This is a genomic window from Limnothrix sp. PR1529, from assembly GCF_002742025.1.
In the GTDB taxonomy this organism is placed as follows: domain Bacteria; phylum Cyanobacteriota; class Cyanobacteriia; order CACIAM-69d; family CACIAM-69d; genus CACIAM-69d.
Window position 1 is genome coordinate 1 of record NZ_LIRO01000139.1, and the last position, 50,277, is coordinate 50,277.

General features: G+C 56.3%; 38 protein-coding genes and 1 tRNA gene. 19 read left to right on the top strand and 20 right to left on the bottom strand.

The features are described 5' to 3' along the window. Positions 1–42: 42 nt before the first annotated feature. The 5 genes from AMR42_RS18850 to AMR42_RS18870 all read right to left on the bottom strand — a co-directional run bounded on the left by AMR42_RS18850 (position 43) and on the right by AMR42_RS18870 (position 5,691). Positions 43–684, bottom strand: a complete 642-nt coding sequence (locus AMR42_RS18850) for a hypothetical protein (protein WP_143473188.1) — start codon at positions 682–684, stop codon at positions 43–45. A 365-nt stretch (positions 685–1,049) separates the two neighbouring features. Then, positions 1,050–1,577: a phosphoribosyltransferase gene (locus AMR42_RS18855; protein ID WP_099535337.1), complete on the bottom strand. Its 528-nt coding sequence runs from the start codon at positions 1,575–1,577 to the stop codon at positions 1,050–1,052. Positions 1,578–2,203: 626 nt separating this feature from the next. Beyond that, entirely contained in the window at positions 2,204–4,060 is a 1,857-nt protein-coding gene (ilvB, locus tag AMR42_RS18860; protein WP_099535339.1) for a biosynthetic-type acetolactate synthase large subunit, read from the bottom strand. Positions 4,061–4,375: 315 nt separating this feature from the next. Then, positions 4,376–5,515, bottom strand: coding sequence for an aromatic ring-hydroxylating dioxygenase subunit alpha (locus tag AMR42_RS18865; RefSeq protein ID WP_099535341.1), 1,140 nt, complete (start codon positions 5,513–5,515; stop codon positions 4,376–4,378). An 89-nt stretch (positions 5,516–5,604) separates the two neighbouring features. After that, positions 5,605–5,691: transfer RNA gene (locus AMR42_RS18870), tRNA-Ser, on the bottom strand. A gap of 134 nt (positions 5,692–5,825) precedes the next feature. Between AMR42_RS18870 and AMR42_RS18875 the strand changes: the two genes are divergently transcribed. The 5 genes from AMR42_RS18875 (at position 5,826) to AMR42_RS18895 (ending at position 10,434) form a co-directional block, all read left to right on the top strand. Further along, on the top strand, positions 5,826–6,224 hold the full coding sequence (locus AMR42_RS18875; RefSeq protein WP_099535405.1) for a 2Fe-2S iron-sulfur cluster-binding protein: 399 nt from the start codon (positions 5,826–5,828) through the stop codon (positions 6,222–6,224). After that, complete coding sequence (locus tag AMR42_RS18880; RefSeq protein ID WP_158234547.1) at positions 6,214–6,918, top strand: thermonuclease family protein; 705 nt, start codon at positions 6,214–6,216, stop codon at positions 6,916–6,918. The genes AMR42_RS18875 and AMR42_RS18880 overlap by 11 nt, the downstream gene beginning before the upstream one ends. An 88-nt stretch (positions 6,919–7,006) precedes the next feature. Next, complete coding sequence (locus AMR42_RS18885; protein ID WP_099535345.1) at positions 7,007–7,867, top strand: inositol monophosphatase family protein; 861 nt, start codon at positions 7,007–7,009, stop codon at positions 7,865–7,867. Positions 7,868–8,146: 279 nt separating this feature from the next. Next, entirely contained in the window at positions 8,147–9,127 is a 981-nt protein-coding gene (locus tag AMR42_RS18890; protein ID WP_099535347.1) for a J domain-containing protein, read from the top strand. 47 nt (positions 9,128–9,174) lie between these two features. Continuing rightward, on the top strand, positions 9,175–10,434 hold the full coding sequence (locus tag AMR42_RS18895; RefSeq protein WP_099535349.1) for an ATP phosphoribosyltransferase regulatory subunit: 1,260 nt from the start codon (positions 9,175–9,177) through the stop codon (positions 10,432–10,434). On the opposite strand, the gene AMR42_RS18900 is transcribed toward AMR42_RS18895, so the two are convergent. Continuing rightward, entirely contained in the window at positions 10,431–12,011 is a 1,581-nt protein-coding gene (locus AMR42_RS18900; RefSeq protein WP_099535351.1) for a hypothetical protein, read from the bottom strand. The genes AMR42_RS18895 and AMR42_RS18900 overlap by 4 nt on opposite strands. Before the next feature lie 724 nt (positions 12,012–12,735). Further along, the gene (locus tag AMR42_RS18905) at positions 12,736–14,793 is read right to left on the bottom strand and encodes an NAD(P)H-quinone oxidoreductase subunit 5 (protein ID WP_099535353.1); all 2,058 of its coding nucleotides are present in this window, start codon (positions 14,791–14,793) and stop codon (positions 12,736–12,738) included. Positions 14,794–14,804: 11 nt separating this feature from the next. Here AMR42_RS18905 and AMR42_RS18910 point away from each other — a divergent pair, with 11 nt between their 5' ends. Both AMR42_RS18910 and AMR42_RS18915 read left to right on the top strand, forming a co-directional pair. After that, complete coding sequence (locus tag AMR42_RS18910) at positions 14,805–15,059, top strand: hypothetical protein (protein ID WP_143473190.1); 255 nt, start codon at positions 14,805–14,807, stop codon at positions 15,057–15,059. Between the two features lie 46 nt (positions 15,060–15,105). Further along, positions 15,106–15,318: a chlorophyll a/b-binding protein gene (locus AMR42_RS18915; RefSeq protein ID WP_099535357.1), complete on the top strand. Its 213-nt coding sequence runs from the start codon at positions 15,106–15,108 to the stop codon at positions 15,316–15,318. A gap of 427 nt (positions 15,319–15,745) precedes the next feature. Here the strand turns inward: AMR42_RS18915 and folE are convergent, their stop codons facing one another. Continuing rightward, positions 15,746–16,381: a GTP cyclohydrolase I FolE gene (gene folE / locus AMR42_RS18920; RefSeq protein ID WP_099535359.1), complete on the bottom strand. Its 636-nt coding sequence runs from the start codon at positions 16,379–16,381 to the stop codon at positions 15,746–15,748. Positions 16,382–16,763: 382 nt separating this feature from the next. On the opposite strand from folE, the gene hemB reads away from it, so the two are divergent. Further along, entirely contained in the window at positions 16,764–17,837 is a 1,074-nt protein-coding gene (gene hemB / locus AMR42_RS18925; RefSeq protein WP_099535407.1) for a porphobilinogen synthase, read from the top strand. Here hemB and AMR42_RS18930 read toward each other — a convergent pair. After that, on the bottom strand, positions 17,834–18,964 hold the full coding sequence (locus AMR42_RS18930) for a DegT/DnrJ/EryC1/StrS aminotransferase family protein (protein ID WP_099535409.1): 1,131 nt from the start codon (positions 18,962–18,964) through the stop codon (positions 17,834–17,836). The two genes, hemB and AMR42_RS18930, sit on opposite strands and share 4 nt — an antisense overlap. A 386-nt stretch (positions 18,965–19,350) precedes the next feature. On the opposite strand from AMR42_RS18930, the gene lepB reads away from it, so the two are divergent. Together lepB and AMR42_RS18945 are read left to right on the top strand one after the other, a co-directional pair. After that, positions 19,351–19,947 carry a signal peptidase I gene (gene lepB / locus AMR42_RS18935; protein WP_099535361.1) on the top strand — a complete coding sequence of 199 codons (597 nt, stop codon included), beginning with the start codon at positions 19,351–19,353 and terminating at the stop codon, positions 19,945–19,947. 362 nt (positions 19,948–20,309) lie between these two features. Next, positions 20,310–21,554, top strand: a complete 1,245-nt coding sequence (locus AMR42_RS18945) for a phosphopantothenoylcysteine decarboxylase (RefSeq protein WP_099535365.1) — start codon at positions 20,310–20,312, stop codon at positions 21,552–21,554. A 412-nt stretch (positions 21,555–21,966) separates the two neighbouring features. Here AMR42_RS18945 and AMR42_RS21445 read toward each other — a convergent pair whose 3' ends face one another. Beyond that, positions 21,967–22,092 (bottom strand): hypothetical protein, encoded by a 126-nt coding sequence (locus AMR42_RS21445; protein WP_255407566.1) that lies wholly within the window; start codon positions 22,090–22,092, stop codon positions 21,967–21,969. Between the two features lie 64 nt (positions 22,093–22,156). Between AMR42_RS21445 and AMR42_RS18955 the strand changes: the two genes are divergently transcribed. Next, positions 22,157–25,069: a CapA family protein gene (locus AMR42_RS18955; RefSeq protein ID WP_099535369.1), complete on the top strand. Its 2,913-nt coding sequence runs from the start codon at positions 22,157–22,159 to the stop codon at positions 25,067–25,069. Between the two features lie 28 nt (positions 25,070–25,097). On the opposite strand, the gene AMR42_RS18960 is transcribed toward AMR42_RS18955, so the two are convergent. From AMR42_RS18960 to AMR42_RS18985, 6 genes are all read right to left on the bottom strand, one after another. Beyond that, a complete protein-coding gene (locus AMR42_RS18960; RefSeq protein WP_099535371.1) occupies positions 25,098–25,964 on the bottom strand; it encodes a DNA-formamidopyrimidine glycosylase in 867 nt (288 codons plus the stop codon). 110 nt (positions 25,965–26,074) lie between these two features. Continuing rightward, positions 26,075–26,290 carry a photosystem I reaction center subunit IV gene (locus AMR42_RS18965; protein ID WP_099535372.1) on the bottom strand — a complete coding sequence of 72 codons (216 nt, stop codon included), beginning with the start codon at positions 26,288–26,290 and terminating at the stop codon, positions 26,075–26,077. A 472-nt stretch (positions 26,291–26,762) separates the two neighbouring features. Further along, positions 26,763–27,296 carry a hypothetical protein gene (locus tag AMR42_RS18970; RefSeq protein WP_099535374.1) on the bottom strand — a complete coding sequence of 178 codons (534 nt, stop codon included), beginning with the start codon at positions 27,294–27,296 and terminating at the stop codon, positions 26,763–26,765. Between the two features lie 382 nt (positions 27,297–27,678). Beyond that, positions 27,679–28,524, bottom strand: a complete 846-nt coding sequence (locus tag AMR42_RS18975; RefSeq protein WP_099535376.1) for a hypothetical protein — start codon at positions 28,522–28,524, stop codon at positions 27,679–27,681. A 319-nt stretch (positions 28,525–28,843) separates the two neighbouring features. Then, positions 28,844–29,632, bottom strand: a complete 789-nt coding sequence (locus AMR42_RS18980) for an RNA polymerase sigma factor SigF (RefSeq protein ID WP_099535378.1) — start codon at positions 29,630–29,632, stop codon at positions 28,844–28,846. Positions 29,633–30,013: 381 nt separating this feature from the next. Continuing rightward, positions 30,014–34,555 (bottom strand): response regulator, encoded by a 4,542-nt coding sequence (locus AMR42_RS18985; RefSeq protein WP_143473191.1) that lies wholly within the window; start codon positions 34,553–34,555, stop codon positions 30,014–30,016. Positions 34,556–35,659: 1,104 nt separating this feature from the next. Here AMR42_RS18985 and AMR42_RS18995 point away from each other — a divergent pair. The 4 genes from AMR42_RS18995 (at position 35,660) to AMR42_RS19010 (ending at position 41,525) form a co-directional block, all read left to right on the top strand. Beyond that, positions 35,660–38,974 carry a glycoside hydrolase family 15 protein gene (locus AMR42_RS18995; RefSeq protein ID WP_099535385.1) on the top strand — a complete coding sequence of 1,105 codons (3,315 nt, stop codon included), beginning with the start codon at positions 35,660–35,662 and terminating at the stop codon, positions 38,972–38,974. Between the two features lie 105 nt (positions 38,975–39,079). Further along, a complete protein-coding gene (locus AMR42_RS19000) occupies positions 39,080–39,862 on the top strand; it encodes an ABC-2 family transporter protein (RefSeq protein WP_099535411.1) in 783 nt (260 codons plus the stop codon). 962 nt (positions 39,863–40,824) lie between these two features. Then, entirely contained in the window at positions 40,825–41,049 is a 225-nt protein-coding gene (ndhL, locus tag AMR42_RS19005; RefSeq protein WP_099535387.1) for an NAD(P)H-quinone oxidoreductase subunit L, read from the top strand. Positions 41,050–41,186: 137 nt separating this feature from the next. Then, on the top strand, positions 41,187–41,525 hold the full coding sequence (locus tag AMR42_RS19010; protein WP_099535389.1) for a DUF3007 family protein: 339 nt from the start codon (positions 41,187–41,189) through the stop codon (positions 41,523–41,525). Here AMR42_RS19010 and AMR42_RS20750 read toward each other — a convergent pair. After that, positions 41,522–41,683 carry a hypothetical protein gene (locus tag AMR42_RS20750; RefSeq protein ID WP_158234548.1) on the bottom strand — a complete coding sequence of 54 codons (162 nt, stop codon included), beginning with the start codon at positions 41,681–41,683 and terminating at the stop codon, positions 41,522–41,524. The two genes, AMR42_RS19010 and AMR42_RS20750, sit on opposite strands and share 4 nt — an antisense overlap. Here AMR42_RS20750 and trpA point away from each other — a divergent pair. Beyond that, complete coding sequence (trpA, locus tag AMR42_RS19015; protein ID WP_099535391.1) at positions 41,682–42,482, top strand: tryptophan synthase subunit alpha; 801 nt, start codon at positions 41,682–41,684, stop codon at positions 42,480–42,482. The genes AMR42_RS20750 and trpA overlap by 2 nt on opposite strands. A gap of 245 nt (positions 42,483–42,727) precedes the next feature. Here trpA and AMR42_RS19025 read toward each other — a convergent pair whose 3' ends face one another. Continuing rightward, positions 42,728–42,922, bottom strand: coding sequence for a hypothetical protein (locus AMR42_RS19025; protein ID WP_099535395.1), 195 nt, complete (start codon positions 42,920–42,922; stop codon positions 42,728–42,730). 302 nt (positions 42,923–43,224) lie between these two features. After that, positions 43,225–43,872: a Uma2 family endonuclease gene (locus AMR42_RS19030; RefSeq protein WP_099535397.1), complete on the bottom strand. Its 648-nt coding sequence runs from the start codon at positions 43,870–43,872 to the stop codon at positions 43,225–43,227. Between the two features lie 129 nt (positions 43,873–44,001). On the opposite strand from AMR42_RS19030, the gene polA reads away from it, so the two are divergent. Continuing rightward, positions 44,002–46,947, top strand: coding sequence for a DNA polymerase I (polA, locus tag AMR42_RS19035; RefSeq protein WP_099535399.1), 2,946 nt, complete (start codon positions 44,002–44,004; stop codon positions 46,945–46,947). A gap of 177 nt (positions 46,948–47,124) precedes the next feature. On the opposite strand, the gene AMR42_RS19040 is transcribed toward polA, so the two are convergent. Beyond that, the gene (locus AMR42_RS19040; protein WP_099535401.1) at positions 47,125–47,340 is read right to left on the bottom strand and encodes a hypothetical protein; all 216 of its coding nucleotides are present in this window, start codon (positions 47,338–47,340) and stop codon (positions 47,125–47,127) included. 72 nt (positions 47,341–47,412) lie between these two features. On the opposite strand from AMR42_RS19040, the gene AMR42_RS19045 reads away from it, so the two are divergent. Beyond that, positions 47,413–48,567 (top strand): glycosyltransferase family 4 protein, encoded by a 1,155-nt coding sequence (locus tag AMR42_RS19045; RefSeq protein ID WP_099535403.1) that lies wholly within the window; start codon positions 47,413–47,415, stop codon positions 48,565–48,567. A gap of 567 nt (positions 48,568–49,134) precedes the next feature. Continuing rightward, positions 49,135–50,274, top strand: a complete 1,140-nt coding sequence (locus AMR42_RS21315) for a GAF domain-containing protein (RefSeq protein ID WP_158234549.1) — start codon at positions 49,135–49,137, stop codon at positions 50,272–50,274. The last annotated feature ends 3 nt before the right edge of the window (positions 50,275–50,277 follow it).

Below are 50,277 nucleotides of genomic sequence, written 5' to 3' on the forward strand. Positions count from 1 at the left end.
TTACGGCACTACCCAAACGCCCTCATGATTCCTAGTCGCACTCTAACTCACCTTGAGCGACTTGCTAGCCAATCCAGACCAAGTTCTCAGCCGCGTCTCGAAAATCGTCGGACGCAGACACACCATTACAGGTGGTAATTTCCGGGGACTCCTCACCATCGGTGGAGTTAAGCCCGCCGTGGTTTTTGCGCTGGTGGGGCCGTAATGCTTGCGGTGGCGCAAACTAGCATCATCGGTGCGGAAACTGCCCGCCGGATCCGACACAGCAATCGGCATTCTGGCGGATGGGGGAGCCGGGGGCCGCTTGTTAGGTTCCACCGAGGTCGAGGCCGATCGCACAAATCCTTTGCGGTGGGGACTGGCGGGCGCGGCGGCCCGGGCGGCACTGGTGCGCTGGGTTGCCACAGCCATGGACTGACGGAGCGATCGACGTTCCGGCTCGATCACTTTGTCCATGAAATATTCGATGGTTTGCTCGCGAACCCAACCCCGTTTCGACAAAATTTCCCCAAACCGCAACCCCGTCACACTCTGATCATTCAGAGCAACCGTGACTTGAGCGGGCGCGAGCAAACCCGCCTCCACAAGGTATTGACCCAGGGGCTTAAGGCCGATCGACCGGGGCCGCGCTGCTGGCTGTCCTGAGACCGATCGATCTGTGCTGGGAGACGGTTGATTCTCCATAGCCAACCTCTACTACGACAAGGGATACAAGCGGGAGCGCGATCATGGCAGGGCAGAATCCAGATGCGTCCCTCCGCAAAAGCCGAATTCGGGAACCACCAGAGAAGGAAAGGAACTGGATTGCAACGGAACAACGGAACTGACCATCCACGTTATTACAGAGTTAACGGAGGGTTCAGTGGGGTTTAGCCCCCTAGGGGGTTGCCATCGTTGAATCTGGTCATGTTCAGAATATTATGGCACTGGATTTGTCATCCGAGTAATTACGGAGAATTTTCGAGATTTCAGGCTCCGCCTCAAGCGTAACATGCCCCAATGGTGCCCCCCGGTCATGCGATCGCCCCATGAATTGTCGTTAACTTTGATTAATCTGCCTCGATCGAGGAAGCAAGCTCAGCCAGTTCCATCACGTCATAACGCTCAAATGGCTGATGAATCCAGGGATTATGGGGTAAATAACAGTCGTAATAATCCGGGGCGATCGATGAACAGCCCTTGTACCAAATCACGGCCGTGCGCAGGTCGCTGAGATCGTAGCGATCGCGCAGCCACTGAATCGAAGCCTTCAGGGTTGCTCCCGAGTCGGCCAAATCATCCACCACCAACACCCTCGGCCCCAGGCGATCGCCCGTCATGGCCAAGCTTTGGGCAAATTTGAGCTGCCCCCGTTCCCGCCCCAACTCTCCGGCATAGGAACTGGCAAACAGAATGGCTAAGGGTTTGTGAAACAGGCGCGAGAAAATATCACCCACTCGCAGGCCCCCACGGGCTAAACAGACAATTTGGTCAAATGCCCAGCCCGATTGATGCACTGAACAGGCTAACCGTTCGATCGCCCGGTGATAGTCCTCCCATGAGATGTATAAATCACTACCTAGATCGTTATTTTCCATCCGTAATTGCCGCTTGGGTGTTGCAGTCTCGATCGGGGTTCCAGGGGCGATCGGGGATGGGGCTTGGGAATTGCAAGGCGAATCAGAGGGCATGGCAACCATATCCAGGAGGAGTATCGATCAAATCATCAAACAAACATTGAATAGATCAAATAGGTTGAGGAGCGCGATCCGTAACGCGATCGTCAGCGAGGGCCAGGCAATCGGGCAATCGGGAAACCGGGAATCCAAACCCACAACAAAGAGCGGCCATCAACTCATCTCCAGCCCGATCGCGTAGATCTGGGTATGGAGAATGGGTCGATCGCCGCTGTAATTTCAGACTTGGGCAGTGATTGCGAGCCGGGCCGTTGAAACCTGTTGATTGTTTTTGATCGGATAGACTCATCAAAAGCGGTCTATTAGATCCAACTAGAGCCAACTTCGATAGATCCAATAAATCCAACAGGCTTTTTCAACAGTTCCTAGTAGCGCGGCTACCTTAATTCGCTTGGTCAAAGCACATGATTGTTACCGTCACCTAATCGTTAAGCAGCAAGGGGCTTAAGCCCCTTGTTACCACGACTGGCTCCGCAACTTTGACCCAATGCCTTAAGCCTGTCACGCTACTAGCCAACTCTCAAGCCCTACAGCTTGGCCCCGCAATGGGAACAGAACTGGTGGCTCGGGTGATTATCCGTCTGACAGTTGGTGCAAGTTTGGTGGCTCACGGGGGTTTCCCGCTTCACTTCCGGCAAACCCAACATTTGGGCATTGCTCTTACCAGGAGCCACCATCGGGTAACAGTTTTCATCGCGCCGCACCCGCACATCCAACAGCACCGGGCCATCATAAGCCAGCATTTCTGCGACGGCCGGCGCAAGCTGGCTGCGCTCCGTCACCAAAATGCCCTTGATGCCAAAGGCTTCGGCCAACTTGCCAAAGTTGGGCATCCCCACTTCCATGTTGGAAGACGAGTAGCGCTCACCATAGAAGGCTTCCTGCCATTGGCGCACCATCCCTTGCCAGCCGTTGTTCACAATCACGGTTTTGGCGTTGATTCCAAACTGGGCCAGGGTTCCCAGCTCCTGGATGTTCATTTGCACGCTGGCATCGCCGGCCACGCAAATCACCTGGTGATCTGGCAAGGCCACCTTCGCGCCCATGGCCGCCGGAATCCCGAAGCCCATGGTTCCCAAGCCAGCGCTGGAAATCCAACGACGGGGGCCGTTCTTCAGGAACTGCGCCGCCCACATTTGGTGCTGACCCACATCGGTTGTGTAGTAAGCATCGGGGGCTTGGCGACCCAGTTCGACGATCACTTCTTGGGGGGCGATTTCGTTGTCGTAGCTGGGGACTACCAAGGGATAGTCGGTTTTCCATTGGTTGATGCGGGTGTGCCAAGCGGCCGTTTGGGCCGGATCGCTGACGATTTCCAGCTCCCGCACCCGATCGAGCAGTTCAATCAGCACCTGCTTCACGTCACCAACGATCGGCACATCGGGCACGCGGGTTTTGCCCACCTCGGCCGGGTCGATGTCGATGTGGATCACCTTGGCACGGCTGGCGAACTCATCGAGCTTGCCGGTGACGCGATCGTCAAACCGCGCCCCCACCGCAATCAACAAATCGCACTCGGTCACGGCAAAGTTGGCGTAGGCCGTGCCATGCATCCCCAACATGCCCAAGGCCAGAGGGTGATGCTCATCAAAGGCCCCCTTACCCATCAGAGTCGTGGTGGTGGGCAGGCGGAAATGGTCGGCCAAACGGGCAATTTCCGCGTGGGCCCCAGCCGCGATCGCCCCACCACCCACATAGAGCAAGGGACGCTGACTATGGCGAATCAGTTCGATCGCCTGGGTGATTTGGCGCGGGTTGCCCTTCACAGTCGGCTTGTAGCCCGCCGGCCGGATCGATCCTGGCTCCACCGGCACATAGTCAAATTCTTCCAGGCCCACATCCTTGGGCACGTCAATCAGCACCGGGCCCGGACGACCAGAGGAGGCGATATAGAACGCTTCCGCCACTATCGCCGCCATATCGGCCGGATCGCGCACCACGTAGGAATGCTTAACGATCGGCAGCGTAATGCCCCAAATATCCGTTTCTTGGAACGCATCAGTCCCGATCGCCGTGCGCGGCACTTGGCCCGTAATCACCACCAAGGGAATCGAGTCCATGTGGGCCGTGGCAATCCCCGTCACCAGGTTGGTGGCTCCGGGGCCAGAAGTTCCGAAGCAAACCCCCACCTGACCGGTGGCGCGGGCGTAACCATCCGCCGCGTGGGCCGCGCCCTGTTCATGGCGCACCAAAATATGTTTCAGTTGGCCCGATACTTCAAAGCCGTAGAGTTCGTCATAGATCGGCAGGATCGCGCCGCCGGGATAGCCAAAAATGTGCTTCACACCATGACGGCACAGGCTATCGAGCAGAGCATAAGCGCCCGTGCGCCGCGTCACAGGCACGATCGAAGAGTCAATTTGGGAAGCGTTTCGCGATCGCACGAGCAGGAACCTCTAAAGGCGAAGAGTAAACGGTGGGCAAACGATCACATCGAAGGAAAGCTCTACCACAACATGACTTCGATCGGTGCGATCGTAACCTAGTTTACCGATTGATCGGGATTGGAAGCTAGGTCTCTGTCAAGGTTTTCTGGCCCCGATCGCGAGTTTGGACATGGGGGCAATTCGGTTGTGATTGGGACGCTGTGGTGATCCCCCGTTCAGGATCAAAGAGTGATGTAGATCACAAATTTTCGATCCGCTTAAGGTTTCTGATCCGCTTCGGGTTGGTGATCCAGTTTGTTTGTTGGCGTTGCTTCACCGCGAGGGTTTGGCTTGGCCGTTCAAAAATTGCTGATATTGGCGCAAAATCATGCGCTGAACCGCAATAATTGCCGGATTGATTTCCACATACCGCCGTTGCGGATCGCGATCGATCGCCCGTTGTTCGCTTTCCATCATTTCAATGTCTTGATTCAGAAAGCGCATAAAGATTTTTTGCTCAATTAGCTTGGCAGCCCAGGGCCGCAACGCCTGCACCAGCCAACCGGGCAGCCCTAACCGCAAAAAGAAAATCGCAAACGATCGGCTCTCCCGCAGCCCCACCGGCAGGCGCATTAGATAAAGGCTCGAAACCCCTTCTAGGCGACTGAAAAAGTGCGGATAGCGATATTGCACCGTCACGGTTTTGGTGGTGACTTGATCGGCCGACTCCGTAAAGCCCAAAAACTTGGCCATTTGCCCCTTATAGGACACTTGGTAATCGGCCGCGATCGCGTTGCCTTCGTCCTTGAGCTTCAGCAACACCGGATCAAACCAACCTTGCAATTCTTCGTGCAAAAACCCGTGGAACACATCCATCGAGTTTTCATTACAGACCGAAAAATGGGCCCGAAACTGTCCCGTCACCGGCACGGCCAGCCATTGGGGATCGTCAAATTCAGGAATTTCCGGCAGCGGCATTTGATCCGCTAGGCTCTGGTCGCCGGGAAACACCCAAATGATCCCGTAGCGATCGACCGCTCGATAGCTCTGGGCTTGGGCACAGGGCAGCTTTTGGCTCGGTGGCAAGTAGGGAATCTTGCGACATTGGCCCGCTCCGTCAAACTCCCAGCCATGGTAACGACAGGCGAGATGGTCGCCCATCACCTTGCCCCGGCTCAGTTCCACGCCGCGATGGGGGCAGGCATCTTCGAGGGCCTGGACAGCTCCCGATCGATCCCGATAGAGGGCGATTTTTTGCTGCCACACTTCCACGCCCAACACTTGCCCCGCTGCCAACTGGCTAGACCAAGCCACCGCGTACCAGAAATTGGGATTAATTCCCGCCTGGCGCACGCTGTTTTGCACCTCGTGCTGCTCTAGGGCGATCGCCCTGATGGGGGCTGCTCCGTCGCTGGAATCACCCAAGGCCGAATTGGCAGACTGCTCAGGAGTCTGATTGGCAGATGTCACCATGACAACTTTGGCAACTGATTGGCAACTAAACGACTCTGCCAGCTTAGTACAGCGTCGTTCTTGTGGTTTAGGTCGCTCGATCGCAAAAACGGAGAGAGAGGGATTCGAACCCTCGTTAGAGTTACCCCTAAACAGCATTTCCAGTGCTGCGCCTTCAACCGCTCGGCCATCTCTCCAGATGACAGGACGTTATCTTATCAGGCTGATGCCGGTTATGGGAAGAGAACGATAAAATCTAGCTTCAGCGCGGCGGCAATCCCTGCGACCCGATCGCGCTGTGCTGGTTGGCCCCTAGATGCCCAAATCCCCCATGACCTACAGTGCTGAAGATCGATCGACCGCCACCCAAACCTATCGGGTGCGGATTCATAACCGCCAGCGGGGCACGGTTCATGAAGTGCAAGTGCCCGGCGATCGCTACATTTTGCAGTCTTCGGAAAATCAAGGGGCAACGCTACCTTTTTCCTGTCGCAACGGGGCTTGCACGGCCTGTGCGGTGCGCGTGCTGGAAGGCAAACTGAGCCAGCCGGAGGCCATGGGCCTGTCGCCTGCTTTGCGCGATCGGGGCTATGCCTTGCTTTGTGTCAGCTATGCCGAATCGGATCTGGTGGTGGAAACCCAGGACGAAGACGAAGTATATGAACTGCAATTTGGCCGCTATTTTGGCAAGGGCAAAGTCCGCCGCGGCCTGCCTCTGGATGAAGATTAATCCCCTGGATCGGGGTCAACCATTGCCCCCGGGGCGATCGAGCACCCCATCAACCAGCCCATTCGCGACCCCATCAGCAATCCCACACATCGGGACAGCCACCAGCCCCAAACAGCTCGCCCAAACGCCCACTCAACCCCGCGCCGGGCCACTCCCCCCAGTCATTCGCAGCCAGCCTTGGCCAAGGGCGATCGCCCTTGGCCTGATCCTGGGGTTGCTCACCGGTTGTGGCAATTCGTCCCTCACCGGGGTGCAGGTGGTGGTGAACCGCGTGCCCAGCGGCAACACCCTGGAGGTGCGCGGCACGGGAGCCGATGCCAAGCGGCTGGAAACCGTCCGCCTTCTGGGCATTGATGCTCCAGACTTGCGCCAACAGCCCTGGGGGATTAAGGCTCAACAAACCCTGATGGAGTTGGTGGCGGGGCAAACGGTTTGGTTGGAGTTTGAGTCCGGGGAAGCACGCGATCGCCTCGGTCGCCTCTTGGCCTATGTTTGGCGGGATGGGCAGCTTGTGAATGAGCAACTAACCAAGGCGGGCTATGCGGTTCCGGCCAGTCGATCGGGACTGCTGAAGTACGATCGCCGCATTTTCTACGCCCAGGAATATGCGCGGATTTTGGAGTTGGGTGTTTGGGATCCCCGATCGCCCATGCGGTTGCGGCCCAGCGAATTCCGTCGCCAAAACCCCTCCTAACTGGCGGAAACAGACTGCGAGGTTAATCAACAGCTTTTGCAGGATGCATAACCTTAAACAACGTCGGATTGAAGCATGAGATTAAAGCATGAGTCAGTTACCGGATCAGGCAACGTTGCAACGACTGCTGGAAATTGCCACGGAAGCGGCCCTGGCCGGAGCGGCAGTGGTGCGATCGTTTCTGGGCAAAATCGAGGCCGAGGAAAAGGGGCGATCGGGCGACCTGGTGACTGCGGCCGATCGCGCCTCGGAAACCGCCACCATTGAGGTACTGAGTCGCCACTGTCCGCAAATTCCCATTTTGGCGGAAGAGTCCGGGGCGATCGGGGGAACCCAAAACAGTGACTATCTTTGGGCGATTGATCCCCTGGATGGAACCACCAATTTTGCTCACCAATACCCGTTTTTTGCCGTTTCGATCGGGCTGCTCTTTCAGGGTCAACCGATCGTTGGGGTTGTGGCCGATCCCGAGCGCGGGGAACTGTTTCGAGCGGCCAAAGGACTCGGGGCCACGCGCGATCGGATCCCAATGCGGGTATCACGCACCGATCAACTGAGCCGCAGCCTATTGGTGACCGGTTTTGCCTACGATCGCCGCGACACCAACGACACCAACTATCCTGAATTCTGCTACCTCACCCACTTAACCCAAGGGGTACGACGCGGCGGATCCGCCTCGATCGACCTGGCCTATGTGGCCTGTGGGCGGTTGGATGGCTATTGGGAGCGGGGACTCTCCCTCTGGGACATTGCCGCCGGCATCGTGTTAGTGCAAGAGGCTGGCGGCCAAGTCAGCGCCTACGATGGCAGCCCCGTCAATCCCAGCAGCGGCCGACTCGTGGCCACCAACGGCCACCTACATGATCAACTCTGTGCGGCCCTGGCAATGGTTCCCCAGCTTGACCTGTGGCACCAGCCCCCCGCCACCTGGCCGAAAGTTGGTCAATAGGGCCCATTGGGGGTTAATTAACCGCCAGATTCCTCAGTCCCCACCCGCAACCCAGATCACCATAGTCACTGATCACCATGGTCAACCCAGGAACCCGATACACTACTAGATAGCGATTAACCAAATAGCAATTCAACGGCGATCTTTCCGATTGCCCCTCAGGCTGCATCCATCCCAACGGCATTCAGCCCGGCTCTATCCGGCCAGGCTCTGCCCCTGTCTCGTCTACTTCTCCTGCTCCCATCCCCCTTTAGCGACTCACAGCACCGGCGGCGCGCTATGTCATTCGAGATTCAACGAGGGCTTTTTGGTCACGATGTGACGGATCACTATGCCATCCTGGGCATTCCGTTGGGGACAGATCCCAAAACCGTGCGCAAGCGGTTTTTACAAATTGCCCCCCGACTGCATCCCGACACCTGCTCCGCTGCCAATGCTCAGGGCAAAGCCTATGCCCAGCAACTAATGTCGCGGCTGGTGAACCCCGCCTACGCTACCCTCTCCAACGATGCCAAGCGGGCAGATTACGAGGCCGTGTTGCGCACGTTGCATAGCCGCTTGCCCCAACAGGCCAACAAGGTGGCCATCCAAGGGGCCCTGGCCCGCGAGCTAAGTCAGGCTGCCAATGTACAGGGCACGTATCTCAAGGCGTTACAAACCCTCACGGCCAACCAATACGACGATTTGGAACAGGTGCTGAACCGGATTGCCGAAATCAGCGAACTGAATTTGGTTTACCTGCTCAAAACCACATCGGGCAGCGCCAGCCCAGCGCGTCCGGCGGCTGCTCCCCCGCCGCCGGCCCAGCGACCAGCATCCCCTCCCACCAGCGGCGGGGAAACCACGGGGGCCCGAGAAGGGGCCGCCAGCAATACGCAGTTTGTGGTGCGGGCTTTGCAACGGGCGGAGGAATTAACCGCGAAGGGCCAATTTGCGATGGCGATGCAGGAGTTGAAGGATGCGCTGAAGATTGATGGGAACAATGCCGATTGCCATGCCTGGTTGGGCAAGGTGTATTTGGCTCAAAAGCAAGGAACCTTGGCCAAGGTGCATTTGACACGGGCGTTGGCGATTGATCCGCGCAATGCGATCGCCCTGGCCGCTAAGCAGGAACTCGATCGCGCCACGGGCGGCCAAGCCACGGGCCAAGCCACGGGCCAAACCGCCAAACCCAACAAACCACAGCCCAAAACAATCGGGGGCGGCAAAGATAAACCCGGCGGTGGGTTGTTTGGGGGCCTGTTTGGCCGTAAGAAGTAGGGGGCCGATGTTCACTGCCCGATCGATTTCGTTTCCCCCCTGACACCATGGCAATTCACCAACCCCCGACCGGCGCGCGCGATCTGTTGCCCCTTGATGTGGCCCAGAAGCATTGGATCGAAACCAAGCTACAAGACGTGTTTCAGCGCTGGGGCTATCAGTGGATTGTCACGTCCACCCTGGAACGGGTCGATACATTGGTGGCGGGCGGTTCGGTGCGCCGGGACAAGGTGATTCAAATCTATGACAGCGAAAGTGAGGATCTGGGGCTGCGGCCGGAGCTGACGGCTTCGATCGCCCGGGCCGCCGTTACCCGCATGGCCGGCGTGACTCACCCCCAGCGCCTTTGCTACAGCGCCAATGTGTTTCGCAAGCCCCCCAAGGGCAGCGCCAGCCGCCAGCAGGAGTTTTTCCAATCGGGGGTGGAGCTGTTGGGTGTTGGGGGCGTGGCGGCTGATGTGGAGGTGCTGTTGCTGCTGACGGACTGTCTGGAGCGATCGGGCGTGGCCGATTGGCATTTGCTTTTGAGTGAGGCGGGCTTGACTCGATCGCTCCTGGAACCCTTCCCACAACCCTGGCGCGATCGGGTGCGTTCGGCCATGGCGCGGCTCGATCGCCTGGCCATCGAAGCCATGCCCCTTGACCCCGCCCTGCGCGATCGGGCTTTGATTTTGTTTGATCTGCGCGGCCGCCCCATGGACGTGATTCAACAGGTGGGCCAACTGGACTTAACCCCCGACCAGCAAGCCATGCTCGATCGGCTCAAAACCACCGTTGACCTGCTGCAAGATTACGGTCGAGCCACCGAACAAACCCTGCCGATCGTCCTGGATCTGAGCCTCATTCAAACCTTTGACTACTACACCGGCATCGTCTTTGAAGCGATCAGCAGCGCCGACACCGGCCACGAAATCCTCGGCCAAGGGGGGCGCTACGATCAACTACTGGGCCTATACGACCCCGACGGCAACAGCTATCCCGGCATTGGCTTTTGTTTAAACCTGGAACCCTTGCACCGCGTTCTTTCCAGCGGCGAGCGCCTGCCCAATCAACTGCCCGCCAGTGACTGGTTGGTGGTTCCGGCGGGGCCCCGCGCCCGGGCTGCGGCCTTTGTCTATGCCCGTCGTCTGCGCACGGAAGCCCCCAGCTTGATTCGGGTGGAATTGGACTTGCAACCCACCGTGACGCGGGAGTCGGCCCGCGATCGCGCCCGGGCCCGTCGCATCGGGCGGCTGGCTTGGGTGCAAGAGGACGGCTCGATCGAAACGGAAACGATCACCAAACGCAAAGGGCCTGAAGCCCCCTAGCGATCGGGCCCATCGGCAATTAGCGAATCCGCGAGCACCGGATCCGTTTCCAACAAATCCCCCGTGGACGGCAACTGAGCATGGGGAGCCATTTGCAAAAACAGCCGATAGCGATCTAACTGGGCCGATCGCAGGCTGCGGCGCAACTCATTGTCATACAACCCTTCGAACACCACCCGATCTTCCTTCTGGGTGGTTTCCGGGGCCAAGGGTAATGGCTCCGGCCCATCGATCGAAACCAGGTTGTACTGGACATTTTCCGTGTAAATTGCAAACGTCACATTGAAAATGTCAAAGAAATAAATGGCCCAGCGACATTTTTCCTCATCAAACTGTTCGTAATATTTCACCAATCGCGCAATACACAAATCCAAGTGCGATCGGGTGCTGGGGGCAATCAAAACCAACTTCAACAGGAAAATGGTCAGCGTTAGCGCACTGCCATTCGACAAAATGAGCAAAAAAAGCCGCGAAGGATTATGCAAATCCTCCGTCGTCAAAAACTGAATTAAATGGCGGCAGGTTTCCGCCTGCAAATCTTCCGTAATCACCTGATCATGATCTTCTGCTAACAGGCTCGTCAACTTGTTTTGCAACTTTTGGCGAACTACCTTCGTCATGTGATCTTGGGTACTTTCCAAGATGATGTATTTCAGCAGACTTTTTTTATAGCCGTGATACCTCAGCCCTTCCGTTTGTTGCAAAAACAAATTGGCCAAACTGGAGTAGCTATATTTTCCCGTCCGCAAAACAATTGACTTCACAATTTTGAGCACCTGATCACCCAAATTGGTTGGATTTTTCAGGCGCTCCCGATCACTCCGGCTCGACTGAGACTTGGCCATATACATCGCCAAATCAAACTTAAAACGCTCCCGCCACTGTCGCGCATAGGCCGCCGCCGCTTCCCGTTGCTCCAAGGGATTGTTGGGATCCACCGATTGAGCCACCAACAGTTGTCCCACATAACGACTGCTCCAATGCTGCTCCTCGGGTGCAATGGCAGTTTCCGTAATCTGATCGGACTGTAATCGAGTGCGCGTGGCCGTCATTTCCGACTGGCTTTGGTCAGAAGCTTGGGAGTGATCCAGTTCGTGACGCGCAATGAAAAGTTTTAGCTCATCATAGTCATTACTACTAATGAAATCCGCAACCCACTTGCGCACCCGATTCAACGACAAGGACGCGCTATCACTATGTTCATGGGAATGCTCAAACATCGCAATCAGGCGATAAATAAAAGCCTCATTCCGACGACTGGCCCAGTTATTAATCAAGATGTAGCAAGATCGCTTGAGAGTAGTTTGAAAGGCCTCTTGATTATTGAGAAAAACCAGTTGATATAAAGCATGTAAAGGCTTGCTATCGGTTGTGTCACAGCAGTTGATAAACAAGCAGCAAAATTCGTGCAGAACTTCCTCCGGCGAAAGATTCTGCACCGATCGAATCAGGTGTTGAAAAATAATGTCTTGAATCTGCGGAACCGTTAAACGGCTTGGAAGTTCACCCTTGGGCGCAGGCGAAGCTCCCAGTCCCTGAGAATCGGACTGATGGCGGCTGGCAGATCGATCGCTCATGGCAGAAAGAGGAGAGGAGGGCAGGAGAGCGTCCATGGTGGAGTTGTGCCGAAAACCCATCGGTTGTAGATGCAATGAAACAGAAACAATACGTTAAATGGGGTTGAATGTTGGAAATTGCTCATTCCAAACTGATCACCAACCTGCCGCATTAGCCCGGAACATTCACTCACTGAAATCGCAGCCATCAGTCCCAGTAATAGCTGTGTGATCGCTGTTGAGGGCCGCTGCTTGATGATTAAAGTTGAGCAACTTAATCAACATCAATTCAGTAGAGATTTGCATTGGTCAGCGCCAATTTCTGACCAGTTCTGCCAATTCTGGTTCATCAGTCGCGAAGGTTTGTGATGACAACCAGGGGGCAACCACGAGCACCAGCAAATTGGTGTAAAAAAAGGCACTTAATAACACTTAAGTATGAACATATTCCGAGTCTAGCAAATTCAGATTCACTATCGGTAGAGTGTTGTCAGCCCTACCCCCCAAATACTTCACCATTAGCCACTAACAGTTCAACAATCAAGCTTTGTTGGCTGTCATGGGTTTGGGGAAAATTCCCTAGCTCTACGTGGGGACACTGGAATTTCTATCAGGCTGAGTTCAGGGGTTTGGATCGCTCAACAAAAAACCCCCTGAACCAGGAACCAGTTCAGGGGGTGATGACTTGACAGTCAATTCAGTTGTTAATGGGTGATGCCCGAGAGCACCACAAAGCAAAAGACCGCTAGCCCGTGATGCCCGACAGCACCACGAAGCCCAAAACCGCCGCAAACACGATCAACGCATAGAACTGGGCGCGACCGTTCTCGAAGTACTTCAGACCTTCGCCGGAAATCAGGGTGACGAAACCGGTCAGGTTCACCGCGCCATCGACGATCCGGAAGTCCACTTCCATCACCTGGCGAGCCAGGCGGCGGCTGCCTTGGACAAACAGCCGATCGTAGATTTCATCGAAGTACCACTTGTTCAGGGACAGGCGGTAGAAGAAGGGAATCTTTTGGGCGATCGCGCTGGGGTCGATCGACTTCTTGAAATACATCAAGGAAGCCAAGGTAATCCCGATCAGCGCGATACCTACGGAGTTGCCGCCCATCACCAAAAACTCGGTGAGGTTAAAGGCGTGCTCCGCGTGCTCGGCGGCATGGGGCGACTCCAGGAAATGCTCAAACAGGTTGTTCCAGGGCACACCCAACAACCCAATCAGAATCGACGGAACCGCCAACACTACCAAGGGCAGCACCATCGTGGTGGGCGACTCGTGCGGCTCATGGGCGTGGTGATGGTCGTGGTCGTGGCTCAGTTCCTTGGGATCCATCGCGCCGGGGCCGAAGTTCGGGGCCACTTCCACGGGCACGGGCACAGCGGCCGCCGCCAGCAGTTGTTCTTGGATCGCCTTGTCGTTGCCCCGGAATTCGCCTTCAAAGGTGTTGAAGTACATCCGGAACATGTAGAACGCGGTCACACCAGCCGTGACCCAGGCGATCGCCCAGAGAGCAGGGTTAGCCTCAAAGGTCAGACCCAGAATTTCATCCTTCGACCAGAACCCGGCAAAGGGCGGAATTCCGCAAATGGCCAGCGTTCCAATGAAGAACGTGGCGGCAGTAATCGGCATGTATTTCCGCAAACCGCCCATCAAGCGCATATCCTGCGCCAGCACGGCGTTGTGGCCCACCACCGCTTCCATCCCGTGGATCACGGAGCCGGAACCGAGGAACAGCATCGCCTTGAAGTAGGCGTGGGTCATTAGGTGGAACATCCCGGCACTGGATGCGCCCACACCCATGGCCATCACCATGTAGCCCAACTGGGACATGGTGGAGTAGGCGAGGCCTTTTTTGATGTCGTTTTGGGTGATGGCGATCGAAGCGCCCAGCAGGGCCGTAAAACCACCCGTCCAGGCGATCACGGTCATCACGTCGGGCAGCCCTTCAAACACCGGAATCATCCGGGCAATCAGGAACACACCCGCCGCCACCATCGTTGCCGCGTGGATCAGGGCAGAGATCGGCGTGGGGCCTTCCATTGCGTCCGGCAGCCAGACATGCAACGGGAATTGGGCAGACTTGGCGACGGGGCCGAGGAATACGAGGATGCAGAACAGGCTGGCCACGCCCGCGCTCAGGGAGCCGGAAGACACCAGCTCTTGCAGGCGATCACCCATCACGTTGAAGTCAAAGCTGCCGGTACACCAGTAGAGCGCCAACAGCCCCAACAACAGGCCAAAGTCACCGACTCGGTTGGTGACAAAGGCTTTTTGACAGGCATCGGCGGCGGGTTTGCGATCGAACCAAAAGCCGATCAGCAAATAGGAGCACATCCCCACCAGTTCCCAGAACACATAGATCTGAACCAGGTTGGGGCTGATCACCAGGCCCAGCATCGAGGAGCTGAACAGGCTGAGGTAGGCATAGAACCGCACATAGCTCGGATCATGGGCCATGTAGCCATCGGTGTAGATCATCACCAAGAACGCCACGGTGGTGACAATCACCAACATTAGGGCGCTCAGGTGGTCGATCGTGTAGCCCATCGTGATGTGGAAGTCTCCGGCGGCCGCCCATTCAATGCTGCGGGCGAAGGCTTCATGGCCGTTGAGTTGGCTCCAAAACAGGGCAAAGGCCATGGTCATGGCCCCACCGATCGTGGTGAGGATGACGATCGCGTTAATTTGCCGCAGCTTGTTGGTGAATTGGTTAAAGGAAATCAGACCCAGGCCGACCAGCGCTGCACCAAGCAACGGCAAGACCGGCACGAGCCACGCATACTCGTAAAGCGGTTCCATCGCACAAGCCTGTGTTACAAGACAGGACGTTCAAAAGTTGTCTGGCCGGGCGATCGGGCTGGGGCTGGTGGCGGGGAATGCAGCCAGTAACGGATGCAGCCAACAAACGGCCCCAGAGTAATCGTCACGATCCGGCAAAACCAGTGACTATTGTGGCATGGGTGGCCAAGGGCGATCGGGCAGTTTTGCGTTGGTATTTGGGATCACGGGGCGATCAGGCAGCCCCTGAGTTAAAAACGAGTTACAAACCTCTTTACATTTCTTAAAAAGCAGTTACAATTGTTTACAACACCCCAACCGAGAGCAACCACCATGACGCAACGCGGCTACACCACGGAAGAACTGGGTCGTTTGAACAACTTCGCCGTTGAACCCAAGGTCTATGTAGACGACGTGCAGCGTGTGGGCTTCACCCAATACGCCGAACAACTGAACGGCCGCCTGGCAATGATTGGCTTCCTGTCTGCCCTGGCGGTGGAATTGGTCACCGGCCATGGCGTTGTAACCTGGCTCACCAACCTGTAATTGACCCACTCCCCCAAGACTCACGGATTCTCATTTTTCAAGGGATCCGTTCTCAGCAAGTCTTCTTTTGGTCAATCAACATTAAGTTTCCCTTCGATCTCTAAAGAATCCATCACCTAAGGAATCATCCAGGGCTGCCTAGGCAGTCCTTTTTTATTTTCTACTGCTCTATTTTTGTTGCTCTATTTTCGATTTTTGAATTCTTTATTGGATTTATCTCTTTTTTGATCAATTCCTTGCTGGTTACAGCCCTAGTGGCGATGGATTGGGGTTGCCTAACCCGGCCAAATCAGCCACCTCAAAAGACCAGATTGGCTGGCAGGGGGCCAGCAGCCCCCCAAATATCGCCGCCAGCAAGAGACTTCTAGATCTGTAGCCCAGAGACCCAGGCCTAGAGACCTAGCCTAAAAATCTAGAGCCTAGAGATCTAGGCGCGGAATCCTCGTTGGTGCATCACCAAATCCATGAACTCCTGGCGGGTTTTCGGATCTTCCGCAAACACTCCACGCACCGCACTGGTCACAGTCCAGGATCCTGGCTTTTGCACCCCACGCATCACCATGCACATGTGGGTTGCTTCCACCACCACGGCCACTCCTTGGGGCATCAGCAACCCTTGAATTGCATCGGCAATTTGGGCCGTCAGCCGCTCTTGCACCTGGAGCCGTCGGGCATACATTTCGCAAATCCGAGCAATTTTGGACAGGCCAATCACTCGGCCATCGGGAATGTAGGCTACGTGGGCCCGGCCAATGATCGGCAGGATGTGGTGTTCGCAGGAGCTAAACAGGTCAATATCGCGCACCAAGACCATCTCATTGGCGTTTTCGTGAAAAACAGCACCATTGAGCAGTTCATCTAGGGATTGTCGATAGCCCGAAGTCAGAAACTGCAAGGCTTTGACCACTCGCTTGGGGGTGTCGCGCAGGCCTTCGCGATCGGGATCTTCCCCCAATCCAATTAACAGCGTCCGCACAGCTTGCTCCATCTCGGCCTGGCTGACGGGGGATTTGGCCGCCGTGGTGATCAGGTTGGGCCGAGGTGACTCGATCGAAAGGGTCATAGGGATTGAGATTGCGGTGAATTGGAGTGGATTGGGAAACGCCCACCCAGCCCGATCGGGTAGGTGAGCGTGCAGGTTGAAGAGATTCAGAGTTTGGGCGGCGCAACCCATCCAGCCCTAGAAACCAGCATTGGTTCCATGACTTGGGTTGGCATCAGACCAGTTATTTGGAGCAACTGGCTTGAATTTCCCTTGAGAAATTATAATGATAATCATTCTCATACGATCACTTTTGCATCAAATCACTGATGCAGATCCCTGATGCCGGCTGAAGCGAGAGGCTGACCCATCGATCGCACCATCTCTAGCCGCGCCATACCTAACCGCGCCATCTCGATCGCACTGACTTTTGAAAACGACTTTTGAAAATCGGAGTGTTTTAATGACCGTCACCCCCATTTCGCCAACCACCCAGACCACAAACCCGATCGACCCGGAATCCACATTGGAACCAATCCTGGAGCCAACAGCGGAACCAATCGCGCGGCCACGGCGATTGCGCCGATCGGCCACCCTGCGGCGAATGGTGGCGGAAACGGTGTTGACGGCCCAAGACTTGATCTATCCGGTGTTTGTGATGGAAGGGACGGGGCTGGTGGAGCCAATTCCCTCGATGCCCGGTTGTGATCGCCGATCGCTCGATCGGTTGTTGGAAAAGTTGCAGATGGTTCAAGGGGTGGGCATTGGGGCGATCGCCCTGTTTCCCGTGATTCCGCCCGCCCAAAAGGACGCGATCGGCTCCGAAAGCCACAACCCCAACGGCCTTGTGCCCCGGGCTGTCAAAGCCATCAAAGCCGCCTTTCCCGATCTATTGGTCTTTACGGATGTGGCCCTCGATCCCTACACCACCCACGGCCACGATGGAATTGTGGATGAGGCGGGACGGATTTTGAATGATGAAACCGTGACAGTCTTGACCCAACAGGCCCTGATGCAAGCGGCCGCAGGGGCGGATTTTGTGGCTCCGTCCGACATGATGGACGGCCGAGTGGGGGCCATTCGCCAAGCCCTGGATGCGGCTGGATTTTGGCAAACGGGCATCCTGGCCTACAGTGCCAAATATGCCTCGGCCTATTACGGCCCCTTTCGGGATGCCCTAGATTCCGCCCCACAGTTTGGCGATAAGAAAACCTACCAGATGGATCCGGCTAATCGACGGGAAGCGCTCAAGGAGGCGCTGTTGGATTTGGCGGAAGGGGCGGATGTGTTGATGGTGAAACCGGCTTTGGCCTATTTGGACATCATTTGGCAACTGAAGGCCCAAACCCAACTGCCGGTGGCGGCCTACAACGTGTCTGGGGAATACGCCATGGTGAAGGCTGCTGCCGAACAGGGGTGGATTGATGAACGGGCGATCGTGCTGGAAACCCTGTTGGGCATGAAGCGGGCCGGGGCCGATTGGATTTTGACCTATCACGCGGTGGACGCGGCCCGCTGGTTAAGGGAGCAGCCCTAGCGGGTGGCTAGCTCGATCGCCCCCACAACCCGATCGAGCTGCTCCAGGGTCAGGCCCGGAAACAGGGGCAACGAGAGAATTTCATTGGCTAACTGTTCCGTCACCGGGAAGGCCCCAGCTCCGTAGCCCAAGGATTGCAAGGCCGGTTGCAGATGGCAGGGAATGGGGTAGTGAATGCCCGCAAAGATCTGTTGCTGTTGCAGGGCCGCCAGCAGTTGATCGCGATCAAGCCGACAGGTGGGCTGCACCCGCACCACGTAGAGGTGATACACATGGCCCGGCCCCGACTGATTGGCGATCGGGACAATGCCGCGATCGGCCAGGGCCGCCAACCGCGCATCGTAGGCCGCCGCCAACTGGGCCCGGTCTTCATTCCAGCGGGGCAAATGGGGCAACTTCACGGACAACACCGCCGCCTGCAACGTGTCAAGCCGCGAATTCATGCCCAACTCTTCGTGGAAATATTTGCGAGGTGCGCCGTAATTGCGCAACATCCGCACCTTTGCCGCCACGGCCGCATCATTGGTGACCACGGCTCCACCATCCCCGATCGACCCCAAATTTTTGCCCGGATAGAAACTAAAGGCCGCCGCCCGTCCCAAGGAGCCGGCCAACCGCCCGCCCCGCCGCGCCAAGTGGGCCTGGGCCGCATCCTCAAAAATCAACAGACCGGTGCGATTGGCCAACGCCAACAGGGCTTCAGGATCCACCATTTGCCCATAGAGGTGAACCGGAATTAGAGCCTTGGTCTTGGGGCCGATCGCCCGTTCCGCCGCCGCCAAATCGATCAGCGCCGTGTCCAGATCACAATCCACCAACACCGGTTGGGCCCCCGATCGCAACACCCCCAGCACCGTGGCAATGAACGTGTTGGCTGGCACAATTACCTGATCTCCCGGCCCCACGCCACAGGCCGTTAGCCCCAAGGCCAACGCATCGGTTCCCGTGCCCACGCCAACACAATGTTCAACGCCACAGGCCGCCGCAAAGGCCGCCTCAAAGGTGGCCAAGGCCTGGCCAAGGACAAAATCGCCCCGATCGAGCGTGCTGGCAATGGCGCGATCGAGTTCGGCCCGCAAGCTCTCGTGCTGCATCGACAAATCCACTAGGGGAATCGGCATTGCCATGGGCGTAATCGGAGCGGTCACCATTGAACCATGGGTCAGGGAAGCCGGCACAGCATCGGTCATAGTTAATTGCTCAATCCAAAAAGTAGCGGGAAGATCGTTCAGTATCTCGATTTTGGAGCCTGATTTCGCCAATTGGTGTGCACCGGGTGGTAGTTGCTCCTGTACCATGCGTTCAGTGTCCCGTTTGCGGTTTCCTGAATCGTCCCGAATCGTCTCCGGCAACCATCTTTGGTAACTGTCTCGGGCACTTAATCTTCGAGGCAACACCGTTCAGGCAACACCGCTCAGGCAACACCGTCCGGAACCCCACAAGGCACACAGCCCCATTGTTCCCACCCATGCTGTTGGGGGTTAATCAACAGAACCTTTGGAGAACGTTGTTCATGGCCCCACTGAGTCAGGATTCAGCCGATCGCCCCAAATCCAGCCCCCTCCCCGATCGCCCCTCCGGTTGGCAGCGGTGGCGGGAAAGCGTGCAAATTATCGGCATTGCCCTAGTGCTGGCCCTGTTGATTCGCACCTTTGTGGCAGAACCGCGCGTCATCCCTTCTGAGTCGATGTATCCCACCTTGGCCGTGGGCGATCGGTTGGTGGTGGAAAAAATTTCCCACTGGTTCCGGCCCCTGCAACGGGGCGACATTGTGGTTTTTGCGCCGCCGCCCCAACTGCAAGCCCTGGGTTACCCCCGCGATCAAGCGTTTATTAAGCGGGTTATTGGGTTTCCGGGCCAAACCATCGCCGTCAAAAACGGCCAGGTTTATTTGGATGACCAACCCCTCACGGAGCCTTACACCCTGGAGCCACCCACCTACGAGTTAGCGCCCGTCACCGTTCCTGCACAAATGTTGTTTGTCATGGGTGATAACCGCAACAATAGCAATGACTCCCATGTGTGGGGCTTTTTGCCGATCGAGAACGCGATCGGGCGGGCCTGGTGGCGGTTTTGGCCGCTCGATCGGTTCGGTCTCACCAGCCGCTAGCCCCAACCACTGGCCGGAAGCGCGACCCAACCCACCGCTTAAATCCAAGATGACTCCGTGTAAGTTTTCTTGGATTGAAGTTGATCTCGCTCAGATGCAACTTAAATTCAACTGTTTCAATCGTTTTTAATCATTTTGAATCGTTTTTAATTATTAATTCGACTATTTCAGCCGTTTGAAGTCTATTGACTCGATTTCTGAAGACTTTTTTCACGCCATAGCCATTTTTCAATAGACTTTTCATCATCCGTTGGCAACCCTTCCAGCCATCCAGGTAGCTTCCTGACCCCGATCGCTCCATGACCGTTGCCGACTCATTTTCCTGGGATTTTGACCCCTCGTTTAGACCTATCAATCCCCCTATGGATGATTGGGATTTGTCGCCTCCGCCGCCCTCCGAAATGGGGGATCGCGAGGTGCTGTTGGATGGGATGCATCTGGCCGGCCGGCGCATTGCCCTCCTCGTTTGTGGCAGCATTGCCGCCTATCGATCGCCCGATGTGGCCCGGGCCCTGCGTCGCCAAGGAGCGGATGTGGTGGCCTTTGTATCGAAGGAGGCCCGCCGCTACGTCACCTTGGAGGCCCTGGAATGGAGCACCACGAACCCCGTTGTCACCAAACTCACGGCCGCGGCCGAACACCTCAGCGATGCTCACCCCTTCGCGGCTTACTTAGTGGCCCCCGCCACCTACGACACGATTAATAAAATGCGGCTGGGGATTGCCGATGGCGTGGTGACGGCGACCCTGGCTTCGGCCATTGGGCGCATGGAGGCGGGCCGCACGGAGGTGTTGGTGGCTCCGACGATGCATGGCACGATGCACAACTCCCTCCTGACGGATTCGTTGCAGGCCCTGCGATCGATTGGGGTACGGATGATTCAACCCCGCCGCGCCTATGGCAAGAACAATTTGCCCGATCCGCAAACCCTTGTGGTGCAGGTCTGTCGGGTACTGAGTCGATCGCCCCTACACGGTGTACCGGTGATGGTGACCGGTGGGCCAACGCCGGTTCCCTTGGATGCCATTCGTCGAATTACCAACTGCTTCACGGGGCAACTGGGAATTGAAATCGCCAAAGAACTCTATCTCCGGGGATCCCAAGTGCATCTGGTGCATGGGGCGGGCAGCACCGCGCCACCGGACTGGATCCCCCACACCATTACACCGACCTATCACGACTATCGCGATCGGGTGTTGTCGCTGTTGCAGGAGCGGGATTATCGGTTTGGGATTTTTTCGGCGGCCGTGGCGGACTATCAACCCGTGCAGATTCACCCGGGCAAAATTCCCAGCGGCGGCCAGTGGAAGACGATTCAACTGCAACCCACAGAGAAGGTGATTGACCTGGTGAGCGAGTTGGCCCCCCAGTTGGGTTTGATCAGCTTCAAGTATCAAGAGGGGGTGACTCACGAAGCCCTGATGCAAATTGCCCACGATCGACTCCAGCGGGGTCACTTGGCAGTGGTGGCCAATCGGGGGAATGAGACGGGGCCCCGGGGAGAACAGGTGGCCTATTTGGTCACCCGGGATCGATCGCCCCTGCGGATGTTAGACAAGCCGGGAATTGCGATGGGCATTGCCGATTGGCTGGAAAGCCTGTTCTAGGTTTTGGCTGGGGGTATGTTGTCAAGTTGCCTGAAATCCTGATTCCACCGTTAGCGGATCATGGAGGACAAGGGGCTTAGGGCTTGTCATCAAATCGCCTGAAACCCTGATTCCATCGTTGGCTGATCGTGGGGGACAAGGGGCTTAAGCCCCTTGTTACGATGATTGGGGCATGGAAAATCAACCGTTGTTGTCTGATCGCAAAGTGGGGCCGGGGCGCTGGTTAGCCGATTTGGAGCGATCGGTGCGATGCTATAGGCGCTCGCAATCGCCCAAGGGGACGGCCCCAAAAACATGCAACCTGCGCATATATCGTTTAAAACCGATTGAGATTGAGATTGCGATCCTGCTGAAATACTGTTGGAAGACTGCTCAAACAAGCTTGCCCATAGGAGCTTGGTGTGGGCAAGTTTTAAATCGCGGCTGGGTAGCGGTGCTGGGCAAACAGTTCCCGCAATTCCCAAAATTTCAGCAGTTCCGGCAATCCAAGCAATTCAAACAGTGCAAGCAACTGAGTGGGTTCATCGCCAGCGCTCACCCCGGTCGATCGATTCCCCGATCGCCCAGGGACCGATCGCGTGATGTTGAGGAGTTAGAACACAATGGTTTATGCGGCTGGGGTTAGTGGTTCGGGAAGCATCGGGTTGACGTGGGATGCGGGCACGTTGGCGAGTTGGTTCGATCGCTACCTAGCTCCCCATGGCATCCGCACCAAGGTTTCGGCGCAAATGACCGGCCAAATTGATGTGTGGGTGGAGTGCCAGCAAGAACCGGAGCGCGATCGGTTGGTGCGGTTCATTTGCCACCGACTCCATGGCTTGAATTTGGCGGCGGTGGAAGGGGTGCGGATCATGGCCCGGCGCGTGGGTCAGCCGGAATTGCTGTGGCAGCAGTCGGTGCAGTTGGAGCAGCGGCCGGGCCTCAATTCCACGGCCTATTATCAGCAGGTGTTGCCCCGATCGCCCGAGCAGCAGGTGATGCAACGCTTGGCCCATAGCTGGCTGGTGGCGCGAGATGGTTGGTCGGCGCTGGCGACGGCCACGCGCGATCGCTGGCGATCGCCCGCTGGCATGGATCTGGGCACTATTTCCCAATGGTTGCAGCCGGTGGGGCAAAGCTTGGGGGCTGGGCTAACGGTCGATCGGCTCAATGGTCGCTGCTTGGTGGTGGAAGTGCAGTTGCCGCCAGAGGCCGCGATGGCAGCAACGGCCGCCGAAGTCATCTCCAGCGATGGGGAAAGTCTGGCGACCTCAAACACTTCAGGCAGCCCTTCAGACAGCACCTCAGACAGCGCCTCAGAATCCCTGAGCCAACCCCACATCGTGCAAACCATTTGCCGACGACTGTGGCAATTCAACGCCTCAGAACAAGGCCAAGTCAGCGGCGTACGGATTCGGGCCACGGTGTCAGGGCAGGTGGATCCCCTTTGGCAACAAACGATTCGGATTGCGGCTCCGGCGGGCCGGCGGGAGTTAGGGTTAGCGGGATTAACCCAATGGGCCACGGATCCGGCCCTAGAACCCATCTGGCGATCGGTGCTGTTGGGCGGGGCGACGATCGTGCCCTTTGTGTTGGCCCTGTGGTTGGCTAGTTCATCGCCCGATGCCACCCGATCGCGCCCCCAACAACCCTTGGCCAGCCCTCGCAGCGGCAATTCCACGGAACAGGTCTTGCCCCTGCGCCCGGCGATCGCTCCCGTGGCCAATCGGGTGCGGCAGGTGCGGCCGCCCGTGGTACAGGGAGCTTTGGAACTGTTGCCGGTGGTGAATCACCCACCCGCCAATCCCACCGATCCGGCGGTGACCTTGATGTTTGGGGGAGATGTGACCCTGAGCGATCGGGTCAAGCGGCGGCTAGGGGGAGATTGGTCGGCGGCGTTGGCCCAGTTTCCCGAGTCCCGATCGGTCGATGTGGCCATGGTGAATTTGGAAAACCCCATTACGGATGCTGACCGTAAGCGATCGGGCAAGCGTTTCAATTTCCGTGCGGAACCGGAATCGGTGGCCGCCCTGGAAGCGGGGGGCATTGACCTGGTGACGCTGGCCAACAACCACACGATGGACTATAACCGGCCGGGTTTGTTGGACACCTTGGCAGCCTTGGATCAAAGCGACATCCACGCGATCGGGGCCGGGGAAAACATCACCGAAGCCCGTCGCCCCAAAATCTTGGACGTGAAGGGTCAACGGATTGCCTACTTTGGCTATTACAACGCCCATTGGCACGCGGCCACGGAAACCAGCGCGGGCACTAACCCACGCGAAAACGAGGCCTTGGCGGCAGATATCCAAGCCGTGCGCGATCAGGTGGATTGGGTGGTGGTGAATTTCCACTGGGGCGAAGAATTGGCACGCTATCCCGCTCCCTACCAACGGTCGATCGCCCGGCGAGCCATTGATGCGGGGGCGGATTTGGTGGTGGGTCACCATCCCCATGTGCTGCAAGGCGCTGAGGTTTACAAGGATCGGGCGATCGTCTATTCCCTAGGTAACTTCATTTTTGGTGGCCACTCGCGCAGCACCTACGATACGGCGGTGCTGAAGGTGGCCCTGCGCGATCGCCAAATGAAGGTGGACTTTGTGCCGGTGCGGGTGCAAAACTACCAACCCCGGGTGGCTAAGGGCGATCGGGCGAAGGAGATTTTGCAGGAGCTAACCTACATTTCCCGCCGGTTTGACCAACCCCTAACCCAATCCATGGTGTTGACGGCTCGATCGGCTCCCAATCTGACTCCCAATTCTGGCTCGGGTGATTTTGTTTCAAGCAATCCCGATTCTGGTAATCCCGGTTCTGGTAATCCCGGTTCTGGTAATCCTAGTTCCAGTGCCCTCCCAATGACGATCGCCCCAACGGCTCCACTGACAGCCACCGGAGATCGCCCCCAACCCCAACTGCCGAGCTTCACCCGATCGGCCGCAACCACCAACGGGCAATCGCCGATCGTGGTCACCCCCTTGCCCAGCCCCGCAGCAGCTCCGATGCCCAGCAGCTCGCCCGCTGTGGCCAGTGCCCCGATCGCTCCTCAGCGCCCCTCTCAAGCTGGGGCTAACCCCATTAGTTCTTCTGACGGCAGCGCGATCGGCCAGCGAATCCAAGCCAGTGGCCAATCGGCACGCGATCGACTGGCGCAATTGATGACCGCCGTGGAACTGAGCGAACTGGTGCGCAATGCAGAAGCCCCCACGGATGAAGCGTTGGGGCCTAGCAACCGTTCTGTGGCGGCCATCACGGCTCCGGCAGGAAACCCATCAGCAACGCCTAGCCCCATGGGCAGCGGCCCGCGCCGATCGATTTCCTTTGAAATTGGCCCAGAAGCAACCAGCTCAGAGCCGGCCGCCGGGCGATCGACCACCAGCCCTCAACTGCCCTTTACGGCCCCTACCCCATCAGGAGCCACCCAGGACAACGGGTTCACGGCAGCGCCATCTTCGATGCCTGCCAACTACAGCAGCCTCAGCCTACCCGCGTTGGTGAAGTCAGCGGCCGATCGGGCCCAGGCCATCTTGGAGCCATAGCCATTGATTAGCCCCCATGGTTCCAGGTTCAGGCTTGGGGCGATCGGGGCTGGCATTGAGGGCAAACATGGCTCGATCTCCCCGCAATCCGCAACCGCTCGATCGCCGTGCCACAAACGCGGCAGGGTTGCCCCTTGCGGTTATACACCCAAGCTTCCCCGCCGTAGTTACCGTTTACCCCTTCCAGGTTCACAAAATCGCTAAAGGTTGTGCCGCCCGCCGCCAAGCTGGCTTCCAGCACTTGGCGAATTTGCTGATGGAGCTTGCCAACCTGTTCCATGCTCAGGTCTGCGGCCCTTGTTTCTGGCCAAATGCCTGCCAAAAAAAGGGATTCGTCGGCGTAGATATTGCCCAAACCGGCCACTAGGTCTTGATCTAGCAGGGTGGCTTTGATGGTTTTGTGGCGTTTTCGCAGCCGCTCCGCAAAGTAATCGATCGAAAAAGCCGGGTCAAAGGGTTCTGGGCCCAACTTCGCCAAACCGGTGATCACTTGTTCGATCGGGCGATCGGGTGACACCCACCACAAATGCCCAAATGTGCGCTGATCCACAAATCGCAATTCTCGCTCGATCGCGTTGGAGCGCAGTCGCAACCGAATCCGTGTGTGCTGATGTACCGGAGTCGCCGGATCCACCCACAAAAACTGGCCCGTCATTCGCAAATGGGCCCCCAACCAGCCGGCCGGCCGTTGCGCTCGCTGCAACTCGCCCAGCAAATACTTGCCCCGTCGTTTCCAGCTCACCAGGCAACAGCCTTGCAAGCCCGCTAAAAACGCCTCGGGTTCCGGAGCCGCCACCGCTCGATCGAGCAGCACTTCACCCCCCACAATCAGCCAGCCGGGAGTTGCTGTGGCCAACCCCCGCCGGACGGTTTCTACCTCTGGCAGCTCTGGCACAACATCCCCCGGCCTTGCAAAGAACCAACCCACGAATCAGACCAAGGCCAGCGCCCTGGTTTGCGCAACGCTGCCACCATCCCCAACGGGCGATCGCAGCGGTGATTCGCCTATTTTTTCGCAGCAGCCTTCGGTGCTTCCACCACTTCCAGCTCTTCGGGCGCGAAGTTGTTGGTGTTAATGTTCGAGTAATTGACCTTATCAAAACGGACAATTACCGAGTATTTGATGCCGCTTTGGTCGATCGAAGCAACCGTGCCCACATCCCGATACCAGTACGACTCGGGGCGCAGAACCCGCACCTTAGCACCGCGTTGAACCGCCATAGGTTTATCTTCCTTTGGTTTATTTTTCTCTCTTTTGACCCTATCCCCAGGTCTAAGACTCAGGGACTTTGGCCCTAAATTAAACAGCCGAAACTGTTTAATTCATCCATGGGTTGACGCTGCCTTGATCGCCCCCAGAAATCTGGATGAACCCGATCGGCGCGTCGATGTTGAGTCTCGGACTGACTGCCCGTGACGATCGCACCCACATCGGAAGGACAGTCCAGAAGGCCAGTCCTGTTGAGTCCCGTTTAGGGTGAAGTGGCTGCTCTCTAGGCTACTATCGCCCAGCCAACGACTAAAGGGGTGAGGTTTTAAGTTTTATTACTCGCTAAACCGAGGACAGCCAACCAGGGCACTGATTCGGCCGTTGATCAAGCCATGGTCGATCGGGCGATGGTCGATCGGGCTATTGATCTGAGAACTGATCCGAGAACTGACCTGAGATCCCTGAATCGGAATCCGTACCCGTCTAGTTGTTGCCAACGTTGGGCCAAACACAATCTCCCGCCCATTCCCGCTTGAAGCCCAGGCGCGATCGATTGGGAACCGTCAAAATCACAGGGTTTGTTTGCTCATCGACCAGGTTGTAAGCCTGGAGGTGTTGCTGAGTGGTGATGTTGCAGTAATACCGACGGCTACCCACGGTGTAGAGAAACTGCCAAATATTGCGCCAGTTGGTTTCGCGATAGATGCCATCGGGCCAAGGGCAAATCCCTGTATCCGTCCGGCCCCGATCAAACGTGGAGCGATCGCCCACCACTCGCACCACACCATCGCCCCCAAAAGCCGTCAACTGATCGCGATTCATCACGCGGCACATGCGACCATCACCCGCAACCCAACGGATAGTGGAATCGCTCATTCGCCGATAAAAGCCCGGCGGCCAACTTTGCTGGGCGTTGCTCGGTAACGAGTTACCAACCATGACCACCGCAGCGGTGGCCGCCATGCAAGTTGTGGCCAAAACGGCCCGAATCCACGTTGTTCGCGTTAAACCAGCCATGTCCTCACTCCTTTCTGGTTCACTTCTTCCTCGCTCGGATGCGTGGCTCAACCATCGCTGAACCGTCCTAAACCTTGAGCACCCGAGGACTCTCTCCACAGCTTTTAACCATGAAGAGTCGGGAACTGCGGATACCCAAAACCATCAGCAGCCACCAGTCACCCAAACAACAACATCAGGGTTTTAGAAATTTGATAACAGACCGTCAGGCAAATTTGGTTCAGCAAACTTGGTTCAGCAAACTTGATTAAGCAATTTTGGCTGAATAATTCTGGTTGGGCAATTCTGGTTGGGCAATTCTGGCTGAGCAAATCGGGTTAGGGAAATTTAGCTGAGCCAGTTGGGTTCGGCAATTGCTTGAGCGATCTTGCTGAAGCAATCCCTAACGCATGGCGATCGGTTGGGCACTGTCGCCCACATTTTTCGCCACTTCTTGGCCGTATTGCTCAAAAATCACCACCGGATCCAGAGTCTTGCTCAGTTCTACCCGCTTCACCAACACCTGGCCATTGGCAATTCGATCGCCCACATTCACGTAGCGCTCGGAGTTCTCACCGGGAATTTGCACAATGATTTGGAATCGATCGCCCACTTGCACCACACCAGTCACCCGCAAACTGAGGGCATCCGTGGGCGAAGGAGGCGCAGGCGGCTGACTGGGAACCGTCACAGGCGGCACTTGCGGCCGCGCAGCCACCGGAGAGCGGGCAGGTGTGGGACGACGCACCGCCGGCCGCGGCTTGGGCGGATCAACCAGCGTTGGTGGTGGATAGCCTCGAAAATCGCGGCCTTCCACATCGGTTTCCGGCTCTTGCCAAGTGGGGGATGGAATGGCAATCGGTCGGGGAGATTGGGTCACGCTGGGGCCCACAGGGCTGCCATCCGGCAACTTGGCCAGGGGCTGCACTTGCAGCGGAATCGCAAAGGGATCGCGCCGACTGTTCTTGCTATTTTGCTGAATTTCGGTTTGGGTTTGCTTGGCCCTTGCGTCAATGTTGGTGGGCTGAATAAACCGCTGGATGGTGGGTACGGCCGTCTTGGGGCGACCGGCAACCATGGGTGATTTGAAGTCAGCCTTGGGCACGGTGGCAGTGGGCGCATCCGTACCGCTGGCGGGGGACGCAGTTGGGCTGGCCTCGTCAGTGGTTGCAGTGTCTGTGGGGCCACCACAACTGGTGGCTGCCACCAGCAGGGCTACGGCTGCCCCAAACCGTACCAGGCTGGGCATAGGTGAATTCTCCGATGGTTGAGTCCGCGGGATGGTTGAGTCCAAGGGACTGAGCTGCCCAGCATTGTAACCAATGGCTAGGCGATCGTCTCGTTTTCTGAGTCCTGATCTCCGATTGGCCTCGGGTTTGGCAATGCTGCTTCGAAAGCGACCTCAATCGGGTTGAGAACTGGCCTCTGGAGCTTGATGAGATCAACTCCTAGGCGATCAGAACGGGGCTAGGTGATTACCCAAAGGTTCAACCTGAACCGCTGAGTGGTCAAGGGTTAGTCATCAACGCTGAATCGTCAACGCTGAATCGTCAATGGTTAACCATTAACTAATCGTCAACGGGTTCCATCATGTCCTTCAAGGACTCGAGACCCTTGCGCACCCGGCGGGAAACGGTCACAGCACTGATTCCCATTCGATCGGCCACTTCTTTTTGGGTCAAGTCATGGAGGAAAACAAATTCCAGGATCTGGCGAGTGCGCTCTTCTAGCTTGACCAAGGCTTGGTTCAAACGCAGGCGGTCTTCTTCGGCCAGTTGGAAGCTGCGATATTTCCGATCAGGGAGCGTATCCCCCAAGGATGACGGTTCTTCTTCGTCGCTGCGTACCGGCGCATCCAGGCTAAGGGGCGATCGATTTTGACGAGCCAGCTCCACATGCTGCCACTCGCTCAGCTCAATCCCGAGGGCCTCCGCAATTTCCCAATCATTGGGCTGGCGGCCCAGGGATTCCCGCAAGTTACGGGTGATGGTGGCGGATTGTTGCTGGAGTTCCAGCCAGCGGCGAGGAATCCGAATTGAACTACTGCGATCGCGGAGGTAGTGCTGAATTTCGCCCCGAATGTAGGGAAGGGCGAAGGAGCTAAAGGCGTTGCCCTTGCTAGCATCAAACCGCTCGATCGCCCGAATTAGGCCAATGCTGCCAATTTGGAGCAGATCTTCGTAGCTTTCCTGGCATTGGGCAACCCAGTGGGCCGCTTCTTTCTTCACCAGGCCAAAGTTCAGCTCAACCAAGCGATTGCGCAGTTCCGTTGAAGGACAGGCCCGATAGGCGTTCAGCAACTCCAAACTGCGGGCGCGCAGGTCGTTGGGCGCAATACAAGCAGGACGAGCAGCCATGGTTACTAGCAGGGTAGTGCGTTGACTTTAGGGGGTCTGACACCCTGTCTCTTAGTGTATGGCCATTACTACCCGATCGCTGTGATTCATAGCACAGCAAAACCGCATTGTGGTTTTCTAGGTATTCTGCCCGGGATCACCGATCCATTAGACTTCGGCCCCAGTCGCTGATCCCGTTGATGGATTGCATTTCACTGGTCAAGTATCGCAAAACACCCGATCGCAGCCCCAACGCCCCTCGGCCTTCATTCAGAGGCAGATCTGAATCAACCGCTCAACCAAGGGGCAATTCAGCAGTGCGCGTGATGCCAGCCATCCAAGCGATCCCGACAAGCAGTCCAAGGCCACGATGCAATGGCAATGGCTTGACTTCTGCGCTGCTCAAGCCTCCGCTTCCAAAGACTGGAACGCTAAACCCAAACTTTGGAGCCGGGCCACAGCCCGTTGGTGTTCTTGCTCCACGGCGGGTAACCATCGCTGGGCGAGGGCGAGGTCTCCTTGCTTTGCAGCGGTTTCAATTTGCTGGCTGGTTTGATAAACCAACAGGGCCCCCATGGTTCCGCTGGTGGACTTGAGGGAATGGGCCGCATCCTTTAGGTGGGCTGTGTTGCCATTGCTCAGGGCCGATCGCACCTTTTCCAGCAGCATGGGGGAATCGCGCAAATAGAGTTCGATCGCCTCATCCAGCACCTCCACTTCCCGCAGACTGCTCAGGATTTGCTCATCCAAAATGGGTTCCTGATTGGCCGCCCACCCCGGGGGCAAGGGCAACCCGGCCGGCTCCGGGGCTGTTCGGTTAACCGCCAGGTCAACCTCCGACCCAACCCCATTTCGCTCCCCATGGCTGGTATGGGTTAGCGCCTCAGGGGCAACCGGTTCCGAGTCACCACTCACCAGGGCCGTCACCAACTGCGGCAGGGCGATCGCCACGGCTCCCGCACCGTTCTCCGCCACCGCAGGCAACACCGCATCGGACAAGGTTGGCGGTTCCGGCGCAGTTTCGCCGGTTCCCCCTTGGACAAACCCCCGAGAAGGACAGCGCCCCAAAGCCTCCGCCAGCTTCTGAATCCGGATCGGCTTGCTGATGTAATCATCCATCCCTGCTCGAATACAAGCCTCCCGATCGCCCTGCATCGCGTTAGCGGTCATGGCAATGATGTAGGGCCCTTGCTCCGTCACCCACTCCTGTCGGATTCGCTCCGTGGCTTCCAGCCCGTCCATCTCCGGCATCTGCATATCCATCAACACCACGTCATAGGGTTGACGACGCAGGGCCTCCAGCACCTCAATCCCATTACCCGCCACATCAGCCCGATATCCCATGCGCTGCAAAATCTGCAACGCCACCTTTTGGTTCACCGCATGGTCTTCTGCCAGCAAAATCCGCAGCGGGTGGAACTCGGCCATATGGGAATCCACATCGGCCATGACCGATCGAGCGGCCACCGTTTCCGCCGTGCGCCCACCCAACACTGTCACGATCGCGTTGTAAAGCTGAGATTGCTTGATGGGTTTGTTCACCACTGCCGCAAAAACCGGCGAGGCACTGCGCTCCTGGTAGCCCATCGGAGCCATGGCAATCATCCGCAATGGCGTTGTTTTGGGCAGCGCCAAATCCTGCAACCGTTGGGCCAACTGCAAGCCGTCCATCTGCGGCATTTGCAAATCCAGCAGTGCCAAATCAAAGGATTGTCCTTGCATCATCCAGGCGATCGCCTCCTGGGGTGAGGCGGTGCTTTGGGTCACCGTGCCCCAGGCCTCCACCTGCCGCACCAAAATATCCCGATGGGTAGCGTTGTCGTCCACAATTAACACCCGCTTCCCTTGCAGATAGGGCTGGACTTCGTAAAAATCCACCAGGGATGCATAGGGAGCCGCCGCCGCCACGATCGTGAAGTGAAAAACGGAACCTTTGCCCAGTTCGCTTTCCACCCACATGCGCCCGCCCATCATTTCCGAGAGCCGCTTGCTGATGGCTAACCCCAACCCTGTGCCGCCGTATTGGCGAGTGGTGGAGGAGTCCACTTGGCTGAAGGATTTGAATAGGCGGTTCATGCGATCGCTCGGAATACCAATGCCCGTGTCTCGCACCGCAAAGTGAATGTCGTAAAGCGGTGCGTTGTAGTCGTGGGAACGGGTTGGCGGCAGGGTGCTATCGCTTTGCAGCAAGGCATTCGATTCGTCGCTGGTGGTGTGGGGCTTGGCTTCCACCTGAATCACCACTTCCCCCCGGGCCGTGAACTTGACCGCATTGCCCACCAAGTTCACAAAAATTTGGCGCAGGCGCGTGATGTCCCCCACGATTAGGTTGGGAACGGCTGATCCCATCCAGTAGGCCAAGTCCAAGCCCTTGTCGCTGGCTTTGGCGGCTAACAAATCCAGGGACTCTTCAATACAACTGCGCAGATCGAAGGGTTGCGACTCCAAATCCAACTTGCCGGATTCGATTTTAGAAAAGTCCAGGATGTCGTTGATGATGGCCAACAGGGCATCGCCGCTACTGCGAACGGTTTCCACAAAGTCCCGCTGCTGACTGGTCAGTTCCGTATCCAACAGCAATCCGGTCATCCCAATGACGGCGTTCATGGGAGTGCGGATTTCGTGGCTCATGGTGGCCAAAAATTCGCTCTTGGCTCGGGTGGCCTCTAGGGCTTGGTCGCGGGCCCGGGCCAGGTCGTCGGCGGCTTGTTTGCGTTCCAGTTCGCCGCCGATCCATTGCCCCATCAGCTCCAACAGACCAATATCAACGGCTTTGAAGGGCTGGTTACGGGTTTGATTGCTCCAAAAACAGAGGGTGCCGTAGCCCCGACGGCCGACGGTGATGGGTGTGCCGAGGTAGGCTTCGATTTCCAGGGCCGCATCGACGGCGGTGGGGCCGAGCTGAGCCAGGGATTTGGACTCGAAATACAGCGGCTCTTCGCGGGCAACGGCAATTTGAAAGATGGTGTTGCGCAGGGGGAACCGATCGCCCGCTTGCCAGTCCCAGGTGCTGGGCATTTGGGCGCGATCGCCCGTGTGAAAGATGCCCACTACGCGACATTGCAAATCGCCCACGGCGGCCATGCCACCGTTGTAGTCCGCAGGGTCTGGATCCGGGAGGGTGGCAAATCGATCGTCAATTTCCACCAGCAGCCCCAATTCCAAGCCAAATTGCTCGCAACCCATTTGCAGCAACCGTTGCAATCGATCGTCAAAGGTCAGTTGGCGGGCGGCGGCAATTTGATAGAGGCGACGGATGGAACTTTCGCTGTCACGCAGATCTTGCTCCACCTGTTTGCGGGGGGTGATGTCCCGCGAAACGGACAATGTGCCCTGAAATTCGCCGTTGTGGGAGTCGTAGATGGCGCGGCTGGTGGTTTCAAACCAGATGTAGAACCCATCGTGGCGGCGAATTCGATATTGGGTGGTGTAGGTGGCTTTGCGATCGCGGGCGTGCTGGTCTTCTTCAATGAGGCGAGCGCGATCGGCCGGATGGATGAAGTCCCAACGCTGTTGCCCCACCATTTCTTCCGGGTGATAGCCCAACAGGGCCATGCAGGCGGGGGAGGCATAGATATAAACATTGTCAGCCGTTTGCCGGGAGATCAAGTCGGTGGAGTTCTCCGCCATGATCCGGTAGCGCTCTTCGACACTCGATCGCTCCCGTTGGAATCGATCGAGCGCCTCCAGCATCTCATCGATATTGTTGGCCAGGAGACCCAGCTCGTCGCTGCCAGGCATTTCTAAGCGAGTGGCCAGGTTGCCGCTCTGGCCAATGGTGGCCACCGCAGTGCTGAGGCGGGTTAAGCGGGCAAGCACCAATTTCTCGATCGACAGCAGGGCCACGCCCCCAAAGAGCACCCCACAAAACACCGTGGCGGCTCCCAAGTAGCGGATAGCCTGTTGGCTACGGTGATCAATTTCCCGAGGAAGCGTCACCCCCAAAATCAGGGCCGGTTCCCCTTCCAAGTTCCGCAGCAGAATTTCCGCTCGCAACAGATCCAAGGATTCTAGGGCCGTGATGGAGATTGGGCTGCGGGCCAAACCGGGCCGGCTCACCTCCAGGGTCATGGGCTGGCCGAGGGTTCCAGAGTCCGCGGTCTGAAATTGTTCTAGGCTGACCGCCGGCCGCAGGGAAAGCTGTAATTCCACCCCCTCCGCCAGGCGATCGATTTCCGCCTGATCCAACCAGCGGCCCACCACCAGCGCGCCACGAATGGGGCCGGCTCCTTGACTGGTGACGATCGGGCGGGCCGCCACCATCAACACCCCTTCCGGCAGGGACACCAGCCCTGAAATTACGCGATCGGGCTGATCCTGTTGTAAAAGCGTCGTTTGGCCCGGCCCAGCCAAATAGTCCAGCAGGGAGCGATCGGCCGGTTGCAACCGTCCCCGCTTCGCATCAAATCCTTGGCTGTAAAGCACTTGCTTCTGGCGATTCACAATCGCGATCGCATTCAGCCGCAAAGCCGTAAACGTGCGATCGATCAGATTGGACTGGATATAAGCAGGGTTGCGCGTTTCAATGAATTCATAGGTATCGTCCCACTCCGCATATTCCTGAGCCGCCACCGCCAGACTGTCGAAATCCGCCGAGAGGGCATCCATGGCCCGTTGAGCATCTTGGCGCGCATATTGCACCTCCAGGGCCCGAAAGTCCCCAGAGACCAACACCGACAGCGCAATGCAGAGCGTCACGATCGACACCACCGCCGCCATCCCCACAATCGCCAAGGTTTTTCGGCGTAAGTTCACGCGATCACCCTCCTGGCCCCCTGATAGTTCCGCCACATCAGCCCTTGGCCAATGGATTCGGGCCAACATCGCTGACCTGACCTGACCCATGGTTGACCACAGGGTTGATCGATCCACTGCCCCCGATCGGCTGGAGACCCCTGGGTCTCGGCCGGTGGTTTCGGTCGAACCTGACTTGGAAGCTGCCATGGCGACTGCACAACGATTTGCAACAGCAACGGCAAATGCACCTGAATAAATTCGCGATCGATCAATTGGAGACTTAATTGGCGACCAATCAATTCGCGACAATGGTTCGGAGCGCACTCCCACGCCCAACTTAACCCTAGTGTGATCCCGTAGGGTTCTAACTCAAGCATAGGAGGGGTGAAACCCCTAGCTTCAAATTGCCCTAGTCGCGAGCAATTACTAACCATTCACTCGTCCAACAAGAATTACTCAGGCAGGTGTTTGCGTTGCTACTCCTCAATTGCCACAGCAGCGAGGCAATGGTCGGGATAATGCCTCAATCGATTCGCACAGAGCCGCATAGAGAGCCGCGTAGATTGTTGCAGCCTTGCATCAACTTGCGCCTTTACCCCCAACATCAGACAAGCAACCCCAAGGTTGAACCCAGCCGTAGACTCTTGCGGGATTGTGGACTCTGCGGTCCCCAACAGCAATGATCGCTCTATTCGACCCCGATTTTGCCGAATTCTCCGAACCGATTTGCCTCCCAAACGGTTTTGTTGCATCACTTTCGACCAGCCCCCATCCCATTGAAGTTGAATAGGCTCCCCGTTGTTCCCGGTGCGGACTCCCCCGATCAACCGCTATGGGGGGTGAGACCCATCATTGAGATCTAAAAATCGATTCTAACGGTTCCCAGAGCAAGACTCCGTAGAATTTCGAGTTAGATCTCAATTCCCCTCCTCGAACTTCGTGAACAAGCAAGGCCCATTCATTTAGTCGAAATTTAGCGCGCTGGATAGGGAAGCTTGGGCCCGTTTTGGGGGGCTATTTGGAGGCAGGGCTAGGAGCGGCTGACCGTTGGTGGCTGCAATATTGCTGACCAAGGGCTGACAAGAAATTGACAACCGTTGCAATCCCCTTGAGCCAATTTTACGGCGATCGCCTGGCTAGCCAGGGAGATTCCGATCACAATTGCCCCCACTCCTTTGGCGGATGTTCCCGATCGCCCCGGCACAGCTTGCGGCCCCTGGGTCTCCCTCAAGGGTTCATCAACGGCTGCAGCGTTGCCGCGATCCAGGAAAATAAACCGTCTATAGTGTCTTTAAGTCCCTGCTGTAGCCTATGACCGCCTCTCAGTCCCGTCGCGATCGCCTGGAGTATTTCGATCGGCTGATTTCCCAGGTCATTTTGAACCGCCAACACCCCATCAGCGGCCTGATGCCTGCCAGCACCGCCGTTAATATCCATGGGGACTACACCGATGCTTGGGTACGCGATAACGTTTACAGCATCTTGGCGGCCTGGGGGCTGGCGCTGGCCTATCGCAAGGCGGGACTCGAAGCGGGGCGCGGCTACGAAATTCAGCAGAGCGTGGTGAAGCTGATGCGGGGGCTGTTGTCATCGATGATGCGGCAAGCCCACAAGGTGGAGCGCTTTAAGCACACCCAAGATCCATTGGATGCGCTCCATGCCAAGTACGACACGAGCACAGGCAACACGGTGGTGGCCGATGACGGCTGGGGCCATCTACAGATTGATGCCACCTCAGTGTTTTTGTTGATCTTGGCGCAAATGACGGCCTCGGGCTTGGAGGTGATTTACACCACCGACGAGGTGAATTTTGTCCAAAATCTGGTCTATTACATTGGGCGCGCCTACCGCACGGCCGATTACGGCATTTGGGAACGGGGCAACAAGATTAATCACGGCAACCCGGAGCTGAACGCCAGCTCGATCGGGATGGCAAAGGCGGCGTTGGAAGCGCTGAATGGCTTTGATCTGTTTGGGGCAAGGGGATCGCAATCATCCGTGCTGCATGTGCTGGAGGATGAAATTGCCCGATCGCGGGCCACGCTGGAATCCCTGTTGCCGCGCGAGTCGGCCTCTAAGGAGGTGGATGGGGCCCTGTTGAGCATCATCGGTTTCCCGGCGTTCGCGGTGGATGATGCGAACTTGGTCGATCGCACGCGGCGGCAAATTGTCGAAAAACTGGAGGGGCACTACGGCTGCAAGCGGTTCCTGCGGGATGGTCACCAAACCGTCCTTGAAGACACCAGTCGCCTGCATTACGAACCCTACGAACTCAAGCGTTTTGAGCATATTGAGTGTGAGTGGCCGCTGTTTTGGACCTATTTGCTGCTGGATGCCCTGTTTCGGGGCGATCGGGACAGGGCCTTGGACTACCACCACCGATTGCAAGGGGTAGCCGTAGAACGGGAGGGATTCGCCTTGTTGCCGGAGGTCTATTACGTGCCAGAGGAGGCGATCGCCGCCGAACAGGCCAACCCCGGTTCCCAAACCCGCTTACCCAACGACAACGTACCCCTGGTTTGGGCCCAATCCCTGTGGCTGCTGGGTCAGTTGGTGTTGGAAGAGCTGATCGATGTGGCGGATTTGGATCCCCTTGGCCGGCGATCGCGCCCGGGAGCCGTGCGGGAACCGTTGGTGCAAATGGTGTTGCTATCGGAAGATGCGGCCTTGCAACATCAACTGGCAATTTACGGAATTGAAACCCAAACGCCGGATCAGGTGGCCCCGATCGAGGTGCGGCCCGCGCGGGATCTTTCGGCGGCCTATGCCCAAATCGGCCGCAACGAAGCCCTGGGCCTCACGGGGCGGCCCCTGCGGCGGCTGCGCACCCTCACCACGTCGCGAATTTTCTCGATTTGCGGCAAAACCATGGTCTTTCTGCCCTCCTTCCTGGATCAAGAGCAGTTCTATTCGGGCGCAGATCCGGAGTTTTTGACCTCCCAGATTCGCAGCGAACTGGCTTACATTGCCCGCCAGTGGCGACAGTTGGGGCGACCGACCATGACCCTGTTGCTGACTCGGGAAATGTTGGGATCCACAGAGGCCGACCTCGACACCCGATCGCCCCTGCTCTCCCTGATTGCGGACTTCAAAGCTGGCAAATGCAACAATGTGCCGATTCGCCTGGGACGGCTGCAATCCTTTGTGCTCACCGCCGGGAGCGAGCGGATTGACTTTCTCCACGGCTACGAATTCGAGCAATCCGTGGCCAATGGCGCACCCTTGCCCCTGTCCCAATACCTGGCTTTTTCGGCAGCGGACACCAAACCCCTCAGCAGTCGCCAGGAATTTCAACTGGAGTCGGAAACCAATCCCAAGAGCTTGCTCACCCGGTTGCGGGCCACGGTGAACCTGTATGAGCAAATTGAGCTAATTCAAGACCTGTGGCGATTGGTGGGCCCGGATTTTGAGACGGGCTTTGCCGGGGACGATCGCGCCGTGCCGCTCAATCTGCTGGTGGAGGAAATCTATAACCGGGCCCTTCAGGGCTACAGCGTCGTGGAATCTGACGGGATTGCTCGCCGTCGGCCCTATTGGGCAATTGTGCGGCGGGCGGCGGGCCTGCTGAACAAGGCGGACATTAACCTTTCGGATGCGGTGACGGATTTGCTGGTGCGGCAAAAGTTCATCGCCGTGGGCCGCGCCTACAGCGAGGGATCCTTGATCGATCGCCCCATGCCCCACGACGAGATCATGGCCAAAATTGATGAATTTTGTGGGGAAGACATCCGCGATCGGGTCTTGAGCCAGGAAATTTTGGTGGCCTTGGGCGTGCTCATTAAGTCCAATCCAGCCCTGTTCAAAGGCTTTTTGACCCTCCGTACCAGCTATTTTCTGCTGCTGTTGGTGAGTGAATTGGGTCGCGAAATGCTCGTCACGCCCGATGAGGCCTACGAGCAACTGATGGAACTCAGTCCCTACGAGGTGCAATTGCGCTTGCGCCACGTGCTGGAAGGCTATCAGGGCGCAACCTTGGCCTTGCAACAGCAGGAATCGTTGCACCTGCGGGCCACGGGCCGGGCGATCGAATGGACGATTGTGCCGCAGCGGGAAGAGGGTTTGCCCCCCGCTGGGAGTTGGGCCCGCCAGCGGGAATTGGACGGCGCATTGAACCGCGTGCCTAAGGATTTCTATCCCCAGGTTTGGAACCTGTTGGGCCACTGCAAGGGCCTGGTGATTGGGGACAAGCTGGAACGTCGCAACCGGCTCGACAGTGCCTTGGTGTTGGCGGAAATGACCCCCGGCGAAAAGAACTTCGCCCTGCAAGTGGAACACCTGCTGAACAAGATTGGTGCGCCGCTTTACCGACAGGTTTGTATGGAGGCGTTGGCGGAGTTGGCAGCCCTGACCGATCGCAACCCCGAGCTGCAAATTGATGATTACCTGGTGTTGGATGTGTTGGTGGGCCACGCGGTGCGGTTGGCCTGGCTCGATCGTCATCCCCAGGATGAACCCATTTACAACGAGCGTAAGGGTCAGGCCTGGCAACAGTTCTATGAAACATCGCCCTACAATTGCGCCACCTTTATGGTGAAGGCCTTCCAGTTCCTGATCGAAATGGCGGAACAGTCGGCCCGCGATCGTGCTGAACAGGCGATTGATGAGTCCCTGGAGCCGGTGGGGTAGTGGGTTAGCCATTCTTGCCCGTCCGCTTCAACCGCCCATCCTGAGGGCGATCGCCCAACCCGATCGCCCCGGATGAAATCGGCCCTTACCACCCTCGCACCCATGCTGCTCCATCACTGGAAACTTCTGCGGTTGTTTGTCACCACCGCGATCGCGGCCGAAATGGAATATCGCGGCAACTTTCTCTTAGCCAGCATTTCCTCCATTGGCGGGGGAGTTGCCAGCGGCTTTGGGCTTTTTTTGTTTTATCGAACGGGCTACACCTTCCAAAACTGGAACTGGCATGAAGCACTTTTGGTGTTGGGTCTCTTTCTATTTTTACAAGGCTTCTCCAACACCTTTTTAGCTCCCAACCTCAACAGCATCGTGCGCCAGGTGGAGCTAGGAACCCTGGATTTTGTGTTGCTGAAACCCATTAGCAGCCAATTTTGGCTATCCACCCGCGCCGTTTCCCTTTGGGGCTTTCCTGACATTGCCCTCGGTTTGGGGTTGATTTTCTATGCGGGGATCAATCTACAACTTCCCTGGTGGCAATATGGCTGGGCAATGTTGCCCCTCAGCTTTGGATTGCTAATTTTATATAGTCTCTGGTTTGTGTTAGGAGCCACCAGCATTTGGTTTACCAAAATCTATAACATCACGGAAGTATTGCGGGGGCTGTTGGAAGCTGGGCGCTATCCCCTCACGGCCTATCCGGCGGCATTTCGCTTCTTCTTTACCTTCATTGTGCCGGTGTTGTTTATGACCACTGTGCCGGCGGAAATTGCCTTGGGCCGCGATGCTTGGTTTTTGGTAGGAGTTTCAGGGTTGCTGGCGATCGGGCTGTTGTATTTGTCCAATCAATTTTGGCGGTTTGCCCTCCGGTTCTACACCAGCGCCTCTAGTTAAATTGCCGGTTAACCACGCGCAGCTCCGACCAGAAGCACTGGCCGGAGCTTTGGATGATAAATGGGTTTAAGGATGGGGGCAGAGGGGCTCGAACCCTCACGACCGTTTAGGGTCAACGGATTTTCATCTTCCTGTGGCTTTCGCCCCTGCACAATTCGGCTTGTGAGTCAGCAAAACTGCTCGATCGACCGTTTGGCGTTGAAGATTGGACTCTCCCTTTACCCTCGGCTGGTTACGTTAGGGTAGCTCCCGTCGAGTCTCTGCACCTTCCGAAGAAAAAGCCCGCGAGCTTCTTGTGCCTTCGGCTTGGCTCAGGATTGCCGTAGCGATCAGGATAATCTGCGAACAACGTCCCAGAATTGGTTCCGTGCCTTAGGTTTCCCTGAGTTTGAGAGCTGCCACTCGATCGATTTCTCAACCGAGGCTCAATTGTCTTAAGTCCGTAGCGTCTACCATTCCGCCATGCCCCCTTAGTGGAGCCAATTGATTAATTAGACCGATCAATTAGACCGAATCAATTAAGCTGACTCGCCCCTAAGGACAACTCAAGTTAACGGGTAACGTTGAGCCGTCCCATCATACCTCGCAAAGGGGGAAGAGAGGCAAGAGTTGAGCAACTCCTCAGTCTTGACGGGATCTCTTGGCTAGATCTTTGAAAAGTCGCAATGACTGCTCTGTGCGCCCCCGCAATCCCACAGACAAGGGGCTTAAGCCCCTTGTCCCCACTCTTGAATGGCGATCGACTAATGGTTGCAATTGTATTTTTTGAGGGGCCGATCGCCCTTGGAAGGGGAAGGGGAACGATAAAATGTGGTCTGGTTGTGGTCTGGTTACGGACAAAGGCGCAGCGCTGAGGATCGCAACCGGAAATTAGGGGCCGATCGCTGGCTGCTAATCGGTTGCAAGGGGCTGCGGTTGTCCGTACGGGCTGTCAGGATGACGTTCAGGCGAGGGTCTGGTTTATGGCTTTGACGGATTTGCCGATCGCGCTGATTCTGTATGCGGCGCTGGCGGGGGCTTACCTGGTGGTGTTGCCGCTGGGCCTCTACGTTTATCTCCAAAAACGGTGGTATGTGGCTAGCTCGATCGAGCGGCTCTTGGCCTACTTTGCGGTGTTTTTGTTCTTCCCCGGGCTGCTGTTGTTGTCTCCGTTTTTGAATCTGCGTCCCCAACGTCGGGCCATTTAATGTCTGGCCATTTATTTAACGTCTGGCCACTTAATGCCTAGGATGCCTCGATTGTCCCGCTTGGGCGATCGAGCCAGGGTGATGGGTTGGATGATGGTGAGCAATCGTGAGCAATTGACAGGGGCGATCGAGCAAACATGCGGCGAATTGACGCGATTCTGATTGGGTTAGGTGTCTTTTTGGGTGGGGGGCTGGTCTATGGTCTCCTGCAACTGGTGGGCATTGATGCCACCAATGCGGGCATCTGGACTCAGGCCGCGTTGGTAGTAGGATTGATGGGCTGGTTGCTGACCTATCTGGTGCGGGCCCTGACCCAAAAGATGACCTACTCCCAGCAGTTGCAAGACTACAAAGACGCGGTTTTGCAGAAGCAGTTGGAAGCACTGTCACCAGAGGAGTTGGCCGCCTTGGAAGCTCGCTTGGAAGCGGAAGCGGCGGAAACGGATCGATCGAACCCGACCCATCCGTCACCCTAATCCGCATTCTTCGCCACCAACGCGCCGCCCGTTCCCCCCAATTCAAAGCCAGCATCCTCAGCCCCCAACAAGGGTTCACCCTGAATCCAGCCTGTGGGCGAAGTTGCTGGCCGTTTTTGATGTCCTGACCACCGAGTTGATCGATCGCCTGCCACCATGACCGTCTCTGTTTCTGAACGTTTTGCCACCCTGCGCCAAGCAGAACGCTGTGCCCTGATCCCTTTCATCACCGCCGGGGATCCGAATTTGGCAACAACGGAGGAGGCCCTGCGGCGACTCGATCGGGCAGGAGCCGACCTGATTGAACTGGGCGTGCCCTACTCCGACCCCCTAGCGGACGGCCCCACCATCCAAGCGGCCGCCACTCGGGCCTTGGCAAACGGCACTCGCCTTGATGATGTGTTGGCACTGGTGCAGCGGGTGTCGCCGGAACTGTCCGCCCCGATCGTCCTGTTCACCTACTACAACCCAATTCTGAATCGAGGAATTGAGCAATTCATTCAAGATGTGAAAGCGGCCGGGGCGGCGGGCCTGGTCGTGCCAGACTTGCCCCTCGAAGAAGCAGACGGCCTGCTGAAGCCAGCGGCAGCAGCGGGCTTGGAAGTCACTTTGTTGGTGGCTCCGACGAGTTCCAAGGATCGGATTGAAGCCATTGCCCAGCAGTCCCAAGGGTTTATTTATCTGGTCAGTGTGACCGGGGTAACGGGGATGCGCAGCGAAATGCACGGGCGCGTGTCCGAAATTTTGGCCGCCATGCGCCAGGTTACCGATAAGCCGATCGGGGTGGGCTTTGGCATTTCCTCGCCGGAGCAAGCGGTGCAGGTGCGTACTTGGGGGGCTGATGCGGCGATCGTGGGCAGTGCCTTTGTGAAGCGATTGGCCGACGGCACGCCGGAAGCGGGTCTAGCCGCCGTTGAAGCATTCTGCCGGGATTTGCGAGCCGCCCTTGATCAGTAAAGATCAACGAACTAAAGATCAACGAGCTAGATCAACAACGGACTGGATCAACAAACTAAAGCTCAATCAACTGGACTAACTCTGTTGAGGCAAGTTCCATTCCCTCAACAGCAACAGTCCAACTCAAGTAGTCCAAGTGGGGGCGTACGGCCGTACACCCCCACAAAATTGGCCGATGGAACTGGTCAGTGACAATTTTGAGCAATTGTTGTGAACAATTCTTGAGCAATTGCATTGAATTGACCCTACACCCAGTCGGCCATGGATTCCCAACTGTGGCGCAATTGGCTGCTCAATAGTCCATTTTCCGATCGCCGATTGCGGCGGCGGGATTTAGCAGCATTCGAGCGTTTCCGCGATCGCTTATCAACCACAATTTTCCTCAGGTCGATCGCATCGTCCCAAGAATGAAATCGGTCAGGAAAAGTTCGCTGAGTCATGATTCTGACCTCCCAAAATTGACGTTGGGGGAATTGCCAGCCCAGTTGCTGACTTCAGAGATGCAGCCCCGTCGTCGATGGAATGATCCCAGTGCAATCCAGCTTCATCATCGAAGCGAGCTAGGGATGTGGACGCAAATCTCTAGGGTATTGTTCTGCGAATCGGGAACCCAATCCGGTTAACTTCGCCAGAAGCCCCCGGTTCGATCGTACCGCTTTTTCTCAGGGGCGGCGACTCACGGATCCTGATTCCTCAGGAATGAAGTTTCCAGAGTTGTCCAAGGAATCCCAGCCCAAATTACTTACTGGGCTAAGTGATCACGCACCAACTGGCGCAATGCTTGTTCAGCAGCAATTTCATCTTGCTGAGCCTCTGCCAAAAATTGATATAAATACGCTTTTTGCACCCAAGGAAAAATGGGGCTGAATTCCGATTCTTGATAATCCCCATTTTCCAAAATAAAAATGCGCCAATCACGGCCGTTATATCGCCACAATTCTGGAACACCCATCGCAGCATAGAGCCGATTTTTATCAATATCCGTGTGGGTGATATCGACTTCAACCACCAGATCCGGCGGAGGATCAGTCGCAAAATCAACTCTTCGACCCGCAACCCGTGCTTGATTTTGAATGTAGTAAGCACAATCAGGTTCTGAGCTGCGATCAAGCTCTTCACGCTCAATCCGAGTAGATCCCATTGTCTTAATTTTCAGACCCATCTCAAAGATCATGATGATGATAAAGCGCTCAATGAGACGAATCGAAAATTCATGATCTTCCAAGGGCATAGTGATTTCTAAAACTCCATGATCATAGGTCAAGCGAGCAGAACGACGGAACGGCAGGGCATGGAGAACCTGTTGGTAAGTTTGCCAAGTTAGGCCACGCAGCGTCACACGTTTTTCGCCGATGAGTTGGGTGGGAGCCAGCGGGGCGATCGCAATCATTGCTCACAACTCCTGAAACGGTTGATTAGTTCTATTATCGCCAATGGGGCCAAGCAGTGGGCGAGCTGCCCGATCGCCCGGTGCGCAAAGGGGCTGCTATGCTGAGGGCGAGCATTCTGCAATCGCCCCATGACCGACTCCGCAAAGACCTTGCTTTTGGTAGATGGCCATTCCTTGGCTTTCCGAGCATTCTATGCCTTCGTGAATGGACGAGATGGTGGACTACGTACTTCCACAGGCATTCCCACCAGCATTTGCTACGGATTTATTAAGGCCCTATTAGACACGATCGCCCTTGAAAAACCCCAAGCGATCGCCCTGGCTTTTGATACTCGTCAGCCCACCTTTCGCCACGAAGCCGATGCGACCTACAAGGATGGGCGACCGGAAACTCCCGTGGAGTTTATTGAAGATATTCAGCATCTCGAAACCCTGTTGGTGGCGCTGAATTTAACCATTGTTAAAACGCCAGGTTTTGAAGCAGATGACGCGATCGGGACAATGACCCAACAGGCCATCACGGCGGGCTATCGGGTCAAAATTTTGAGCGGCGATCGGGACTTATTTCAACTCATTAATGACCAGCAAGGCATCAGCGTTTTGCACTTGGGTGGGCGTGATGTAAAGTCTTCCCGCTACAGCGAATATCGTGCAGCCCAAGTGGTGGAAAAATGGGGCGTTCGTCCGGATCAGGTGGTGGACTTCAAAGCCCTTTGCGGGGATAAATCCGATAATATTCCGGGGGTGAAAGGCATTGGCGAAAAAACCGCCGCCCAGCTTCTGCAAGAGCATGAGTCCTTGGATGGAATTTATCAGGCACTAGACTCTCTGAAAAAATCCGTCAGGAGCAAATTGGAAGCCGATCGAGACGCTGCTTACCATTCTCAGTTTTTGGCGCAAATTAAATGTGATGTGCCCTTAGATTTGGCCTTGGCCGACTGTGAATTAAGCGGATTCGATCGCGCTGCCCTCACTCCCCTGCTGGAAAAACTAGAACTGAATCAGTTTCTGAAGCAAATTGAACGTTTGGAGGCTCGATTTGGTAATGGTCAGTTAACCTTGGGAGCGGAGCAAGGGACAGGCAATGAAACGAGTTCTGCGGGCCGATCGCCCCAATTAGCGGGCAGTTCCCCAGCTTCGACCTTAGAAGCAGAAGATACTTGGTTTTTCAGTGCCGAAGAGACCGATTTGCTCAAGGAAAATCCGCCACTACCAGCCGAATTCACCCCAGAAATTATTACTACACCCGATCAATTGGAGGCGCTGGTTGCCGCACTGTTGCGCTGCCAAAACCGTGACTATCCCACTGCTTGGGACACAGAAACCACTGACCTAGATCCCCGAAAAGCGGCCTTGGTGGGAATTGGGGTTTGCTATGGCAATGCGGAACAATTCACGGTGGCTTATATTCCCGTGGGACACAGTACGGGAAAACAGCTTGATCGATCGCTGGTGTTGCAAGCGCTGAAACCAATTTTGGAAAGTGAAAACCATCCCAAGGTGCTGCAAAATGCCAAGTTCGATCGGGCAATTTTGCGCAGCCAGGGAATTCAACTGGCCGGGGTAATTTTTGACCCAATGCTTGCCAGTTATGTGCTGAATCCAGAAGCCAGCCATAACCTAACAGATTTGGGATTGCGCTATTTAGGAATCAGCGCCACCAGCTACCAAGATCTGGTGCCGAAGGGACAAACCATTGCAGCGGTGAGCATTGCTGCCGTTGCCAACTATTGCGGCACAGATGTTTATAGTGCATTTCATTTGGTCAATATCTTGCGATCGCAACTGTCTAGCGAGCAGGATTTGTTGCCACTTTTTGAGCAGGTGGAGCTGCCCCTTGAGCCAGTTTTGTCGGCCATGGAAGGGCGAGGCATTCGGATTGACACGGCCTATTTGGCAGAATTTTCTAAGCAATTAGAAACAGATTTATTGGCGATCGAACAGCGGGCCTACGCAGCGGCTGGGGAGACTTTTAATTTAGGTTCACCCAAGCAACTCAGTGAATTGTTGTTTGGCAAATTGGGTCTTGATCCCAAAAAGTCTCGCAAAACCAAAACCGGCTATTCCACGGATGCCGCCACCCTGGAAAAGTTAAAGGATGATCATCCCGTGGTGGAAGCGATCGTGGAGCATCGCACCTTAGCCAAACTGAAGTCTACCTATGTGGATGCGCTGCCGCAGTTGGTTTCGCCCCAAACCGATCGCGTCCATACGGACTTTAATCAAACGGTGACGGCCACGGGTCGCCTCTCTTCATCCAATCCCAACTTGCAAAATATCCCGATTCGGACGGCCTTTAGTCGGCAAATTCGGCGGGCTTTTTTACCCAAAGCGGGCTGGCTGTTGGCCGCAGCAGACTATTCCCAAATTGAGCTACGAATCTTAGCCCATTTAAGTCAGGAACCGGTCTTGATTGAGGCCTATCAAACGGGGCGAGATGTCCATGCTTTGACCGCGCAATTATTGCTCGATCGCCCTGACATTACCCCCGAAGAACGACGGCTGGGAAAAATCATCAACTTTGGGGTGATTTACGGCATGGGGGCGCAACGGTTTGCTCGGGAAGCGGGCGTGTCGCGCATGGAAGCCAAGGAATTTATCGATCGCTTTAACCAACGCTATCCCCAGGTCTTTGAGTATTTGCAACAAATGCAGCGCGAGGCGATCGCCCTGGGCTATGTGCATACGCTCCTGGGCCGACGGCGCTATTTTCAATTCATGAGTCCTTCGTTGAATCAATTGCGCGGCTCCGATCCCCAGGCGATCGACCTCGATCGGTTGCGGGTCAATGGTCAAAATGATGCCCAATTGCTGCGGGCGGCGGCCAACGCTCCCATTCAGGGTTCCAGCGCCGACATCATCAAAATTGCCATGATTCAACTCCATCAACGGTTGCAATCCACCCAGGCAACTTTACTGTTGCAAGTGCATGATGAATTGATCTTTGAAGTGCCTCCGGAAGAGTGGGACTTTGTGCGCCCAATTATTCAGGAAACCATGGAATCAGCGGTCACCTTGAGTGTGCCCCTGGCGGTGGAAGTTCATGCGGGTCAAAACTGGATGGAAGCGAAATAGTCGATCGGGAATGAGTGATGCAATTAGGGGTGAATTTAACCCTACTTAAACCCGTTAATTTTTATCACCCTTAGAAATGTCTTCTTTTTAAGTCAACGACTTTGTTGCAACTAATTGTTAGAGCCAACCCCACTTTCAGTCAATTAAATTCTAGTCAATTAAAGTTGGCATAGACAGTTACAGATTGGCACAGAATTGATGGAGTTCAATTGAGAACCCCCATAGGATTGAGGCGATCGCGCGAATGCACTTGAAATAGCCTGAGAGGATGCCTGAAAAGCCGCAATGGCTACCTTGCTTGTGGGTCTCATCCACCGACAAAGCAAAGCTGATCAAGTCCCTTGATCCCAAGACCGTTAGGGCTTGACCATTGCCCCCAGTCGCTTCAGCCATCCTCTGAGGTTTGTTAATTCCAGTTGATTCCAACCGATCGAGACAGCAAGCTGCGTCTTTTGTCCTCAACCATTGCTGCGATCGCTTGTGTTGAATTTTGCGAGCTATTTTTTTGCCCCCGGTGGCTGGGGAACCCATGCCCGATCGCTCGCGGGAGCACTGCACCCGATCGAGCCGATCGCCCTTTGTGATTGGCAGCTTCCCCAGCCCCTGGCCGACTGGGAACGGGGCGTGCCGGAACTGTTAGCGGCCGGTCTCAGCCCGACGGCCAATGCCCCCACCCTGGTCATTGTGTCCGGGTTGCCGATGCCGCCCTTTCCCGGTTGCTGCCAAATTGGGCTGTTTGTGTGGGAAACCACCCACGTTCATCAAAAATTTCAGCAATTACTCGATCGGTTCGATTACCTTTGGGTTCCGTCCCTTTGGCAGCGCCAAGTGGCGATCGAGTCCGGGCTTGACCCCCAGCGCCTGGCCGTTGTGCCGGAAGGGGTTGACCCCCAAGTCTTTCAGCCCCATCCCCACCGCCCCTCAGCCCTGAATCGCGACTTGCGGCAGCGGCCCTTCCGGTTCCTTTGTGTGGGCAAATGGGAACGGCGCAAGGGGATCGATCTGCTGATCCAAGCCTTTGCCAAGGCCTTTGAACCCCAAGATCCCGTGGAACTGGTGTTGCACGCCCACAACGGCTACATTCCCCGCTTTGACCTCCAGGAATCGATCGACTATGCCGCGCGGCTGCTGGGGGCCGAGACCTATCGCATTTTGCCCAGCCATCCAGCCGGACGATCGGGCCTAGTGCAAGTTCTGCAAAAAGCCGATGCCTTTGTGTTGCCCACCCGGGGCGAGGCTTGGGGATTGCCCATTTTGGAAGCCATGGCCTGTGGACTGCCCTGCATTGTCACGGACTGGAGCGGCCTGCGGGCCTATGCCCACCCGGGCAATGCTTACCTGATTCCGGTCAAAAACCTAATTCCCGTCAATGATCCGCAGTTTTTTGACCCCGCCTTGGACTGGGGCCACTGGGCCGAGCCGGACTTGGATGCTCTGGTGGCCTTGATGCGGCAGGTTTATCACGATCGGGAAGCGGCCCAACAACGCGGGGCGATCGCCCGAGCCGAAGCCGCCAGCCTCTGGACTTGGGAGCGAGCCGCCCACACAGCCCAACAGCAATTGGCCGCCCTGGGATTCCGCCCCGATCGCTTGCCCCCTTCGGTATCCGCTGCCGCTTAGGTGGCACTTTTGTGCGCTGATTCAGCAGAAAAGCCAAAATTTCTCCAAAACAGCGGAATTTTGGTCAAAACTAGAGAGAAATCAGAATCTACCGTTGGTGGCTGAAACTCGCGTTTAGGATCAGCACCATCTTGTCGTGTCTAGGTCTCTAACGCGACTCCTGCGCTACCCACTCGGGGCGGATTTGCCATCAAATCAAGATCGGCTTTCACCAGATTTTCACCCCTGACCGCTATACCTAAACTCGTCGGTTTTCTCACTGGCGACTCTGTTGAGCCATTGTTGAGCCATCGATCATTGGGTGCGCCTTGCCTCTTGTGGGCAAACTAATCGCTAATTTTCTAGTTCAAACCATCGCAGACAAAATTCGCAAGCTCTTTGCCTCCAAAATTGCTCTGTGATCGTCGTAACGATCCGTCGTAACAGTCGTCGATACCAATCGTTGCAACAAGGGTCTGAAGTTCCTGACTGCCTAAGGATTTGCTAACAGCAGCATCAGGATTTCAAGTGCTTTGATGACCAACCCTAAACACCTAAAACACCTAGTCAATATTAATTGTGATTACTATGCAATTTTCTCCTCTTCAAGTGGCGGACTTGTACCCGGTCAGTGACTCGGTGCAGGGTAAAACGATTCCCCTGATCTATCACCAGAATTTGGTAGCCCTGGCAGATGGTCAAAATCATATTTTGGAGCTAATTGCCCAAGGCCAACCCTTAGAAACCGTGCTCACGGAATTAGCTTTACTCATTGAAGCCCACACGTCCTGTCAAACTTTTTGCGCTTTCTTATTACTAGAAGCGGAAACCCAACGATTACGCCATGGGGCAGCACCCAGCCTGCCGCCCGACTATAACCAATGCATTGATGGCATCCCGATCGGGCCTGCGGTGGGATCCTGCGGCACGGCTGCCTATCACAAAGCTTCCGTAATTGTTGAAGATATTGCGATCGATCCGTTGTGGGCTGAATTTCGGGATTTGGCGATCGGCTTTGGCCTGCGGGCTTGTTGGTCCACGCCCATTTTGTCCTGTGAAGGTCAGGTGTTGGGAACCTTTGCCATGTATAACCCCTTTCCCCACCGCCCCCATCCCCACGATCGCAAATTGTTGATTAAGGCAACCTATTTGGCCCGTGTGGCGATCGAACGACACCAAACCGAAAAGGCTCTGCAAGCGGCAAATGAAGATTTGGAACGACAGGTCACCAAACGCACTCAAGATTTGCAATTGGTTGTGACTCGTTTGCAGCGGGAAATGCAGGAACGGGAGCGAGCAGAAGATCAATTGCGCCAACGGACGATCGAACTGGAAGCCACCTTGGATGAGCTGAAAAAAGCCCAGCTCTGGATGGTGCAAAGCGAGAAAATGTCTTCCTTGGGCCAGTTGGTGGCCGGCATGGCCCATGAAATTAATAATCCGGTGAGTTTTATTCATGGCAACCTCAAACATGTGCAAAGTCATGTGGAGTTGCTGTTAGGTTGGACAGAAAAACTCCGAAATTGGGCCCAATCCAGTTCTTGTGCCAAGCATCCTGAATTAGTGCGGATGATTGCTGATTTAGATGAAGAATCGGATTTTGAATTTATTCAGGAAGATTTGCCCAAAATCCTATCTTCCATGAACTTAGGAACCGAGCGGATTCGCCAAATTATTCTGTCCTTGCGCAATTTTTCGCGGATGGATGAGGCCAGAAGTGTTGAATGACAG

Bases quoted from the DNA above. Each gene is read 5' to 3' on its own strand.
- AMR42_RS18850 (WP_143473188.1), bottom strand. From the start codon at position 684: ATGGAGAATCAACCGTCTCCCAGCACAGATCGATCGGTCTCAGGACAG.
- AMR42_RS18855 (WP_099535337.1), bottom strand. From the start codon at position 1,577: ATGGAAAATAACGATCTAGGTAGTGATTTATACATCTCATGGGAGGAC.
- AMR42_RS18865 (WP_099535341.1), bottom strand. From the start codon at position 5,515: ATGGTGACATCTGCCAATCAGACTCCTGAGCAGTCTGCCAATTCGGCC.
- AMR42_RS18875 (WP_099535405.1), top strand. From the start codon at position 5,826: ATGACCTACAGTGCTGAAGATCGATCGACCGCCACCCAAACCTATCGG.
- AMR42_RS18880 (WP_158234547.1), top strand. From the start codon at position 6,214: ATGAAGATTAATCCCCTGGATCGGGGTCAACCATTGCCCCCGGGGCGA.
- AMR42_RS18885 (WP_099535345.1), top strand. From the start codon at position 7,007: ATGAGTCAGTTACCGGATCAGGCAACGTTGCAACGACTGCTGGAAATT.
- AMR42_RS18890 (WP_099535347.1), top strand. From the start codon at position 8,147: ATGTCATTCGAGATTCAACGAGGGCTTTTTGGTCACGATGTGACGGAT.
- AMR42_RS18895 (WP_099535349.1), top strand. From the start codon at position 9,175: ATGGCAATTCACCAACCCCCGACCGGCGCGCGCGATCTGTTGCCCCTT.
- AMR42_RS18900 (WP_099535351.1), bottom strand. From the start codon at position 12,011: ATGAGCGATCGATCTGCCAGCCGCCATCAGTCCGATTCTCAGGGACTG.
- AMR42_RS18905 (WP_099535353.1), bottom strand. From the start codon at position 14,793: ATGGAACCGCTTTACGAGTATGCGTGGCTCGTGCCGGTCTTGCCGTTG.
- AMR42_RS18915 (WP_099535357.1), top strand. From the start codon at position 15,106: ATGACGCAACGCGGCTACACCACGGAAGAACTGGGTCGTTTGAACAAC.
- folE (WP_099535359.1), bottom strand. From the start codon at position 16,381: ATGACCCTTTCGATCGAGTCACCTCGGCCCAACCTGATCACCACGGCG.
- hemB (WP_099535407.1), top strand. From the start codon at position 16,764: ATGACCGTCACCCCCATTTCGCCAACCACCCAGACCACAAACCCGATC.
- AMR42_RS18930 (WP_099535409.1), bottom strand. From the start codon at position 18,964: ATGGCAATGCCGATTCCCCTAGTGGATTTGTCGATGCAGCACGAGAGC.
- lepB (WP_099535361.1), top strand. From the start codon at position 19,351: ATGGCCCCACTGAGTCAGGATTCAGCCGATCGCCCCAAATCCAGCCCC.
- AMR42_RS18945 (WP_099535365.1), top strand. From the start codon at position 20,310: ATGGATGATTGGGATTTGTCGCCTCCGCCGCCCTCCGAAATGGGGGAT.
- AMR42_RS18955 (WP_099535369.1), top strand. From the start codon at position 22,157: ATGGTTTATGCGGCTGGGGTTAGTGGTTCGGGAAGCATCGGGTTGACG.
- AMR42_RS18965 (WP_099535372.1), bottom strand. From the start codon at position 26,290: ATGGCGGTTCAACGCGGTGCTAAGGTGCGGGTTCTGCGCCCCGAGTCG.
- AMR42_RS18970 (WP_099535374.1), bottom strand. From the start codon at position 27,296: ATGGCTGGTTTAACGCGAACAACGTGGATTCGGGCCGTTTTGGCCACA.
- AMR42_RS18975 (WP_099535376.1), bottom strand. From the start codon at position 28,524: ATGCCCAGCCTGGTACGGTTTGGGGCAGCCGTAGCCCTGCTGGTGGCA.
- AMR42_RS18980 (WP_099535378.1), bottom strand. From the start codon at position 29,632: ATGGCTGCTCGTCCTGCTTGTATTGCGCCCAACGACCTGCGCGCCCGC.
- AMR42_RS18985 (WP_143473191.1), bottom strand. From the start codon at position 34,555: ATGGCAGCTTCCAAGTCAGGTTCGACCGAAACCACCGGCCGAGACCCA.
- AMR42_RS18995 (WP_099535385.1), top strand. From the start codon at position 35,660: ATGACCGCCTCTCAGTCCCGTCGCGATCGCCTGGAGTATTTCGATCGG.
- ndhL (WP_099535387.1), top strand. From the start codon at position 40,825: ATGGCTTTGACGGATTTGCCGATCGCGCTGATTCTGTATGCGGCGCTG.
- AMR42_RS19010 (WP_099535389.1), top strand. From the start codon at position 41,187: ATGCGGCGAATTGACGCGATTCTGATTGGGTTAGGTGTCTTTTTGGGT.
- trpA (WP_099535391.1), top strand. From the start codon at position 41,682: ATGACCGTCTCTGTTTCTGAACGTTTTGCCACCCTGCGCCAAGCAGAA.
- AMR42_RS20750 (WP_158234548.1), bottom strand. From the start codon at position 41,683: ATGGTGGCAGGCGATCGATCAACTCGGTGGTCAGGACATCAAAAACGG.
- AMR42_RS19025 (WP_099535395.1), bottom strand. From the start codon at position 42,922: ATGACTCAGCGAACTTTTCCTGACCGATTTCATTCTTGGGACGATGCG.
- AMR42_RS19030 (WP_099535397.1), bottom strand. From the start codon at position 43,872: ATGATTGCGATCGCCCCGCTGGCTCCCACCCAACTCATCGGCGAAAAA.
- polA (WP_099535399.1), top strand. From the start codon at position 44,002: ATGACCGACTCCGCAAAGACCTTGCTTTTGGTAGATGGCCATTCCTTG.
- AMR42_RS19040 (WP_099535401.1), bottom strand. From the start codon at position 47,340: ATGGCTGAAGCGACTGGGGGCAATGGTCAAGCCCTAACGGTCTTGGGA.
- AMR42_RS21315 (WP_158234549.1), top strand. From the start codon at position 49,135: ATGCAATTTTCTCCTCTTCAAGTGGCGGACTTGTACCCGGTCAGTGAC.